The sequence below is a fragment of the Skermanella aerolata KACC 11604 genome, from assembly GCF_000936425.1.
Lineage (GTDB): Bacteria > Pseudomonadota > Alphaproteobacteria > Azospirillales > Azospirillaceae > Skermanella > Skermanella aerolata.
This window is the reverse complement of the sequence record NZ_AVFK01000021.1, coordinates 55,811-113,481: the sequence shown is the minus strand read 5'-3', so window position 1 is coordinate 113,481 and position 57,671 is coordinate 55,811. Positions and strand designations below refer to the sequence as shown.

Annotated in this window: 47 protein-coding genes and 1 tRNA gene (1 of these 48 cut by a window edge); 21 read left to right on the top strand and 27 right to left on the bottom strand. The window is 65.4% G+C overall.

From position 1 onward, the window contains the following. From N826_RS23070 to pedF, 5 genes are all read right to left on the bottom strand, one after another. A protein-coding gene (locus N826_RS23070) for a methanol/ethanol family PQQ-dependent dehydrogenase (RefSeq protein WP_044432642.1) crosses the window boundary here: on the bottom strand, positions 1-800 show its 5' portion. Its footprint begins 976 nt before the window's first position; the window shows 800 of its 1,776 coding nt (coding positions 1-800); the start codon lies at positions 798-800; its stop codon lies off the left edge, out of view. 281 nt (positions 801-1,081) lie between these two features. Next, positions 1,082-2,011, bottom strand: coding sequence for a quinoprotein relay system zinc metallohydrolase 1 (locus N826_RS23065; protein WP_044432641.1), 930 nt, complete (start codon positions 2,009-2,011; stop codon positions 1,082-1,084). Beyond that, entirely contained in the window at positions 2,008-2,772 is a 765-nt protein-coding gene (locus tag N826_RS23060) for a quinoprotein dehydrogenase-associated SoxYZ-like carrier (protein WP_052831879.1), read from the bottom strand. The genes N826_RS23065 and N826_RS23060 overlap by 4 nt, the downstream gene beginning before the upstream one ends. Before the next feature lie 195 nt (positions 2,773-2,967). Continuing rightward, positions 2,968-3,804 carry a substrate-binding periplasmic protein gene (locus N826_RS23055; RefSeq protein ID WP_052831876.1) on the bottom strand — a complete coding sequence of 279 codons (837 nt, stop codon included), beginning with the start codon at positions 3,802-3,804 and terminating at the stop codon, positions 2,968-2,970. Between the two features lie 23 nt (positions 3,805-3,827). Next, entirely contained in the window at positions 3,828-4,274 is a 447-nt protein-coding gene (pedF, locus tag N826_RS23050; RefSeq protein ID WP_044432639.1) for a cytochrome c-550 PedF, read from the bottom strand. Positions 4,275-4,540: 266 nt separating this feature from the next. Here pedF and N826_RS23045 point away from each other — a divergent pair, with 266 nt between their 5' ends. From N826_RS23045 to N826_RS23030, 4 genes are all read left to right on the top strand, one after another. Then, positions 4,541-5,506, top strand: a complete 966-nt coding sequence (locus N826_RS23045) for a YVTN family beta-propeller repeat protein (protein ID WP_211099354.1) — start codon at positions 4,541-4,543, stop codon at positions 5,504-5,506. 71 nt (positions 5,507-5,577) lie between these two features. Next, positions 5,578-6,315, top strand: coding sequence for an ABC transporter ATP-binding protein (locus N826_RS23040; protein WP_044432638.1), 738 nt, complete (start codon positions 5,578-5,580; stop codon positions 6,313-6,315). Then, positions 6,312-7,118, top strand: a complete 807-nt coding sequence (locus N826_RS23035) for an ABC transporter permease (protein ID WP_044432637.1) — start codon at positions 6,312-6,314, stop codon at positions 7,116-7,118. Before N826_RS23040 ends, N826_RS23035 begins: the two co-directional genes overlap by 4 nt. Before the next feature lie 150 nt (positions 7,119-7,268). Next, positions 7,269-8,375 (top strand): ParA family protein, encoded by a 1,107-nt coding sequence (locus N826_RS23030; RefSeq protein WP_044432636.1) that lies wholly within the window; start codon positions 7,269-7,271, stop codon positions 8,373-8,375. 36 nt (positions 8,376-8,411) lie between these two features. On the opposite strand, the gene N826_RS43265 is transcribed toward N826_RS23030, so the two are convergent. Continuing rightward, positions 8,412-8,585 (bottom strand): hypothetical protein, encoded by a 174-nt coding sequence (locus N826_RS43265; protein ID WP_157599359.1) that lies wholly within the window; start codon positions 8,583-8,585, stop codon positions 8,412-8,414. A gap of 332 nt (positions 8,586-8,917) precedes the next feature. Between N826_RS43265 and egtB the strand changes: the two genes are divergently transcribed. Together egtB and N826_RS23020 are read left to right on the top strand one after the other, a co-directional pair. After that, positions 8,918-10,231: an ergothioneine biosynthesis protein EgtB gene (gene egtB, locus N826_RS23025; protein WP_084721065.1), complete on the top strand. Its 1,314-nt coding sequence runs from the start codon at positions 8,918-8,920 to the stop codon at positions 10,229-10,231. A gap of 58 nt (positions 10,232-10,289) precedes the next feature. Next, positions 10,290-10,733, top strand: a complete 444-nt coding sequence (locus tag N826_RS23020) for a nuclear transport factor 2 family protein (RefSeq protein ID WP_044432635.1) — start codon at positions 10,290-10,292, stop codon at positions 10,731-10,733. Between the two features lies 1 nt (position 10,734). On the opposite strand, the gene N826_RS23015 is transcribed toward N826_RS23020, so the two are convergent. Then, complete coding sequence (locus N826_RS23015; RefSeq protein WP_044432634.1) at positions 10,735-11,559, bottom strand: aldo/keto reductase; 825 nt, start codon at positions 11,557-11,559, stop codon at positions 10,735-10,737. A 160-nt stretch (positions 11,560-11,719) separates the two neighbouring features. Here N826_RS23015 and N826_RS23010 point away from each other — a divergent pair, with 160 nt between their 5' ends. Genes N826_RS23010 through N826_RS23000 form a run of 3 tightly spaced genes read left to right on the top strand, consistent with a single transcriptional unit; the run spans position 11,720 to position 13,545 of the window. Beyond that, the gene (locus tag N826_RS23010) at positions 11,720-12,436 is read left to right on the top strand and encodes a hypothetical protein (protein WP_147040538.1); all 717 of its coding nucleotides are present in this window, start codon (positions 11,720-11,722) and stop codon (positions 12,434-12,436) included. 9 nt (positions 12,437-12,445) lie between these two features. Continuing rightward, on the top strand, positions 12,446-12,763 hold the full coding sequence (locus N826_RS23005) for a hypothetical protein (protein ID WP_044432632.1): 318 nt from the start codon (positions 12,446-12,448) through the stop codon (positions 12,761-12,763). Next, the gene (locus tag N826_RS23000) at positions 12,760-13,545 is read left to right on the top strand and encodes a hypothetical protein (RefSeq protein ID WP_044432630.1); all 786 of its coding nucleotides are present in this window, start codon (positions 12,760-12,762) and stop codon (positions 13,543-13,545) included. Before N826_RS23005 ends, N826_RS23000 begins: the two co-directional genes overlap by 4 nt. Positions 13,546-13,549: 4 nt before the next feature. Here N826_RS23000 and N826_RS22995 read toward each other — a convergent pair whose 3' ends face one another. Continuing rightward, positions 13,550-14,548, bottom strand: coding sequence for a S1C family serine protease (locus N826_RS22995; protein ID WP_052831874.1), 999 nt, complete (start codon positions 14,546-14,548; stop codon positions 13,550-13,552). A gap of 152 nt (positions 14,549-14,700) precedes the next feature. On the opposite strand from N826_RS22995, the gene N826_RS22990 reads away from it, so the two are divergent. Then, positions 14,701-15,573 (top strand): hypothetical protein, encoded by an 873-nt coding sequence (locus tag N826_RS22990; RefSeq protein ID WP_044432628.1) that lies wholly within the window; start codon positions 14,701-14,703, stop codon positions 15,571-15,573. A gap of 7 nt (positions 15,574-15,580) precedes the next feature. Here N826_RS22990 and N826_RS22985 read toward each other — a convergent pair whose 3' ends face one another. Continuing rightward, positions 15,581-16,684, bottom strand: coding sequence for an AI-2E family transporter (locus tag N826_RS22985; protein ID WP_052831872.1), 1,104 nt, complete (start codon positions 16,682-16,684; stop codon positions 15,581-15,583). A 42-nt stretch (positions 16,685-16,726) separates the two neighbouring features. Beyond that, positions 16,727-17,554 (bottom strand): SGNH/GDSL hydrolase family protein, encoded by an 828-nt coding sequence (locus tag N826_RS22980; RefSeq protein WP_044432626.1) that lies wholly within the window; start codon positions 17,552-17,554, stop codon positions 16,727-16,729. Positions 17,555-17,742: 188 nt separating this feature from the next. On the opposite strand from N826_RS22980, the gene N826_RS40425 reads away from it, so the two are divergent. Together N826_RS40425 and N826_RS22970 are read left to right on the top strand one after the other, a co-directional pair. Beyond that, positions 17,743-22,506, top strand: a complete 4,764-nt coding sequence (locus tag N826_RS40425; RefSeq protein ID WP_084721063.1) for a translocation/assembly module TamB domain-containing protein — start codon at positions 17,743-17,745, stop codon at positions 22,504-22,506. A 4-nt stretch (positions 22,507-22,510) separates the two neighbouring features. Continuing rightward, positions 22,511-23,368, top strand: coding sequence for an FkbM family methyltransferase (locus tag N826_RS22970; RefSeq protein ID WP_044432625.1), 858 nt, complete (start codon positions 22,511-22,513; stop codon positions 23,366-23,368). On the opposite strand, the gene N826_RS22965 is transcribed toward N826_RS22970, so the two are convergent. Genes N826_RS22965 through N826_RS22950 form a run of 4 tightly spaced genes read right to left on the bottom strand, consistent with a single transcriptional unit; the run spans position 23,349 to position 28,010 of the window. After that, the gene (locus N826_RS22965; RefSeq protein WP_044432624.1) at positions 23,349-24,104 is read right to left on the bottom strand and encodes an SDR family oxidoreductase; all 756 of its coding nucleotides are present in this window, start codon (positions 24,102-24,104) and stop codon (positions 23,349-23,351) included. The genes N826_RS22970 and N826_RS22965 overlap by 20 nt on opposite strands. Continuing rightward, positions 24,101-25,459 carry an FAD-binding oxidoreductase gene (locus tag N826_RS22960; protein WP_044432623.1) on the bottom strand — a complete coding sequence of 453 codons (1,359 nt, stop codon included), beginning with the start codon at positions 25,457-25,459 and terminating at the stop codon, positions 24,101-24,103. The genes N826_RS22965 and N826_RS22960 overlap by 4 nt, the downstream gene beginning before the upstream one ends. Positions 25,460-25,471: 12 nt before the next feature. Continuing rightward, positions 25,472-26,515: a lysylphosphatidylglycerol synthase transmembrane domain-containing protein gene (locus N826_RS22955; RefSeq protein WP_147040530.1), complete on the bottom strand. Its 1,044-nt coding sequence runs from the start codon at positions 26,513-26,515 to the stop codon at positions 25,472-25,474. Positions 26,516-26,522: 7 nt separating this feature from the next. Then, positions 26,523-28,010: a UbiA family prenyltransferase gene (locus N826_RS22950; RefSeq protein ID WP_052831869.1), complete on the bottom strand. Its 1,488-nt coding sequence runs from the start codon at positions 28,008-28,010 to the stop codon at positions 26,523-26,525. Positions 28,011-28,457: 447 nt separating this feature from the next. Here N826_RS22950 and mnmA point away from each other — a divergent pair, with 447 nt between their 5' ends. Continuing rightward, positions 28,458-29,636, top strand: coding sequence for a tRNA 2-thiouridine(34) synthase MnmA (gene mnmA / locus N826_RS22945; protein ID WP_044432620.1), 1,179 nt, complete (start codon positions 28,458-28,460; stop codon positions 29,634-29,636). A 267-nt stretch (positions 29,637-29,903) separates the two neighbouring features. Further along, positions 29,904-29,980: transfer RNA gene (locus N826_RS22940), tRNA-Met, on the top strand. Between the two features lie 242 nt (positions 29,981-30,222). On the opposite strand, the gene N826_RS22935 is transcribed toward N826_RS22940, so the two are convergent. Continuing rightward, on the bottom strand, positions 30,223-31,860 hold the full coding sequence (locus N826_RS22935; protein WP_147040528.1) for a PcfJ domain-containing protein: 1,638 nt from the start codon (positions 31,858-31,860) through the stop codon (positions 30,223-30,225). A 254-nt stretch (positions 31,861-32,114) separates the two neighbouring features. On the opposite strand from N826_RS22935, the gene N826_RS22930 reads away from it, so the two are divergent. Continuing rightward, a complete protein-coding gene (locus N826_RS22930; protein WP_044432618.1) occupies positions 32,115-33,731 on the top strand; it encodes a M20/M25/M40 family metallo-hydrolase in 1,617 nt (538 codons plus the stop codon). A gap of 36 nt (positions 33,732-33,767) precedes the next feature. On the opposite strand, the gene N826_RS22925 is transcribed toward N826_RS22930, so the two are convergent. The 9 genes from N826_RS22925 to N826_RS22885 all read right to left on the bottom strand — a co-directional run bounded on the left by N826_RS22925 (position 33,768) and on the right by N826_RS22885 (position 43,160). Further along, entirely contained in the window at positions 33,768-35,174 is a 1,407-nt protein-coding gene (locus tag N826_RS22925) for an amidase (protein ID WP_044432617.1), read from the bottom strand. Positions 35,175-35,250: 76 nt separating this feature from the next. After that, positions 35,251-36,636 (bottom strand): amidase, encoded by a 1,386-nt coding sequence (locus N826_RS22920; protein WP_052831867.1) that lies wholly within the window; start codon positions 36,634-36,636, stop codon positions 35,251-35,253. Then, on the bottom strand, positions 36,636-36,821 hold the full coding sequence (locus N826_RS22915; protein ID WP_044432616.1) for a hypothetical protein: 186 nt from the start codon (positions 36,819-36,821) through the stop codon (positions 36,636-36,638). The genes N826_RS22920 and N826_RS22915 overlap by 1 nt, the downstream gene beginning before the upstream one ends. After that, entirely contained in the window at positions 36,818-37,573 is a 756-nt protein-coding gene (locus N826_RS22910) for a DUF1028 domain-containing protein (RefSeq protein ID WP_044432615.1), read from the bottom strand. Before N826_RS22910 ends, N826_RS22915 begins: the two co-directional genes overlap by 4 nt. Before the next feature lie 21 nt (positions 37,574-37,594). After that, complete coding sequence (locus N826_RS22905) at positions 37,595-38,251, bottom strand: branched-chain amino acid ABC transporter ATP-binding protein (RefSeq protein ID WP_211099353.1); 657 nt, start codon at positions 38,249-38,251, stop codon at positions 37,595-37,597. A gap of 71 nt (positions 38,252-38,322) precedes the next feature. After that, on the bottom strand, positions 38,323-40,161 hold the full coding sequence (locus N826_RS22900) for a branched-chain amino acid ABC transporter ATP-binding protein/permease (protein WP_211099352.1): 1,839 nt from the start codon (positions 40,159-40,161) through the stop codon (positions 38,323-38,325). Further along, positions 40,154-40,990: a branched-chain amino acid ABC transporter permease gene (locus N826_RS22895; RefSeq protein ID WP_044432610.1), complete on the bottom strand. Its 837-nt coding sequence runs from the start codon at positions 40,988-40,990 to the stop codon at positions 40,154-40,156. The genes N826_RS22900 and N826_RS22895 overlap by 8 nt, the downstream gene beginning before the upstream one ends. 77 nt (positions 40,991-41,067) lie before the next feature. Continuing rightward, complete coding sequence (locus tag N826_RS22890; protein WP_044432609.1) at positions 41,068-42,234, bottom strand: substrate-binding protein; 1,167 nt, start codon at positions 42,232-42,234, stop codon at positions 41,068-41,070. A 59-nt stretch (positions 42,235-42,293) separates the two neighbouring features. Then, positions 42,294-43,160, bottom strand: coding sequence for a nitrilase family protein (locus N826_RS22885; RefSeq protein ID WP_044432607.1), 867 nt, complete (start codon positions 43,158-43,160; stop codon positions 42,294-42,296). 325 nt (positions 43,161-43,485) lie between these two features. On the opposite strand from N826_RS22885, the gene N826_RS40420 reads away from it, so the two are divergent. Continuing rightward, positions 43,486-47,217, top strand: coding sequence for a response regulator (locus tag N826_RS40420; protein ID WP_052831864.1), 3,732 nt, complete (start codon positions 43,486-43,488; stop codon positions 47,215-47,217). Positions 47,218-47,452: 235 nt separating this feature from the next. Further along, entirely contained in the window at positions 47,453-49,567 is a 2,115-nt protein-coding gene (locus tag N826_RS22875; protein WP_052831861.1) for a methyl-accepting chemotaxis protein, read from the top strand. Between the two features lie 191 nt (positions 49,568-49,758). On the opposite strand, the gene N826_RS22870 is transcribed toward N826_RS22875, so the two are convergent. Then, positions 49,759-50,301: a TetR/AcrR family transcriptional regulator gene (locus N826_RS22870; RefSeq protein ID WP_044432606.1), complete on the bottom strand. Its 543-nt coding sequence runs from the start codon at positions 50,299-50,301 to the stop codon at positions 49,759-49,761. 82 nt (positions 50,302-50,383) lie between these two features. On the opposite strand from N826_RS22870, the gene N826_RS22865 reads away from it, so the two are divergent. Both N826_RS22865 and N826_RS22860 read left to right on the top strand, forming a co-directional pair. Then, entirely contained in the window at positions 50,384-51,907 is a 1,524-nt protein-coding gene (locus N826_RS22865) for an MFS transporter (protein ID WP_169789403.1), read from the top strand. Between the two features lie 23 nt (positions 51,908-51,930). Continuing rightward, complete coding sequence (locus N826_RS22860) at positions 51,931-52,542, top strand: GNAT family N-acetyltransferase (RefSeq protein ID WP_044432605.1); 612 nt, start codon at positions 51,931-51,933, stop codon at positions 52,540-52,542. A 446-nt stretch (positions 52,543-52,988) separates the two neighbouring features. On the opposite strand, the gene N826_RS45980 is transcribed toward N826_RS22860, so the two are convergent. After that, the gene (locus N826_RS45980; protein WP_373866632.1) at positions 52,989-53,090 is read right to left on the bottom strand and encodes a nucleotidyltransferase domain-containing protein; all 102 of its coding nucleotides are present in this window, start codon (positions 53,088-53,090) and stop codon (positions 52,989-52,991) included. 391 nt (positions 53,091-53,481) lie between these two features. Here N826_RS45980 and N826_RS22850 point away from each other — a divergent pair, with 391 nt between their 5' ends. Both N826_RS22850 and N826_RS44860 read left to right on the top strand, forming a co-directional pair. Next, positions 53,482-54,102, top strand: coding sequence for an aspartate/glutamate racemase family protein (locus tag N826_RS22850; protein WP_052831858.1), 621 nt, complete (start codon positions 53,482-53,484; stop codon positions 54,100-54,102). A gap of 48 nt (positions 54,103-54,150) precedes the next feature. Further along, on the top strand, positions 54,151-54,333 hold the full coding sequence (locus N826_RS44860; RefSeq protein WP_052831856.1) for a hypothetical protein: 183 nt from the start codon (positions 54,151-54,153) through the stop codon (positions 54,331-54,333). A gap of 267 nt (positions 54,334-54,600) precedes the next feature. Here N826_RS44860 and N826_RS40405 read toward each other — a convergent pair whose 3' ends face one another. Next, positions 54,601-57,432: a PAS domain S-box protein gene (locus N826_RS40405; protein WP_147040526.1), complete on the bottom strand. Its 2,832-nt coding sequence runs from the start codon at positions 57,430-57,432 to the stop codon at positions 54,601-54,603. Between the last annotated feature and the right edge of the window lie 239 nt (positions 57,433-57,671).

The window sequence follows — 57,671 nt, the reverse complement described above, 5'->3', positions numbered from 1 at the left end:
TAGGTGCCGCCGAGCCAGGTGGCGCCGCCGCCGGTCTGCCAAAGATCGCCCGTCCACGTGGCGTTCTTGACGCCCGTCATCGTGCTTTCCTTGCCGTTCAGCGTGCCCATGTTGCCTTCGACCGTCGGGCGGCTCCAGATCAGCTCGCCGCTCTCGGCATCGCGCGCCTCGACGGCGCCGACCACGCCGAACTCACCGCCGGAATTGCCGGTGATGATCTTGCCGTCGACGATCAGCGGGGCGGCGGTCATGGAATAGCCGGCCTGATAGTCGGCGACCTTCTTGTTCCAGACGACCTTGCCGGTGTCCTTGTTGAGCGCCACGAGGCGGGCGTCGAGCGTGCCGAAATAGATCTTGTCGCCCCGGATGGCGGCGCCCCGGTTCACCACGTCGCAGCACGGCATGATGCCTTCGGGAAGGCGGGCGTCGTATTGCCACTTCTTGTCGCCGGTGCGGGCATCGATCGCGAAGAGGCGGGAATAGGAGCCGGTCACGTAGATCGTGCCGTCATGGACGATGGGCTGGGATTCCTGGCCGCGCTGCTTTTCGCCGCCGAACGAGAACGCCCATACCGGCGCCAGCTTCTTGACCGTGTCGGGATTGACCGCCTTCAGGGTGCTGTGGCGCTGGCCTTGGGTGCCCATGCCGTAGGTCAGGATATCGCCTGGGGTTTCGGCATCCTTCAGGATGTCCTGGTCGGTCGGGCCGCCGGCCGCCTGGGCGGCGCCACCCGGCGCTGCGACCGCTAACCCGCCCGCGACAGCGCCCACAACGGCGATTTTCGCAAAAGTACGCTTCATTCAGCAGCCTCCCTCAAAATCTGGCCAAGCGTGGCGCCGGTTCGCCGATGCTGGTTTTGTTTCATGCTCGCCGTCGAAGAGCCGGCAGGCCCCACGGTTTGATTTGGTAATGACAAATCTTCCCGACCGGACCGCCTGTTTTTCCTTAACGAAGGTGAGCTTAACTCCGCCACCAAATCAAGCAATTGGCAAAAAGTACAATGCTTCGGCGAAGGTTTTCTTAGACAACGCAAGAACTCCCGCTGGCCTGTGGCCGCAGGATTACTGGGATATTCGTTTCATCAGTTAATTTTTATCAAGACAGACTGTTCTATTTTTGGATATAGATGGGCAACCGAGCGGATGAACTCCTCCTGGACGACGGCAAGCGACGAAAAACGGGGAGGTATGCCGAGCGCCATGGCCTCCGTCATGTCCAGACCGCCCTCCGCCGCCCGGCTAAGCGCCGCAGTCAGCCAGTCCAGGTAGTCGCGGGTCTGCGATATGGCGGAACCATCGGAACGGACGGTGCCGTGGTTGGGAACCAGGACCGCCACGTCCAGCGCGGCCAGCACGTCCAGCGACTCCAACCAGCGCGGAATGTCGGCGTGCGGCGTGGTCGGCGCCCGGTCGGAAAACACCAGTCCGCCGGCGAACAGCACCCGCGTCGTCTCGTCGTAGATTGCGAGATCCGCCGGGGTATGACCGGACAGGGAGATCAGCCGCAGGCGGTGACCGCCATACACTTGCGTCGCCGGCAGCACCGCTTCGGTCGGGACCACCGCATCCGTGCCGCGCATCCAGTCGCCGACCAAGCGGTACATGTTCTCCGTCACGGCGCGCCCTTCGACGCGAATGCCGTCGATCGTTCCCGGCAGCGCCGCGATCGGGACATCCGCGAAAGCCTGCGATCCCAGGAAGTAGTCGGGATGCTGGTTGCTGACGAAGACTTTCAGGATCGGCTTGCCGGTCACCTTCGCGATGGCGGCCCGCATCTCCTCCCCATAGCGGAGGGACGGCCCGGTCTGGATCACGATCACGCCCTCATCCGTCACGATGAAGCCGGAATTCAGGATATTGCCGCCGTTCTCTTGAGTGAAGTGCTCGACGGCACCCTCGAAGACATAGGTGTCCAGCGCAATCCGGCGCGGTTCCAGGCGATATGTCGGACCGGCGGCCCAGCCCGGCAGCGTCCAAGCGACGCAGAGCACGATAGTGAGGATAAGCCTCATGGCAGCGCGCTCTGCCGCCAGGACAATGGGATGTCGGCCAGGACGGGCGTGCCGTTGTTGTCCCTCCCGGTCAGGCAGAGCGACCTGGACCCGGCCGAGGGAGAAACCTCCAGCGTGAATACGGGGTTTTCCGAAACCGGCTCGAACAAGTCGATCTGTCCAAGATCGCGCGCGTCGCCGTCCCGGACTGCCAGGCTTTCCAGATAGAAGGCGGGAATGCCCGGCGCCAGACCGGTATCCATCGGATGCCGGACGCGGAAACGGACCCGAACGCCGCCATCGGCGGCCGGCGCCCAGGCGCGCGCCTGAACCTCGCCCAGGTGGCGCTCCCACTGCGGATCGCTATGGGCCAGGGCCGGCGAGGTGCAGCCGCCCCCCGCGGCATCGACGAAGACTCCACCGACATGCCAGACGCCGTCACGGGTGCGGGCGGCGGCGCGGATAGGCGTCGCCTGCTGAAGCTTAAGCCGGAAGCCGATCAGCGGCTTGGCGCCGGCCGGACGATAGTTCAGGATTCGCGGGATCGGATTCATGTCGGCGAAGACGACGATCTCCTCGACCTCGTCCTCGGCGTCGAGGCCCGAGGCATCGACCATCACCGGCACGTTCAAGGCATCCTCGGCATTGGCAGGGGCCGTGACCCGGACACGCTGGTCGAACACCACGTCACCGCCGCCCAGGATCACCGCCCGCATGTCGTCCCACATCACCGATCGAAGCGGGTCCTGATCTGCAATAGCTGGAGCCGCGGATACGGCCATGACAAATAGTAATCCAGCGATCCTGATCACTCGAAGCCTCCCCTGGAAGCGATTTTCTTTTGCCAGCGTTCGATGTCGGGCTGAAGAGGCCCGACCTACGCGAGCGTGCTTTTGCCCGAACGAGTTTTGTAGGCCGGGCCTCTTCAGCCCGACCTTTCTGCGGAACTCACCGACCAAACCTCAATGCCAATAGCATTATTCCGCCGGAGCGCTGTGCGTCAGCCCGTGCCGGTCGTAAATTGCCTTGACGGTACCACCGTCCAGCAGTTCGGTCACGACAGCGCCGACGCGATAGGCAAGATCGTGGCCGTCCTGCTTGACCGCCATGCCGATCTTCCATTCCGACGGGTTGAGATTGGGCGCCGCCATCCTGCCGATCGGGAACTTGGCCTTGTCAGGCCCCAGCGCGCCTTCCAGCTGGCTGAGCGGAGCGAACACCGCCGCGACCTCGCCAGCCCGCAACCCGTCCGCCGCCTGATCCACCGTGCCGTAGTGGACGATGTTCTCGCGTAGCCGTCCTCCGAATGCCCCCGACAGGAAGAAGTCGGGCACTGTATCCAGTTCGACCCCGACCTTCTCGGTCTGGAAAACCGGGAAACCCGCGGTCTCGGAGATCCGGGACGGATCGCGGGCGACGGCGAAGGTTTCCCGCTGATAGGCACCGAAGATCACGACCAGATCGTTGCGCTGGGCGAAGTCCCGGTTGACCGGGACATGCATCATGACATCCGCCACGCCGCCGCCGAGGATTGAGCCTTTCCAGACGGCGTTCCGCAGGTCGTCGTCCATGTTCTCGTCGGCCGTCAACTCCATGAACTCGACCCCGAGCCCCATCTTGCCGGCGATCGCCTTGGCGAGATCGACGTCGGCGCCCTCAAGGCTGCCGCCGACGCGGTGCGAGAACGGCGGGAAGTCGCGGTAGACCGCGAACCGCAGGACGCCACGCTCCGTCACCGTATCCAGCGACGCGGCGAATCCTGGAAGAGCGGACGTCACGGTGAGGCCGACGGCCAGGAACAGGCGCTTGAGCATGCCCCCGTTTATTGCTTGGGCGCTCATTGCTCGGCGACGGTCTCGAGCCATGAACGGATGGTCCATAGGGCTTCCTGCCCCAGCGCTTCGTCGAATTTAGGCATGTAGGTAATGCCGTTGCGGATGGCGCCGTTGCGCACGCGCTCCTTGAACCATTCGTCGCCGCCGTCACCCGGCTCCAGGAAGCGCAGGTCGGGAGCGATGCCTCCGGAGACCGCGCCGAGGCCGTGGCAGCGGGCGCAGTTCTGATTGAAGGCCGATTTTCCGATCTCGATCGCCCGTTCGTTGCCCCGGTAAGGATTGCTCTCCTTCCAGTCCTTGCCCAGCGGTTCCAGCCCGGTGGTATCGACTGCCTGGGGAGTGACGTCGCCATGAGCGAAAGCCGGGGCCGGGAAGATGCCGGACGATACTGCGGCAATCCCGCCGACGATGAGGGCGGCGGCGGAAAGTCGGAGAAACCGAGCATTCATGGGCAAGTTCCTTTTGCAAACAGCGTTGATCGCTTCTTTGCGCCGGATAATATCCATGCCTCGCCTTCGCTCTAATTGGACTATGGTAGCAGCCTGCTTCACCAGGATTGGCTTAAGCAAATGAAAGCAAAGACTTTTTCCTGAAAATACCAGTTCCGGCGGAGCATGGTTCCAAAGTCTAATGCATGGCCGGGCATCGGTCCCGATACCTTCGATACCGTAATGGGGAAACAATTCACCGGTACGGTCAGGGGAGAAACACCGATATGGCAATGCGGATGCTGCCGGCAGCGATCATCGTTTTGGCACTCACGACTCCTGCAGCGGGCCAGACCGTGTTCGTCTCCAACGAGAAGGACAACTCGCTGAGCGTCATCGACGCCCAGACGCTCAAGGTCACCAAGACCATCAAGGTCGGCAAGCGCCCGCGCGGCATCACCCTGAATGCCGACGGCTCGCTGCTCTATATCTGCGCCAGCGACGACGACACGGTCCAGGTGATGGACACGGCGACGGGCAAGATCCTCAACAACCTTCCTTCCGGCGAGGACCCCGAGCAGTTCGCCCTTCACCCGGACGGCAGTCACCTGTTCATCGCCAACGAGGACAGCAACGTGGTGACCGTGGTCGATGTCCCGGCCCGCAAGGTCGCCTATCAGATCGATGTCGGTGTGGAGCCGGAAGGCATGGCCGTCAGTCCCGACGGCACCTGGGCGGTCAATACGTCGGAAACCACCAACATGGTACACTGGATCGACACCGCCAAGCGGGTGCTGGTCGACAATACGCTGGTGGACAGCAGGCCGCGCCACGCGGAGTTCGACAAGGCGGGCAAGAAGCTTTGGGTTTCGGCGGAGATCGGCGGCACCGTCTCGATCATCGACACGGCAACCCACAAGGTCGAGCGCACGATCCAGTTCAATATCAAGGGCATTGCCAGGGACAAGATCCAGCCGGTCGGCGTCAAGCTGAGCGACGACGGCCGCTACGCCTTCGTGGCGCTGGGTCCCGCCAACCATGTGGCTGTAATCAATGCCCAAACCTTCGAGGTCGAGAAATACCTTCTGGTCGGCCGCCGGGTATGGCATCTGGAATTCACACCGGACCAGAAGCGCCTGTTCACGTCCAACGGCGTCAGCAACGACGTATCGGTGATCGATATCGACACGATGACCGTGATAAAGTCGATCCCGGTCGGCCGGTATCCCTGGGGCATCGCCATAAAGGGATAAGCTAGCCGGTCGACGGAAAGGGCTCGCCAGACAGCCCTCGAATATGACGCGGCGGGAAACGCAAGGGATAGATGACCGAATCGGCATTGGAAATCGACGGGCTGAGCTACGGTTACGGCCGTGGCTTCGCCATTGAGGACATCTCGTTCCGGATCGGCCAGGGGGAGTTCACCGCTCTGCTCGGCCCCAACGGAGCCGGCAAGACGACGCTGTTCTCGCTGATCACGCGGCTGTTCGAGGCTCCGCGCGGCAAGATCAGCGTTTGCGGGATCAACCTGCGGGAGCGCCCGACAAAGGCGCTGGCCCATATGGGCGTCGTGTTCCAGCAGCCGACGCTGGACCTGGACCTGACCGTCCGCCAGAACCTGCACTACTTCGCCTCCCTCCACGGCATCGGCCGGCGCGACGCCGCCGACCGGATCGACGAGGCGCTGGAACGGCTCGACATGGGCGAGCGCGACAAGGAGAAGGTCCGTCAGCTGAACGGCGGCCACCGCCGCCGGGTGGAACTGGCGCGCGCTCTCCTCCACCGCCCCGACCTCCTGGTGCTGGACGAGCCGACCGTCGGCCTGGACGTTCCCGCCCGGCGCGGCATCGTCGAGCATGTCCATGACCTGTGCCGCACCCAGGGCATGGCGGTGCTATGGGCGACGCACCTGATCGACGAGGTCTATCCCGACGACCGCGTGGTCGTTATCCACAAGGGCCACATCCTGGCCGACGGCAGCGTGGCGGAGGTCAACCAGAACAACTCGTCCGCCAACCTGACGCAGACCTTCCACCGGCTGATCAACCAGGTGGCGGCATGAGCGCCCTTCACTACGGCCGTGCGCTCAACGGCATCGTGACGCGCGAGGTGCTGCGCTTCCTGCATCAGCGGGAACGCTTCCTGGCGGCGCTGGTGCGCCCCCTGGTCTGGCTACTGGTGTTCGCGGCGGGCTTCCGGGCCGCACTCGGCGTCTCGATCATCCCGCCCTACGAGACCTACATCACCTACGAGACCTACATCATTCCCGGACTGGTCGGGATGATCCAGCTCTTCAACGGCATGCAAAGCTCGCTCTCGATGGTCTACGACCGGGAGATGGGCAGCATGCGGACACTGCTGGTCAGTCCCCTGCCCCGCTGGTTCCTGCTGACGTCCAAGCTGCTGGCGGGAACGGCCGTGTCGATCCTCCAGGTCTATGCCTTCCTGCTGATAGCGCTCGCCTTCGGGATCGACCTGCCGCCGGTAGGATTCCTGACGGTGCTGCCGGCATTGGTCCTGAGCGGCCTGATGCTGGGGGCCGTAGGCATGCTGCTGTCGTCCACGATCCGCCAGCTCGAGAACTTCGCGGGCGTCATGAACTTCGTCATATTCCCGACCTTCTTCCTGTCGTCGGCGCTCTATCCGCTGTGGAAGATGCAGGAATCCAGCGTCCTGCTGTTCCAGATCTGCTCGGTCAACCCGTTCACCCACGCGGTCGAGCTGATTCGCTTCGCGCTCTACGCGGAAGTGAACTGGGAATCGCTGGGCTGGACCGCGCTGGCGCTGGCCGTGTTCCTGGGGGCCGCCGTCTACGGCTACAATCCGGCGCGCGGGTTCATGCCAAGAAAGGCTCAGGCCGAGTGACGGTGCAACAATCGGTGACTTTATAGGTAAATCGTTCGGCTAGAGATTGCCCGATCCGCCAACAAGGTCTAAACCTTTGGCCGGTATCCTGCCAGCCGACCTTGTCGCCGACGCCCTTGTCTTGGACAGCTCTCTTCCGGACCCCAGTTGATGACTTCGAGCCCGAACGCGCCGACCCGTATCAGCCCGACCCACACGATCGCCATCTACAATCACAAGGGCGGCGTGGGCAAGACGACGGTATCGCTCAACCTGTCGGTATGTCTGGCTGCGGCCGGATATCGCTGCCTGCTGGTCGATATCGATCCGCAGCAGAGCAGCACCACCGTCCTGTCGCGTACCGGTGCGTCGCCAAACCTTGTGGACGTCATCCGAAAGCAGGCGGTGATCGAGGACGCGCTGCACGAAACGGTCGTCCAGAACCTGTGGATCATCCCGTCGACGCGGGCGCTCACGCTGCTGGAAACCGGCCTGGACGACCGCGTCCGGCCCAACCACGGCCTGAAGCGCTACCTGACCTTCTCGGAGGACCGCTTCGACTTCGTCGTGATCGACTGCCCTCCCGCGATGGGCCTGCTCTCGCTGAGCGCCCTGATCGCGGCGGACAGCGTTCTGATCCCGACGACATCGGGTGCCTTCTCGATCCAGGGCGTGCAGCGGACCGTGGAAACGGTCAACGCGTTGCGCGGCGGCCTCAGCCCCGGACTGGTGGTCAACGGCATCCTGGTTTCGCTGTTCGAGGGAACGCGGCGCGACCAGCAGACCTTGAAGGACCTGGGCAGCCAGTTCTCCGGGCTGACCTACCGCAACAGAATCCGGTTCGATCCGGAGATCCTGAAGGCGGAAGTCAAGCGCGCTCCTTCCACCCTGTTCAACCGCGCCACCCATTCAACGCAGGACTATATCTTCCTGACCGCCGAACTGCTGGGCCGGATCCATCGCCAGCGCCGGTTGCCCGACGCCGATTTCTCCTTCGACGCGGTGACGCAGACGATAACGGAGACATTGGGAAAACCGGAGTTCACCTCCGTGGCCGTCGATCCCGACGCGGATACGACAGGCATCGGAAACGGCAAACCCGGCGCGGGGCTCGACGGCGAGCCGGACGCTTCCGACCGCAAGCCGGCCGGCAGCAAACGTCAGCTCGCCATGGCAGCGGTGATCTTCCTGGCGGGAATGCTGTGCGGCGGTTCGCTCGCCACTTGGCTGGGGCCGACGGCGCTGACGCTCTTCCAGACCGCCGCCAACGTTAACTGAGGGGCACCTCGAAGGCGCCCGAAGACAAGTGCCGTCTCAGGCTGCGGTGCGCGCGCCGTTGGCCGGATTGGGGAGACGAACCTGAGCAGCGCCGCCGTTCTGGACGATGCGAGCGACGGCGCGCTTCCACATGCGGTCCAGAAGGGTCATGTCTTCAGGCTTGTCGCTGGGCTTGTTGTACTTGTCACCGCAAAGAGAGAGGATGACCATTGTATTTGTCCTTAGAAACTTAGGAAGCTCGTTGAAAGCCGGCAACTCCGTTCCGGTAGCTGCCGATACACAAGATAAGCATCCTCAGCATTCTCGGCATCCGCATTTGCTGCAACGCAGCATCGCGGCGGATGTATGACGCCGTTAACCAACCGTTGACCCAATGGCTACCAACCGACGGAATCTTCTTTCACCTCCATGGGGGGTACCCTGTCGATATAGCCCTGACTGAGACGCTGACCTAATTCCCAAGTTGTGTGTTTCATTCTAAAGGACATGCGCACCGCCCTCGGTAAGGGTTCGGTGCGTATCGACATGCCGGAGGAACAGGAATGCTCGAAACTATGCAGGACGTGATCGAACTCGCGACCGCGCCGGACGCTCGCGAACGGCTGGTTCGCCGCTTCATGCGGGTACGCGGTCGTACCGTCGGGCTGGTGGCGCCGCTGACCCCCGAAGACCAAATGATCCAGTCGATGCCGGATGTCAGCCCGTCCAAATGGCATCTGGCACATACCACGTGGTTCTTCGAAATCTTCGTTCTCTCACGCTACGCGCCAGGCTACACGGCCTTCGACGAACGCTACGGCTACCTGTTCAACTCCTACTACAACAAGCTGGGCAACCGGCATCCGAGACCGCAGCGCGGCATGCTTTCCCGGCCGAGCTGGGACGAAGTCCAGCGCTACCGCGACCACGTCAACGCCGCCTGCCTCCGCCTGATACGCCAGATCCCGGATGACGGCCTGACCGAGCTTACCGATGTCATCATCCTGGGGCTCAACCACGAACAGCAGCACCAGGAACTGATCGTCACCGATATCAAGCATGTGCTGTGGTCCAACCCGCTGATGCCGGCCTACCATGCGCACGCCAATTCGCCGGTTCCGACCACGGCGCCGCAGAAGTGGTTCGAACACAGGGGCGGACTGGTCCAGATCGGCTGCGATCCCAACGATCCGTCGTCCCGCACGCCTTTCTGCTTCGACAGCGAGACGCCGCGCCACGACACCTATGTCCGTCCGTTCCGCCTGGCTGGCCGCCCCGTCACCTGCGGCGAGTATCGGGAGTTCATCGAGTCCGGCGGCTACGACAAGCCCGAATACTGGTTGTCGGACGGCTGGGCCGAGGTCGAGGCCCAGGAATGGCGCGCACCGCTCTACTGGCACAAGCAGCACGGCGAGTGGCTGGTCTACACCCTTGCCGGGGTGAAACCCGTCGTCGATTCGGAGCCCGTCTGCCATGTCAGCTTCTACGAGGCGGCGGCCTACGCCGCCTGGGCCGGCAAGCGCCTGCCCACGGAAGCGGAGTGGGAACTGTTCGGCCGCACCCAGATGGCCGACGGCAATATGCAGGAATGTGGGACCCTGCACCCGGCGTCCTCTCCCTGCGCCGGCCTTGGGCCGTGGCAGATATACGGCGACGTCTGGGAATGGACGGCCAGCCCCTACACCCCCTATCCCGGATACAAGGCGCCTCCCGGAGCGGTCGGCGAGTATAACGGCAAGTTCATGTGCAATCAGATGGTGCTGCGCGGCGGCTCGTGCGCCACGCCGGGCGACCATATCCGGGCGACCTACCGCAACTTCTTCCCGCCCAACGCCCGCTGGCAGTTCTCCGGCATCAGGCTCGCGGAAGATCTTTGACTGAGGTAGTGTGGCGGTCTATCACGTTTGGTTAGAACAACCGGCAGGAATGACCGCCATGACCACCAGCACCACGACGGAGTCCCTGGCGGCCGGACCTTCGCTAGACGACGCGCTGGCCGCCAACCGCGCTTTCTACCACGCCTTCAGCAGCCGCGACCTTGCCACCATGGACAAGATATGGGCGCGCGGCGTGCCCGTCCTGTGCATCCATCCCGGCTGGCCGCCGCTGATGGAGCGCGCGGCCGTCCTGTCCAGCTGGCGCGACATCATGAAGAACCCCGCGTCCCCGAACGCCTACAGCCGCAACGACCGGGCCTTCATCCACGGCAAGACCGCCATCGTCGTCTGCGAGGAAGTGCTGGACGGCGGCGTGCTCGCCGCCACCAACATCTTCATCGAGGAACTGGGGTCATGGCGCCTGATCCACCATCAGGCAAGCCCGATCGCGATCCAGATGGCTGAAGCGGACGTCCCGCCTCCCCGGCATCAGCTTCATTAACTCACGCAGCGTCCCAAGCCGGCGCCCAGCCTGGATTGATCAGGCGGCGGTTGCCGGTGAGGGCGTCGATCTCGGCCCGTTCGGCGTCGGTCAGCTTGAAGTCGAATATCTCGAAGTTGCTTTTAAGGTGCTTCTCGCCGCTGGCCTTGGGGATGGCGACCACGTTGGCCTGGTCGAGCAGCCAGCGCAGCGTTACCTGAACAGCCGACTTGCCATGCGCCTCTCCGATCCTCATCAGCGTCGGGTGAGTCGCGGCCTCACCGCGCGCGATTGGGCTATAGGCGGTCAGGAACATCTCGTGGGACCGCAGGAAATCCAGCACCGGGCGCTGCGACAGGAATGGATGGTATTCGACCTGATCGCATGCCAGATCGACGCCGTGGACTTCGACGGCTTCCTTAAGCAGTGCGACCGTGAAGTTGCTGACGCCGATGTGGCGCGCCTTGCCCTGGGCCTTGACCTCCGCCAGCGCCTTCAGGCTGTCGCCCAGCGGAATCTTGGCGTTGGGCCAGTGGATCAGCAGCAGATCGACATGGTCGGTGCGCAGCTTCGTCAGGCTTTCGTCGACCGAACGCTGCAATTCGCCGGGAGCGATCCGCTCGTACCAGACCTTGGTCGTCAGGAAGATGTCGTCGCGCGCGACGCCTGATCCGGCAAGCGCCACGCCCACCTCTTCCTCGTTGTTATAGGCCTGGGCGGTATCGATGTGACGGTATCCCAGATCGAGCCCGGCCCGGACGACATCGGCGCACTGCGCGCCCGACAACTGCCACGTCCCGAGGCCGAGGACCGGCACCCGCGCGCCCTTGAGGTTCACGTATTCCATAGCTTCGATTCCTTTATTTGCAGGGAGGCGAACACGGTCGTGGTAATTCCGGTTCCGACTCGTCAGCGATCAGCGGCGCAACGTCGCGGTTGAGACCATTTATGAAAAAGGCGATCTATAGTGCCATTGTAACCAGTCAAGATCATTACGGAAGGCTTCCATGACGGCTCCCAGTCGCAAAAGCACGGCAGGCGCCCGTCCAACGCGTGTTATCGCAAGCCGGTCAGGCATTGGAAGCGAGAATCTTGACGGCGGCGACGGCGGGCCGCATGATCCCGGCATGGAAGCACGCGTCCCACGACTGGAAGGGGATATGAGCGAGGTCAAGGGCCTGCTCTATAACCAAGTGCTGCCCCTGCTTCATCGGATCGACGAACGCCTCAACCATACCGCCAGCAAGGCGGATGTCGCCACCAATACCGCTGAGCTTAAGGCGGAGAACGCGCAAACCCGCTCGGACTTGACCCTGTCCATAAACCAGCTTCGGAGTGACGTCTCGACGGAATTCTGGCAATTCAGGGGCGAAGTCTCAAACGAATTCGGTAAGTTCAGGGGTGAAGTCACAAAGCAATTCAGCGAAGTCAGGGCAGAAACTTCGACGGAATACGGCAAGATAAGGGCTGAGATTGCCGAGATCTCAAACAGTATCCAGGCTGACGCCAATCAATCCAGGACCGAAGTTTCAGGAAAGTTTGCCGAGGTGCGAAGCGAGATCGTTGAAGTTCGGATGGAAATGTCCACGCGCCTGATCGGTATCCAGGCAGAACTGGCGGAGCGCCCGACTCGCTCGTATCTGTGGGTGGTCGTTGGCGTCATGGTCGCTACTGTCCTTGCCGCCGCCATCGGGGGCGCTACCCTGGTCGGCATGCTGAAGTAAACTCCCGTCATGGCACTGGACTTCCCCACAGGCGGCATTCGGCGTTTCTGGGTTCTGGGCACGGCACTCCTGCTCGGCGGATGCGCCGCAGCACCTCAGCCGGCTTTGTACGGGGCGCCGCCGATCGGCATGCCGGAGTCGATCGAGGTCATGTTCACGACCGATCCGATCACCGGCAAATCCGAAGGGCCGTTCGATCCGGTCAGCGGCAGACGGGTCGAAACGCATATCGGCGATGACGGTATCCTGAGGGTGGTGATCGATCCCGTGACCGGCATACCGAAGCTTCAGCCCGACAAGCCCAAGGAACCGCCGGCCCGGCCATGAGATACACGCTTCTCCTGATCGCCGCCTTAGCGACCGCCACGGTACCGGCGCTTCGGCACGAAGCGCTGGCCCAGCAGCCGGCAACACCGGCTCCTGCTCCGGCTAAGGGGAAGGATGCCCCGGCGGCGCCTGCCAAGGCGCGGAAGAAGGCTCCGGCGAAGGCCGCCGAAGCCAAACCTCCATCAGCACCCATGCCGGCCCCCACGACGGCCCCGGCCGCGATGCCGCCGCCTCCCGTCGTTGACATCATGCCGATGGACCTGCCGCCGCCAGCGAGCAACGCTCCGCCGGCGCCGACACCGCCCGGCGCCGGATCGATCGCCGTTGGCATTACGCCGGTACATTACGGCGCCCCGACTCCGGGTTCCTCGCGGCTGATCGCCAGCGTTCCGGTACTTCCGCCGAAGCCGGCGCCGATAGTGGGACCTCCGGCGGGCGCACCGGCTTATGCACCGCCGCCGGCTCCGATGATGCCGGCCGTGGCGAAGGTGACGCCGTACACTCCCCCGGTATTCGTTCCGCCCGTCCCGCCAAGGAAGCCTGTTCAAGCCCAGGCCCCGGCAGTGGAAGCCGTGGCGCCGACCGGCTCCCCGTCGATGGCGTTGGGTCTGCCGCCGGTTGCCCAGGCCAATCCCGGCTACACAGCCATCGTCCCGATAACTCCGTTCGGCGCGGCACCGCAGCAGCAGGCGCCGGTCCCGGCCTCCTCCCAGCCGGCGCCCGAACCGATCACCTTCACCGTCCGGCTGCCGACCATCGTCATGCTGGAGCCGAAACCGTGACGCCTCACAAGCTGGTGGAGGCCAGGAGAACTTCGACGGTGCGGCTCTCCTTGCCGCGCAGGAACGTCAGGCGCATGCCGTCGGCCCCTCGGCGCTTCAGGTGCGCGGTCAGAGCCGCGACGCTGTTGACCGGCCGGTCATCGGCATGGGTGATCAGATCGCCGGGCTTCGCCCCCAGGGTCGCGGCGCGTGATCCGGGCATGACCTTCAGCACGCGGATGCCGGGTCTGGCATCTTCCGCCAGGATGCCGAGCGCGGTGGTGCCGGACGCATCCGGTGCCACGTCGGAGACTTTCCGGACGCCGGGTTCGATCAGACGGGCGACCGTGCGCTCCAGAAGGTCGACCGGCACCGCGAACCCGACGTTCGGCTCTCCGGCCGACGGCACGACGAGGGCGGTCGCCATGCCGACCAGACAGCCTCGCGCATCGATCAGCGGTCCGCCGGAATTGCCGGGATTGAGGCTGGCATCGGTCTGGATCGCGTTGTCGATCCGTCTGCCGCCGCCGAGATCGACCGGCCGGTCCAGTCCGCTGATGGTGCCCCGGCTTAGGCTTACCCCCGATCCGTATGGATTGCCGATCGCAAAGACCCTTTGGCCCATGCCCAGCCTGCCGGCGGCCCCATGGCTGACCGGCGGCGCCTCCCTCGTATCGGCCAGGAGCACCGCGACGTCCAGATGCGCCGCGACGGAGATCGTCGAGGGGCGGACGGCACGTCCATCGGAAAAGCGTATGGTAAGCTGCTTGCCCGACCGGATGACGTGTTCGTTGGTCACGACATGGCCGGAGCGGTCCCACAGGAAGCCGGTCCCGACCATCCTGTCGCCGTCCGATGTCGCTTCGATGGTCACGACAGACGGCGCCACCATGTCGAACAGGGCGACGGGGTCGGCGTCCTGCCCCGGCGTGGCACAGACGACGGCAGCCGTGACCGGACCGCTCCAGCATATGCAGGCTCCGAAAGCCGCCCCCAACAATCCGGTGTTCAGTAAGCTGCTCATGGTCGTCTCCGGCAAGGCGCCGTCGGGGACTTTCCCGACGCATGGTTCGCCATACCAATGGCAAGGCCCATGCCATTGGCGGAATACCGTGCATTTTAGAGATATGGACCGATCGGTACCGGCAGGATTTGCCCGATACACTGGGGAACGCGATGCAGAATCTGCCTAAGCCGCTGGTCCTCCTTTGCCTCGTGCTGGCCGTGACGCTGGGTTGGCCTGCCGTCGCTCCCGCCCCGGCGGCGGCCCAGGGCGGTCCCAATCTCGGCAAGCCGCAGACGGGCGAGACGATCCTGAACCGCGACGTCGACGTTCTGGTTTCCGCCAGTGCGGACAGCCGGGTCGTCATGTCGCTGCCCAAGGGCAAGGTGGTCGCGGCATTCGGCACGCCGCGCAGGATGCCGTCTTGGACCCAGATCGGGCTGGGCGGCCGCGACATCGGCTATGTGCCGAGCGACAGCCTGGACAGCATCTTCATCGCTCGTGAAGTCTCCGGAAGGGCCGCCGTCGTCGGACGGCAGCGCTGGACCTTCCCCAACGGCGTCCTGCGCGGCACCCACGTCCTGACCGAGCCGGCCGCCGGGATGGAGATACGCGACGGTAAGAAGCGCGAAGCCAAGTTGGAGCGCGGAGCCGTGCTCGGCCTGCTCGACGTGCAGGACGGCAAGGCGCGCCTGTCGTCCGACAGCATCGCCAGCATCACTCTGCCGCCCGAGCGGCTGGCGCCGATCATCGGCGTCCACGACTACGACTTCTCGGGCAGCGGACCGGCGCGGAACTTCTACGCGGCGCGCATCGGCGACTACCTGACCCCGGTGGAGGCCGAGCACGCCTGGACCGATTTCATCGCGGCGGCCGGACAGCAATACGCTCCCTATACCCGCTTCATCTATCCGGTGATCGGACGCAGCGCCGTAACCTTCGCCCTCGCCTTCGGCCCGCTCGACCGGCAGGGCGTCAACAACATGTGCGTGGCGCTGGCCCAGCGCATGCTGGACTGCTGGGTGGTCGAGGTTCAGGCGTTCTGAAGCGGCATCACAACTCTTCGTAGTGCCGGCTGTGGACGTACTTGTCCACGGCATAGCGGATCAGCACGGCGATGACGGTGGCGCCCGGCAGCGCCAGCAGCGCTCCGACCAATCCGAACAGGCTGCCGCCGACCAGCAGGGCGAAGATGACCCAGACGGGGTGCAGGTTGGTGCGGTTGCCGACCAGGACGGGCTCGAGAACGCTGGTTTCCAGGACGTTGCTGCCGGCATAGATCAGCACGACCAGTGCCGGCTCCAGCCAGCCGTCGAACTGGACCAGCGCCACGGTGATGGCGGCAATGAACATGACGATGTTGCCGACCACCGGCACGAACACCAGCACGCCGGTCAGCACGCCGATCAGGATGCCGAAGTTTAAGCCGACCAGGGTCAGTCCGACCGCGTGGATCACCGCCTGAATCAGCGCGCTCATCGCCATCCCGCGCAAGTATCCGGCCAGCCGGTACGTCATCTCGGACACCAGCTCGAACACGACCTTGCGCGACTGGCGGGGCACCAGCCGCTTCAACTGCCGCACAACCGGGTGCCAGTCGCGCAGCAGGTAGAAGGTCACGACGGGAGTCAGCACCAGCAGCAGCCCGATGTCGAACAGCGTGGCGGCGAAGCCCAGCAGGTCGCCGGCCGATTGCTGAAGCCACTCGCCCGTCCTTTGCGCCATCTGGCGCAGCAGATCCGCGTCCTGAAGCACCTCCGCCCCCGGAACCTGGGCGGTGGCGCCGGTCAGCATGATCCGGGCCTTGGTCAGCAGGTCGGGCAACCGCTCGGCGAATTCGGTCGCCTGCTCCAGCAGAACCGGCAGCAGCAGGGCGAGGCATCCGGCCAGGACGCCGAACGTGACCAGCGTGACCAGCAGGGCCGCCCATCCGCGCCGGATGCCCTTGCGCGCCAGCCAGCCGGCCAGAGGATCGAAGATGAAGGCCATGCCCGCACCCACGATGAACGGCACCAGGGTCCGGCCCAGCAGCACGACCAGGGCGATCCCGGCGGAGATCACCAGCACCCAGATCAGGATGCGCGCCCAGGTCGGGATTCTGGAGCCCGTCTCGTCCGTTATGACGATGTTGTTCACGATGTCCGGCTTCTGGTCCATGTCAGTCCGCCAGCCGCGGGCATCGCCGCAATGGGCACACACTCACAGGCCGCCGCTCCGGCCGCTCCCGTCAAGCGCCTCCAGTGCTGCGCGGGCCAGCCGCGCGTGGGTGAAGGCCGTCGGGTGGACGTGGTCCCAGAACAACCGCCGGTCGGGATCGGAACAGACGCGGCCATTGGTCTGGCAAGGCGTGGTTAGGTCGATGCCGGGCACGCCCAGCACCGCCGGATCGCGAAACACGCGCTCGGTCAGGCTGAAGACGTCGAGCCGGAGTATGCGGACGTCATGGCGCGCCTCGACCCCGTCCAGGGTCTGCTTGAGCGCCTCGTTGAAGCCGGAGGTGGTCCGCGTCGCGACCTGCCCCACCCCGGGGCCGTACTGACGCACCGCCGGCACCTTGGCCAGATCCGGCAGGTTGGCGAACAGGATATGGCGTGCTCCGGCGGAGGCAAGATCGTCGGCGATCGTGCCCAGCGCCCTCACCGCGTTCATCGCCAGCACCACGGGGTCCTGTCCGTAGACGGCGGCCAGAAGGTCGTTGGCGCCGCCGTAGACGATGAAGAGGGACCGTTCGACGGTTTCGCGCTCCGGCTCCTGCCGAAGCCATTCATCGACCTGGGCACGCAAGTTGTAGGGACTTCCCGGTTCATAGGCCCGAGCGCCGCCGACCGCATAGTTGGTGCCGCCGGACGCAACGGGATCAACGCTGAGATTGAAATGACGGGCAATATGTTCAACCCAGACCGGGCCGTTGCTGAAACGCGCTCCCGCGGCGTTTCCGGTATCGGACAGACTGTCGCCGAACACGGTAACGGTGTCGAACCGGGTTTCCTGAGCGTCCGAACTGGCTGGATTGAAGGCTGCACACATAATAAATACCGTAGTGATGATCCAAGAGATCGGACGTGTCATGCTGCTCCCCGGGGCTAGGCGCTGTCCGCCCCCGTTAACAAGCGGAACGTGGATTTGGGCACATCCACTGCCCTCAGGTGTTTGACTGGGGGTTTCAAACCAGGGTCCAAAGCTCGAAAAGTCCGTAATCGCGAAGGCTTAGTTACATGGAAGTTCGGATTCGCCGGTGGGGTGCGGCGCTGATGCTCGCAGGGCTGGTAGCGGGCGCGTCGGGTGCCGTCATCGCCCAGGAGGAATCGGAACACAACGATCCCGGCTGGGTGACGCGCCAGATCCAGGGCTTGCTCAGCGGTCCCGGGCGCACCGTCACCATCGGCCGGGTCAGTTCGAGTTGGAGCCTGGACGTAACGATCTACGATCTCGCCATCGCCGACGACAACGGCGTCTGGCTGAACATCGATCAGGCGAAACTCGACTGGGCGGCCGGCGCCCTGTTCCGCCGCGAGTTCCGGATCAGCGGCCTCGACGTCAACCACATGACGCTCGAACGCCTGCCGGCAAGCCAGCCCCAACCTCCGCCCAGCGACGAACCCTTCAGCCTGCCCCAGCTTCCCAATTTGCCGGTCGGGCTGGATCTCCAGCGGCTGGCGGTGAAGAAGCTCGATCTCGGCGCGCCGGTCCTCGGCGGCGAGGCCGCCAGCCTGACGATCGACGGCAGCGCCAAATTGGGACGCGCCGAGGACGGTGTCGCCGCCAACCTCAAGATTGACCGGCTGGACAAGCCGGGCGGCGCCAGGTTGGCGATGGACTACGCGCCCGGCACCGAACAACTCGACCTGGACCTGACGGTGGAGGAACCGGAAGGCGGTGTGATCGCCAGGACGGCCAGCATTCCGGGACTGCCGCCGGTCAACGTCGCCTTGCGTGGCTCCGGTCCGCTTTCGGGCTGGGACGGCAGGCTGGACGGCAATGCCGGCGATATCGCCCGGATAGGAGCCGACGCCAACATCCGGGGCATCCAGGTCGCGGAAGGCGGCCAAGGCTACGGCATGACGATCCGTGGCGACACCGCCTTCTCCCGCATGCTCGATCCGCAGACGGCCCAGATCGTCGGCGACAGCGTGGGGTTTCAGGCGGAAGCCGCGATCGACCCGAACCGCCAGATCGCCCTCACACCCGCGCGCGTGACAATGGCCGCCGGGACCCTGAACCTTTCCGGCGCCTATCGCTTCGACCCGCAGGAACTGGACTTCGATTATGTGGTCGAGGCAGGAGCCGACTCCTCCCTGCGGGCGCTGGCTCCCGACGTGAGCTGGCAGAACGTGCGGCTGTCCGGCAAGGCCGCCGGCCCGGTCAACGCTCCGACGATCACGGCCGAACTCGCCGCCGACAAGATCGATGCCGTGCAGGCGGCGGTGGACAGCGTCGCCCTGCAACTCCGCGCCGTGCCCTCCGGTCCGTTGGATGAGGCCGGATCGACGGTGGCCGTGACGCTGAACGGCGGCCTGACCAACCCGACCATGGCCGGCGACCCGCGTGTGGCGCAGGTAGCAGGCCCGGAGGTGAAGATCGCCGGCAACGCCGTGGTCACGCCCGGCACCGGAGAGATCCGCGTTGACGAGTTGAGGGCGGACACCGCCGCTGGAGCCGCCACGGCCACGGCCCTCGTCCGTGAATGGGGAAAGGCGGTCGGCGCCCAAGTAGGCCTCGACGTACCGGATCTCGCCAAGCTGCCGGACGTTCCGATCTCCGGAGCCTTCACCGTTCGCACCGACCTTGCCATGGAGGAAGGCGGTCAGACGCTGCGCGGAACCGCGACCGCCGACCTCACCGGCCTGGACAGCGGCGACCCCGCCATCCAGCAGATGATCCGCGACATAGCAGGCGATGCCGTCACATTCCGCCTCGCTGCCGACAGCGACGACGCGGCGCAGACGGTCAACGTCACCGAACTGGCGCTGAATACCCTTGTCGGCAGCCTGACCGGCCATGCCACCGTGCGCGAATTCGGCCAGGATGTCGCGGGCAATGCCGTCCTCGATGTTCCGGACCTCTCCCGACTTGCCGGCGTGGCCGGTGCGCCGCTCGAAGGTGCCGCAAAGCTGAACGCCGATCTAAGCGGCGGCAATCAGGCGACACTAGTCCGGGCCGACTTGTCCGGCGATGTGACTGATCTGCGGACCGGCACGCCGCCGGCCGACGCTCTGGTCGGCCGCAAGGTGGATCTGGTCGGACTGGTCACCGTCGGCACGGATGGATCGGTCGATCTGTCCAACCTGAAGATCGACGGCCAGCACGTGGCGCTGACGGCATCGGGCGCCCTGAAGGACAACACCCTCAACGCGAAGTGGCGCGCCAGCCTCCCGCGTCTCGCCGTCTTGGCCGAGCCGCTGCAAACCCCGATAGCGGGCTCCACCGTGCTGGACGGCACCGCTTCCGGCGCTCTGGACGCGCTGGAAGTGCGGGCCGATCTGGCCGGCCGCGACCTGCTCGTTTCCGGACGTTCCGTGCCGCGTGCCGATCTGGCCGTGCGGGCGACCCATCTGCCGGGCTCGCCGCGCGGCACCCTGACGGCACAAGCCGTCGTAGACAAACAGCCGCTTGACGCCAAGACAGCGTTCGCGCTGGAAGGCGAAAGGCTGAACCTGAGCGACATTTCGCTGGGAGCGGAGCAGAACCGCATCACCGGAGCCATCCGGGTAGCATTGGACCGTATGACCGCGTCCGGCAAGCTGGGCGGCGACATGCGCAACCTCGGCGTCTTCTCCGCATTGGCCGGCCAGGCCCTGGGCGGCAGCGGACGCCTGGATGTCAAGCTTGACGATCCTAAGGGACAGCAGGCCGCGACGGCTACGGTGCGGGGCCAGAACATCTCCGTCACCGGACCCCAGGGTCCCGTCCTGGCGGTCAGGCGGCTGAACCTCAACGCCGACGTGAAGGACGCGCTGGGCGCGATGCGGTTCGATGCCAAGCTCGACAGTTCGGGCATCGCCGCCGGCGGTGCCGACTTGGCGTCGCTGACCGCATCCGCGTCCGGCACTCCAGCCAAGGCGCAGTTCCAGGCGCAGACCAACGGGAAAGCCGGGTCTCCGGCCCAGCCGACGCGGGTCGCGCTGGCCGGAGGCTTCAACCAGGAAGGCCTGCTCCAGAAGCTCCGGCTCGACAAGCTGGACGGCACCTATGGCGGCCAGCCCTTCAATCTAGTCAACCCCGCCACCGCGACCATCGGCCCGAACCGCTACGAGGTGCGCAACCTGCTGCTCGCTAGCCGAGACGGCCGCATCGCCATCGATGCCGGTCTCATCCGCAATGCTCTCGAGGGCACCGCGACCCTGACACGAGTGCCGCTGTCGCTGGCATCCCTGGCTGCCCCAGACCTTGGCGTAAACGGGCAACTGGACGGCAACGCGACCTTCGCCGGCACCATCGCCGACCCGCGCGCCGACTTGAACCTCAAGGTCTCCAACATGGGGCTGGAAGGGGGAGAGGCCGCCGGCCTTACCGGCATCGACATCGACACGACGGGCCGCTGGCGAAACGGCAGGCTGGCTCTGGACGGCAACGCCGCCACCCGCCAGCGCGGCGGCATCGACATGAGGCTTCAGGCCGAGGTGCCGCTGGTGCTGCGGCAGGAGCCGCTGACCGTGGACATGCCGCAGAACGCTCCGATCAGCGCGGCGTTACGCGGCAATGTCCAGTTGGCCACCTTCAACGATCTGCTCGCCACCACCGGTGACCGGGCGCAGGGGCGGCTGGACATCAACCTGAACGCCGGCGGCTCACTCGCCAACCCGCAGCTGGGCGGCGACGCCACCATCGCCGACGGACGGTACGAGAACCAGGCGGCGGGCACGGTAATCAGCGAGATCGTCATGAGATTGCGCGGCGACGGCAAGCGCCTGACGATCGACCAGTTCGCCGGAAGGACGCCGGGCGGCGGCGCGGTGGAGGCTTCTGGCTCCGTCAATGTCGATCCGACCGACCCACAGGCCTTCGATATCCGCGTCGGCGCCAGTAACGCTCAGCTCGTCCAGATCGACCTCGCCACGGCGAAGATCGATACGCTGCTGAGCCTGACCGGACCGCTCGACAACCCCTTGCTCCAAGGGCCGGTCACCATCGAGCGCGCCGACATCCGCATACCGGAACAGTTGCCGCCAAGCGTGGTGGAGATCAAGGTGGAGGAGATCAACCGCCGCGGCGGACCTCCGATCCGGCCGGAGGAGCCGGCATCCCAAGCCTCTCCGTTCCAGCTTCGGCTGGACATGACGGTCAAGGCGCAGAACCAGATCTTCGTGCGAGGGCGCGGGCTGGAAATCGAGATGGCGTCCGACGTGACGGTCGGCGGGACCGCAGCCGAGCCGGTAATCGGTGGCGGGCTCAGGCTGGTGAACGGCACGCTGGACCTGCTGACCAAGCGGTTCGAATTCAGCCAGGCGAACGTCGACTTCGTCGGCGACGGCAGCACCGACCCCGTCCTGGACGTCATCGCGACGGCCAAGGCTACCGACATCACTGCCCAGGTCGTGGTCACCGGACGGGCATCGTCTCCCAAGGTCGTCCTGACCTCCACCCCGGAACTGCCCCAGGACGAAGTCATCGCCCGTGTCCTGTTCAACAAGTCGTTCAACGAACTCAGTGCCTTCGAGGCGATCCAGCTGGCCCAGTCCGTCGGCCAGCTAGCCGGTATCGGCGGCGGCCCCGGCGTGCTAGACAGCGTCCGAAACACGCTGGGCATCGACCGGTTGGAGATCCTGAGCGGCGAGGAGGGCGAAGGACTGTCGGGTGCCGGCGTGGCGGCTGGCCGCTATGTCTCCCGAGACGTCTATGTCGGCGCCGAACAGCGGGTCGGAGAAGCCGGCAGCCGGGTGGTGGTCGAGATCGACCTGACCGACAACCTCAAGGTCCGCACCGATGTCGGCACGAACTCGGGCGCCGGCGTCGGCATGCTGTACGAGTGGGAGTACTGAGGCCATGCCGGGCATCGGCCGCTTTGTCGAACTGCTGAAGGGCGACCGGCCGGTCCGCAATCTGGCCGGGCGCCTGCTCTGGCAGACCGGGCTGTGCCGCCGCTTCACGATCCGGAAGGACGGCTACAGCCTGCGGTTCTTTCCGTCCTCAGTCTCCTGCGCCTATTGGATCGACCCGGACGCCCGCGTCGAAGACGAACGGGTGGTGACGCGGATGCTCGATCCGGGCGGAACCTATGTCGATGTCGGGGCGAATGTCGGAACGCTGGCCGCCGCGGCAGCCATGAAGGTCGGCCCTTCGGGCCGCGTCGTCGCGGTAGAGGCGAACCCGACCATTGCGGGCTTCCTGCGGGAGAACATGCTGCTGAACGGCTTCGGCCATGTGCAGGTCCACAACCACGCCGTGGGGTCGGCGCCCGGCACGATCCGGATCTCCCAGCGGCGGGCCGACGACATGAACTTCGTCTCCGCAGGAACCGACGGCGACGGAGTCACGGTCGAGATGACGACGCTGGACGATCTGGCGGGCGGTCTCGGTACCATCGACCTGCTGAAGATCGATGTCGAAGGTTTTGAGAGATTCGTGCTGGAGGGGGCCGCCAAGACGCTATCGGTGGCACGGAACGTCTATATCGAGCTGTTCGACGAGAATTTTGCCCGCTATGGCTACGGTTCCCGCGAGATACTGTGCCGCCTGGAGGCCGCCGGTTTCACCTGCTTCGTGGTCGGGCAGGACGACATCCTGACCGACGGCGTCCCCGACGCGGCCGTGTGCCTCAACGTGCTGGCAACCCGCGACGCATCCGATCTGGAGCGTCGCGGGTTCCGCCTTCCGGCGTCCGTCAGATGCTCAGGCGCTTGAAGATCGGTTCCGGGATGTTGCGGATGATCGTCATGATGATCCACCAGAACGCGGGGAAGTATCGGACCTCCGCACCCTTGGCGGCATAGCGTAGGCAGGCGCGGGCACAGTCCCGGGGAGAGGCCACCAGGAACAGTCCCGGCATTCCCCAGGTCATGGTCGTGTCGATGAAGCCCGGCTTGACCGTCGTCACCGTCACCCCGGCGCGGAACAGACGTGCCCGCAGGCCTTGCAGATAGGCGTGGAGTCCCGCCTTGGCCGACCCGTAGACGTAGTTCTTGATCCGCCCGCGATCACCCGCGACCGACCCCAGCACGACGACATGCCCCTTGCCCTGGGCCTCCATCCTGGGTGCCAGTCTATGCAGCACGGAAACCGCCCCGGCATATGTGGCCTGGATGGTCCGCTGGGCCTGATCCGGGTCGCGGTCGATGGTTGCCTGATCGGGCATCAGGCCGAACGCCAGGAAGACGTTGAGCGGCCCGCCGCCGAACTCAGCCGCCAGCCCGGCGCAGTGCGTCACGAAAGCGTCGTGGCTATCGACCGCTTCCGCGTCAAAGTCCACCACGCGCACGGCGACGTTGTGACGGATGCCGATATCGGCGGCGCTGCGGTCCAGGTCGTCGCGGTCGCGACCAGCCAGCAGGACGTTGGCCCCTTCGCCCGCCGCCTCCAGCGCGAAGGCCCGCGCGATCGAGGACGACGCCCCCAGGACCAGCCATGTCGCAGCGCTCATGCCCGGTCTCCCTCGTGTCCCCGGATGTTCAGCCGGCGCGCCATGTCCGATTGCATGCGGCGCTCCGGGTCGATGCTGTCGAGCACGGCGCGGAATTCCCCTAGTTTCGGATACATGCGATTGAAGCTGGCGGCGTCCAGCACGGCGTCCTTGGCCAGATAGACCCGTCCGCCCTGGTCCAGCGAGATGGCAGCCAGCCGGGCCAGCAAGTCCTCAACGCCGTCACGGCGCGGGAAGTCGAGAGCCAGGGTATATCCCCGCATCGGGAACGACAGATGCCCCCTGCCCTCGCCGCCCAGCGTCTTCAGCACCGCCAGGAACGAGCCGGCCCGCGCGTCGGAGATCGCCTCCAGCATGCGGCGCATCCCTTGGGCCGCCCCGGCATCCGGGATGACGCTCTGGAACTGGTAGAAGCCGCGCTTGCCGTAGATGCGGTTCCAGTGGTGGATCGCGTCGAGCGGGTAGAAGAACTGCCGGACCGGCAGGGTCCGCGTCCGCCCTTCCGCCGGTACGCGCCGGTAATAGGCTTGATTGAACAGGTTGATGCTCAAGGGATTGAGCACGAAACCGGGTAGATCGACCGGCACCGCCCGCGCCTTCTTGGCCCCTGCCGGAACGGCGCCGGCTCCCGCGTCCGCCGTCTCGGCGGTCTCCAGGATGCCGCGCCCCAATTCGCCGCCGCGCGCCATGCCGTCGATCCAGCCGACGCTGTAGCCGGCCGTCTCCCGCGCCTCCGCCAGACCGGCCATGAAGGCGTCGAGATCGGGCATCCGCCGTTCCCGCACCACGACGGATGCCGACGCCACCTTCCGCAGCCGGAAGCAGACGTTCAGGATCACGCCGGTCAGGCCGATGCCGCCGATGGTCGCGGCGAACAGCTCCGGGCGCTCCTCCGGCGATACCCGGACCAACTCTCCGGATGGCAGAATCAGGTCGAGCCACAGGACATGGTCGCCGAAGCTTCCCGCCCGGTCGTGGTTCTTGCCGTGGATGTCGTTGGCGACGGCGCCGCCGATGGTGGCGAAGGCGGTCCCCGGCGAGGTCGGCGGCAGGAACCCGCGCGCCAGGAACGCGTCGAGCAGGTCGTCGAAGGTGACGCCCGCCTCGCAGACCAGCGTTCCGTCCGACGGGTCGAACGAGACCATCCGGTTCAGCCGCTCGGTCAGCAGCGTGTGGCCGCCGCCGTTCAGCGGCGCGTCGCCATAGCTGCGGCCTTTGCCATAGGCCAGGATGCCGTTGTCGTGGCGAGTTCCCATCATGCGGACAGCGGCCGGAGCGCGCTCCGGCCGGCAGGCCGCCACCTCGGCCCGGCTGGTTCTTCCCCAGCCGGTGAGGGTCATCGTCTTCCAGGTCATAAGGTCAGAAACTCACCTGATTGCTTCGGCCGCCATGCGCTCCACCGCCGGCTGGCGGGCGAGCCGGAAGGCGGCGGGCAGCGCTACGAACCCGAGACCGACGGCGAACCACAGCGTGGTCAGCCGGATGATCAGGGTCGCGGCCAGCGCCGTATCGGCCGGTACGTGGAGCAGCGTCAGCAGGGCGAACATGGTCGCCTCCGTCCCGCCGAGGCCGCCCGGAAGCATGGAAACGGCGCCGACCAGCATGGCGAAGGCGAACACGAAGACCGATTGCTGAAGCGTGATGTCGGCGCCAAGGTCGATCAGCAGCCAGTGCAGGGCGAAAGCCTCGCACAGCCAGCCGAAGACGCCCATGACCGTGGTCAGCGCGAAGATCCGGGGATCGAGCAGCCGGGAGGTCTTGCGGACGACGCCGCGCGCGGCGCCGAACAGCCGGGGCCAGCGGCCGACCAGCCCATAGACCACCAGGACCACCCGCAGAGGCACATGCGGGCGCAGCAGCATCAGCAGCGCCACCAGGAGAACGCCGGCTGCGACCAGGGTTCCCGTGACATAGACGGCCCCGAAGGCCGAAATGCCGGCCAGGCACAGCAGGACAATGGCGACGGCGTCGCCCATCCGGTCGCCGAGCAGCAGCGGCGCCGTCCGCTCGTAGCGATAGCCGTGGCAGCGCTCCAGGAACCACAGGCGTAGCGCCTCCCCCAGCTTGCCCGGCGTCGTCGTCATGGCGAAGCCGGCGAAGTAGTAAAGCCCGGTCCGCCGCCGTGAAACCTGGATGTCGAGGTGCTGGCTGTAGATGTACCAGCGCCATGCCCGCATCAGGTAGTTGACCAGCGACAGGCCCAGCAGGCCCGCCAGCGCCATCGGGCTGAGCGTCAGCATGCGGTGCCAGACCTCTTCCAGGCCGAACCAGATGCCGGCGCCCGCCATCGCCATGACGAAGACGACGGCGGTGATGACGGCGCCGTATTCGGCCCGGCGCATAAGCGAACGAGGCTGCTCCTGGAGCGCCTGCGCTCCCGGCTCGGCCGAGGCTGTGGGTTTGTTGCTCACGGTTCCTCTAGATCGGGAGATGGGCGATGGCGGCGATGGCGAAGACGGCGCCGCCGATCACCCAGGAAGTCGGGTCCTTTGCGGCATAGACGATGGGATCGTCATGCATCTTACCCCGCGCGGTTGCCAGCCAGATACGGCACTGCCAGAACAGCATCAGCGGCACAATGCCCCAATAGGTCTGATCAAGCTTGTTGAGGCCGAGCGCCAGATCGGACTGCACATAGAGAGCCAGGACGAGGCAGGAGGTGAAGCTGGAGGCGACGCCCATCAGTTTCAGAATTTCTATGTCGCCGGCCTTGTAGCCCCGGCCCGCCGGCTTGCCCTTCCTGTCGGTCGGAAGCGCCATCAGTTCGGCGACCCGCTTGACGATGGCGAGGCTGAGGAACAGGAAGCTCGAGAACCCCAGCAGCCAGAGAGACACCGGATACCCTGCCGCTTCGCCGCCGCCGAACAGACGGATCGTGTAGAGCGACGCCAGCATGAAGACGTCGACCAGCGGCAGGCTTTTCAGCTTGAAGGAGTAGAGCACCGAACAGACGGCGTAGAGCACCACGACATGGAAGGCTCCCGCAAAGGCCGCCAGGATTCCCCCCGCCAGCAGCAGCCCCGGCACGACGATGGGACCGTGATAGAGCGGCAGCGCGCCGCTGGCGAAAGGCCGGTGGCGCTTCCGCTGGTGCTGGCGGTCGGCGGCCAGATCGGTCAGGTCGTTGACGACATAGATGGCCGACGCCGTGCAGCAGAAGGCGAAGAACATCAGCAGCGCATCGCCCCAGGCCGCGAAGTCGAACAGCGCGCTGGCGGTCACGATCGGCACGAAGACCAGGACGTTCTTGACCCATTGATGGGGCCGCAGCGCCTTGACCAGGGCATGGGTCCAGGGAATGCGGTCGTCTACCCTCGTCTCGATCCGGGTAACTTCCGCCGCCGCCTTGCAGACGCTCTTCGGCGCATTGACCAGCACCGCGGAGTCGGCATGCCGCCAGATCTCCAGGTCGGAGAAATCGTTGCCGGCATAGGCGTAGGGCTGACCGTCGAGGTGACGGGAGATCGCTTCCGCCTTGGCCGAGCCGCGCAGGTTGTTCAATCCATCCGAGGCGATCACCTCGTCGAACAGGCCGATATGCTTCGCCACCGCATCGGCGATCACATGGTCGGCGGCGGTCGCCAGGATGAGCCGCCGGCCAAGCCTCTTCTGTTCGTGGAGCCAGGTGATCAGGCCGCTGTTGTAGGGCAAAAGCGCCGGATCGAGCCGGGCATGCAGCGCCAGTTGCTGCTTGAGGTGCGCCTTGCCCTTCAACAGCCACCCGAACAGGGCGAACATCACCCGCCAGTCCTTGATGACGGCGAAGAAACATTCGATCAGGCTGTCGGTGTTGAGCAGCGTGCCGTCCATATCGACGCACAGCGGCACCCGCCCGCCCGAGACCTTCGGATCGGCTGTCTTGAGATCGGCCGTCTTGGGATCGACCGTGAAAGCATCAGCCGTCATGGGATCGGCCGCCGGACGAGCGCTGTCGGGATGCTGTCGTGCCGAGCGGTTTACTGCATCCATACTGGCCATGAAGCGCAAGATCCGTCAGTAGTGGAGGAGAATTTATAGAAAATTTTCAGGAATCCCCTCTGAATTCGTCGCCACCCAACAACATGTTCCGACAATGAACAATTGGAGCGGCAAAATTCATCCATGATGCAATCATTTTTGATGAATGCTTTCCATGGGGAATAGGAAGGTGCCCGTAGGATTACTCTGGCGATCTATTGAGGAATTTCCTCACTATCCAGGTCGCACATTCATATCCCTTCGAGTCCGTGTACTTCTATCGCTTCTACATATGAGCGTAGCACCATAGTCCACGTGATAGCGGGCTCGCGAGAGGCATGACAGCCTTGCGGTGGAGCAGTTGCGCCGGACCGGCCATCGCTTATATTGCGCCCCATGAACCCGATCCCGCACCCCGCGTCCGCTACCGCTCTCAACTCGCTTGGCATCGCCAAGCGGCCCGCCGACACGCGCGTCGTCGTCGCCATGTCCGGCGGCGTGGACTCGTCCGTCACGGCGGCGCTGCTCAAGGAGGAAGGGTACGACGTCGTCGGGATCACCCTCCAGCTTTACGACCATGGCATGGCGATCGGCAGGAAGGGCGCCTGCTGCGCCGGCCAGGACATCTACGACGCCCGGCAGGTGGCCGACCGGATCGGCATTCCCCATTACGTGCTGGACTACGAGAACCGGTTCTCGCAGAGCGTGATGGACGACTTCGCCGACAGCTACCTGCGGGGCGAGACCCCGATCCCCTGCGTCCGCTGCAACCAGCGGGTCAAGTTCCGCGACCTGCTGGACACCGCACGCGACCTGGGCGCCGAGGCGCTGGCGACCGGCCATTACGTGCAGCGGGCGATGGGACAGGACGGCGCCGAGCTGCACCGCGCCATCGACCCCGCCCGCGACCAGAGCTATTTCCTGTTCGCCACGACGCGCGAGCAGCTGGACTACCTGCGTTTTCCGCTGGGCGGCATGCACAAGCCCGAAGTCCGCGTCCATGCCGAGCGTTTCGGCCTGGTCGTGGCCGACAAGCCGGACAGCCAGGACATCTGCTTCGTCCCGACCGGGAAATATGCCGAGGTGGTGGAGAAGCTCCGCCCCGGCGCCATCGAGCCGGGCGACATCGTCCATGTGGACGGCCGCGTCATGGGCCGTCACGATGGCATCATCCATTACACGATCGGCCAGCGGAAGGGCCTGGGCATCGGCGGCCAGAAAGGCGACCAGGGAGACCCCCTCTACGTCGTCCGCCTGGACCCCGCCCGCCACCGCGTCGTGGTCGGCCCCAGGTCTTCCCTCGCCCGCGACCGCGTGGTGGTGCGCGAGGTCAACTGGCTGGGGACCGGCGACGCCCCCGACCCTGCCGGCACCAAGGTCCACGTCAAGCTCCGCTCCGCCCAGCCTGCCGCGGCGGCCACGGCGTTCCCGGCGGCGGACGGCGGCGCCGAGGTGATCCTGGACGAACCCCAGTTCGGCGTGGCCCCCGGTCAGGCCTGCGTCTTCTACCAGGGCGACCGGGTCCTGGGCGGCGGCTGGATCGCTTCGGCGGAAAGCCGGCTGGCGGCGGCCTGAGGAGGGGTGATGACATCCCCCCAGCCGTACGCAAATGTCATCATTTGTCGTGACGACCGGCATCAAGTGCCTGTTTTTGATGATTCGATTGTCAAAGACCCGGCCCTGCGGCAAGGCAGCTTAGGCGCTCATCGTTAAGAAATTATTCCTTTTTACCGCCATCCGTTCGGCTTCGAAAACAGACCTCCGTAAATCGTCGAGAAGCGCTTGACAGGCCCCGTCCCGCCGAACTATATCACCGGCCTCCCGGCGACAAACCGGGCCTGCGGCGGAGTAGCTCAGTTGGTCAGAGCAGAGGAATCATAATCCTTGTGTCGGGGGTTCAAATCCCTCCTCCGCTACCAGTAAAAAAGCCAGCTGATCCAATGGGTCGGCTGGCTTTTTTGTTTCGTCGCCTGGAGTACAGCCAGTGCCGCGGCGAGCCGCACGTTTAAGATCTACGGGGAGTTCCGGACGCTCGATCACCATCTGGACGGCATCGTCATTCTCTGAACCTGAAGCTTTCTAGACCTCCACCGGTTGAACTTTGAAGTCTTTCTGCTGGCAGTATCAATAATCCTGGTGGATGCCAAATCACCCAAGCATTTTAACGTGTCGGCATATCTGTTCGATCATGGCGTTGAAAATAGCCTATCCATCCAAGTGAGCAGACTCGGACAAGCTCCGGCAGACCGCCTCGCCGTACTCTGGTCGGCAACAACGGTCCATAGAGTGCTAAAGCCATATCCAATGCTCCCGGCTTGTCGTGGTCGTAGCAGGACGGCTCCGGATCTCCTGCCATCTCTTCTTCCCCCAGATTGAGCCGAAGAGGTTGCCGCTCCGCTTGGGCGCGTTTCAGGCTTTCCAGGTCTATCGGCAAGCGGCCGTCAACGATAGCATCTATCCATTCGTTCACGGCAAGACGCGCTTCCGCCGGCGGCGTTCCGTTGGACTTGCCTACGAACTCGCTGATGGCGTGTTGGATTCCAGCGGGAGTCGCGAGATGCTGTTTTACGGCAAGCGTCGCGATCGGTATCCCGCCTTCCGTTCTTACCGAAAGGACATGGCGGCCGTCGAACGCGCAGGCGTATCCATAGGTCCCTACGCAATGGCTGAGACTGAAGGCCTCTTGCATCAGCATGGGCTTGTCGGTCAGCGGCACGATCAGGTGACCGTTGGTTGCCTGAAATGGGGCGGTCAACGGTTCCCACCTCAGCTCACCCGCTTCGGTGGGCGGGAAGTTCTCGCTCAAGCGGAAATGAATCCCGATCTGGCGCTTGTGCCACAATTCGCAGATACGGAGGATGTGTTTCGGTCCGCGCCCTTGGAACAGCAGCCGGGAAGCCCGATTGTAATGGGTCGGAACGTCCCTGCTCCTATTCAAGGGCGTCAGCTTGACCAAGGCGGGACGGACCAGGTTCCGGGCGAGATCCTGCGCCACATGTCCGGGATAGGCCTGAAGAAGTTGATCGGACGGGTGAGCCTCCCAATTGCCTGCAGCTTTCCGGAACATGTCCTTGGCTGCCATGACCCTGACCCGTTCGGGCGCATGCGATGGGACAATTTGGGCGATCATGAACTGCATCGCCCGAAAGCTCTCCCAGCATTGCGGCGATTGGGGCACTTGGGATGGCTCCAGCAGGCACACCGTCCGGAGCAGTTCGGTGAGATCGATCCCGGCGCCTTCCGGCAGAAAGTCGGGACGAAGCTGGTGAAGCAACCGTACAAACCAGGCTGCGCCGAAAATGCGCTGGAGCGTCACAGCCAGTGGCGCTCGTTCGGCTATCGCTTTGTCGATGGAATCGTCACCGGCCCTTGCAAGTTCCCATATGATGAAAGGCAAAAGGGGATAAGACTGCGCCGCCTGAGCACGCAGGTCAGCAAGAACCCGCGACGGACCATGCCCTAACCGGCAGCCGGCAAACCAATTGACGATCCGCTCGTCAAGTTGCTCGAGCCTGTGGCCCGCAGCCGTGATGCTCGCCAGGGTGCCGTCCGGCAAGAATTCCGCAAATCGCAGCAGCGCTTCGTCGGGATCAAGTTCGATCGCCGCGGTTTCCTGGTCTTCGAAGCCAGCGGGAGGATCCCAGAGCAATTTCACCGGTCGTTCCGGTGCGGCGGTAGCCCAGCAGCGCATGCGGGGACAATGGAGAACGGCACTGCCTTCGGTTTCAATCAACCTAAGACGCTCCCAAGCGATCATTCCGAAGGTCACCATGCCCCTGATTGTAGCCGAGCGATGCATGAACTGCTCCTGACCGCGATCAAAAAAGTCCACTGCGAATGGTTGTCTGCGCGATAGTTGGTAGGTGAAGGGCCATGCCGAAAGAGGTTCGCCTATGGTATTTCCACGGTGACGACACCGGCGCCACCCGCCCTCCTGTGCCGCGTTTCATCACTCCGAACGGAATGAAACCAAGCGCCGCCGGGTTGCTGGTATGTTCGTGGGAATAGACCTCCCGGTCACGGCGTGGTCGACAGCAAGCGGGAACCGATCGCATGAGCACCCTCCAGGACACGTCCGCCGCCCGTTGGGCCATGGCCTTGACGGAAATCCAGAGCGTAACCGGGACGGACGGCGAGGCCGGCTTCGCCGGGCGTCTGGTGGGCCTGCTGCGGGCGAGTTCGCTGTTCGCCGGCAGGCATGAGGACATCTGGACGGTTCCGGTGCCGGGCGGGCATCCGGAACGGGCTTGCGTCTGTGCGCTGCTGAGGGGCCGGGGGACGCGGACGGTCGTGCTGACCGGGCATTTCGATACGGTGGGCCTCGACGATTACGGCGAACTGGCACCCCTTGCCTGCCGGCCTGAGGCGCTGAAGCCGGCGCTGGCGGAGCGATTGCGCAGGGAGGCCGCGACGGCCGCCGAAAGGCTGGCGTCGGTTGATCTGGAAGGCCCGGACTTCCTGCCCGGCCGGGGGTTGCTGGACATGAAGGCCGGGCTCGCGGCCGGGCTTGCCGCGATGGAGGACGCCGCCGCCGATCCGGACCAGGCCGGCAACCTGCTGTTCCTGGCCGTGCCGGACGAGGAGGTGAACTCCGCCGGAGCGCGTGCCGCTGCGGCTGCGCTGGTGGAGCTGGGGCGGGAACGAGGGCTGGACATCGTCGCCGCGATCAACCTGGACGCCCTCGTGGACGACGGCGACGGCAGCGCCGGCAGGGCGGTCGCCCTGGGGACCATCGGCAAGTTGCTCCCGAGTGCCCTGGTGGTCGGCAGGGCGACGCACGCGTCCGATGCCTTTCGCGGCGTCGGTGCCTGCGCGCTGGCCGGCGCCCTTGCCGCCGAAGTGGAATGGGCGCCCGAACTGCTGGAGCGGACGGGCGGCGAAACCGCGGCCGGGGTGACGCTGCTCGGCATGAAGGATACCAAGCAGGGCTACAACGTGACGACCCCCGAGCGCGTCTGGATGTTCTGGAACGTAATGACCCAGCGTCGCGGACCGGGCGAGGTGCTCGGCATCCTGGAGCGGCTTGCCGACCGGACCGCGCGCACCTTCATGGACCGGCTCGGCGAACGGTCCGGCGCGGCGCTGGGCGGCGTGCCGGTGCTGACATTCGACGCTCTCAGGCGGGAGGTGGAGGGCCGGGGCGAGGCTGCGGCCGAAGCGCTGGCCGCCACGGCGCGGGAGGCGGCGGCACGGGGGATCGATCTTCCGGAGCAGAGCCGCATCGTCACCGAGCGGGCCTGGGACCTGAGCGGACGGTCCGGTCCCGCCGTAGTCCTGGGTTTCGCATCTATGCCCTATCTGGCGACCAGCCTGGGAAACGATCCGGATGCCCGCCGGCTCGAGGCGGCCTGCGCCGATGCCGTGGCGGCGGTGGCCGAACGTCACGGCACGAGCATCCGGCTGCTGCAATTCTTCCCCGGCATCTCGGACATGAGTTTCCTGGGTCAGGCGGACGAGGGAGCTGTGCCGGTCATCGCGATGAATACGCCGCCGTGGGGCGCGGGGATCGTCTGGCCCGACGGGCCGGCGCTGGGCGGCGTTCCCATCGTCAATGCGGGACCGTGGGGTCGTGATTATCATACGCGGCTGGAACGCCTGTCCGTGCCCTACGCTTTCGACGTGTTGCCGGATCTGGTCGGGGAAATAGCGCGACGGGTGCTGTCATCGTAGCCCGGTGCCGGATCAGAGCCGGCACCGGGCCAAGCTTCAGGCGAGATCCGGCGGGCGGCGGGTATGCCAGTCGGTGACGGACTGATAGGCGTGACCGGCGCGGACGAGCAGGTCCTCGCTTACGTGCCGCCCGACAAGCTGCATGCTCAGCGGCATGCCGCCGTGGTCGATCCCGTTGGGCAGCGTTATCGTCGGACTGCCGGTGAAGTCGAAGGGGGCCGTGAAGCGGAGGATGCCGTTGAGGACGCTCGGGTCCTCGCCGTACTCGCTCATCCTGGCAAGGCTTGGAACGGTCATCGGCATCGTCGGGATCAGGAGCAGGTCGATCTCCTGGAAGACGGCGGCGAGGCCGCCCGAGAACTTCAGGCGCTCGTGATTGATCTCCCCCACTTCGATGCCGGTCAGCGAGCGGCCCTGGTCGATCAGCGCCTTGAGGTCGGGTCCGTACTCCGACGCGCGTGCCGGATAGGTGTGGTTGTGGGCGATGGCCGTCTCGACCGAGCACATGGGAATCCATAGGCTGACGAGCTTCTCGAACGGAGGTATCCGGACGTCGCGGATCTTGGCGCCGAGCGAGACCAGGACGCGTTCGGCCTCGTTCAAGGCGGCGACGACTTCGCCGTCGATGCCGTCGTTGGCATAGGAACGGTCGATACCGATCGTGAGGCCCCGGATGCCGGTGCCGAGGTTCGCCAGATAGTCCGGCACCGGGTCCTGAAGCGCCGTCGGATCGTTTGGATCGGCTCCGGCGATCGCGCCGAGGAGTGCCGCCGCGTCCGCCGCCGTCCGCGCCATCGGACCGACATGGTCCAGTGAATCGGCAAGCGGGAACACGCCATGGCGGCTGACCCGTCCCCAAGTCGGCTTGATGCCCGTCAGACCGCAGGTGGCGGAGGGGAACCGGATCGAGCCTCCCGTGTCGGAGCCGAGCGATCCGTAGCAAAGTCCCGCCGCCGTCGCGACGCCCGACCCGGTCGAGGACGATCCGACCCAATAGCCCGTGTTCCAGGGATTGAGCGGCGCCTGATCGTCGGGGTGGTGACTGGTATAGGCGCCTTCGGTCATCTTGAGCTTGCCGAGCGTGACGGCTCCGGCCTGTTCCAGCCGGTCGACCACCGTCGCGTTGTAGGGAGGCGTGAACTCCCTGTGCATCGTCGTGCCGCCGGCGCTGGGGCTGAAGGTCGTATAGCAGAGATCCTTGAGGGCGAGCGGCACGCCGTGCAGCGGACCACGCCAAATGCCCTTGGCGATCTCGGCCTCCGCCGTCTTCGCCCGGTCCATGGCCCTGTCGGCAAGCACCGTCGCATAGCTGTGATAGCGGCTGTCGAGTTCGCCGATGCGGTCGAGCATGGCGCCGGTGACTTCGACCGGCGAGACTTCGCGGCGCCGGATGCGCTCCGACACGACAGTCAGGGGTTCATAGTGCAGGCTGGTGGACGTCAATGCTTTCTCCTTAGCGCTTACGAACCTTGGTGCTTAAGAACTTCGGCGCTTACGATTTCCAGGTTGTCGGGTCCTGTCAGAAGCAATGGTGCGTCTTGACCGTCCGCTCCACGATGGCCGCAGTTCTGATCACGCTGGCTTCGTCGAATGCCGCTCCCGCGATCTGGAAGCCGATGGGCAGACCGTTGCGGTCGTAGCCGCAGGGCAGGCTGATCGCAGGCAGGCCCAGCAGGTTCCAGGGATAGGTGAACCGCCACGACGTCTCCAGCACGCTTTCACGCTTGCCGCCGAGTTCGACTTCGCGCTGGCCCGAGCGCCACGCCGTCAGCGGCATCGTCGGGCCGACGACGACATCGACATCGGCGAAGACCGGGAGGAACTTCTCCGCCAGCATCGTGCGGTAGCGCTCTGCCTGGAGGTAGTCGGATGCGGTGACGAAACGTCCCATCTCGACCAGCAGGCGGACGTCTTTCTGATAGGCCGATGTCCGGCCCGCCATGAGGTGATGGAGATGGTAGGAGGTCGAGGACGCCAGTTCGATCGCGAAGATGGCGCCCAGGCCATAGGCCAGTTCCGGCACCTCGAACTCGACCACCTCGGCGCTCTGGGCCGCGAGGCTGGAGATCGTCGTTTCGACGGATGCCGCGACCTCGTCGTCCAGCGCTTCGAAGAAGTGGTTGCGGCAGACGCCGACCCGCAGACCGGAGGCCCCGGCGGTAAGGGCGGGCTGGAGGTCGGTCGGCGGTTCGTTCGCTGAACCGGCATCGGCCGGATCGTATCCGGACATGATATCGACCAGCAGCGCCGCGTCGGCGACGGTGCGGGTAAGGGGACCGGCGTGGTCCAGCGACCAGCTATGGGGAACGATGCCGGAGCGTCCGATCCGGCCGAAGGTCGGCTTGATGCCGACCGTGCCGCAAAGGCTGGCCGGGATGCGGATCGAACCGCCCGTGTCGGACCCGAGCGCCGCCATCGCGAACCCGGCGGCGACCGCTATACCCGACCCGCCGCTGGAGCCGCCGGGCACCCTGTCGGTGTCGAACGGGTTGCGGGCCGGCGGCGTCTCCATGCCCCAGGCGAACTCGTGCATCCTGGTCTTGCCGAGCAGGATGGCGCCGGCTTCGCGAAGCTTGCGGACCGCCGCCCCTTCGGCGTTGGCGAACTCGATCGTGGCTTCGGTGCCGGCCCGCGTCGGCATATCAGCCGTCAGGTAGTTGTCCTTGATCGCTAGCGGGATTCCGTGGAGCGGGCCTGCGATGCGCCCTTCCCTGGCGGCGGCTTCCAGCAACTTGGCTTGATCCAGGGCGTCGGACGCGATGTGGACGAAGGCGTGGAGGTCTTTGTCCTTCTGCGCAATGCGGTCGAGATAGGCCGTCGTCAGTTCGACGGGAGAAAGCGCGCCGGTCCGGATCGCCTCCGCGACTTCCCGGATCGGCTGGTGCATGGCGTCTTCTACGCGCATCAGCGTGGCTCCTTCCGCATTGGGCGGAACACGACCGCCGGATGGCGGTCGCCCAACTCAAGGCCGCGCAGCTTTTCGATCTCGCGGGAGATGACCTTGAAGGCCTCGCGGACTTCGGTCAGGCGCTCCGTCGCGATCAGCGTTTCGGGGTCCGCAGGGCTCTCCGTCATGAGGTTCTCCGTCATGGCTTGGCGCTCCCGCCGCCCGCCGGCCGGTCGGGCGGCGACAGCAGCAGGAGGTCCATCACTTCAGGGGGAAACGCGCTGCCGCCGTCGCGCTTGGGCATTCCGGCGATGAAGGGAAGCAGCTGCGCCTTGGCGACATCGAAGGTCCGGCGCAGCCGGGGGATTGGGTCCGGGTCCTCATCGACCCGGACATCCAGCTTGGCATAGGCCTCCGCACCGAACACGACCAAGGCGGCGGACTGGCGGCCCCGCTTGTCGCCGCCCGCCGCCTGGGCGGCTTCAAGGCAGGCCATCAGGCGGTCTTCCAGAGGTTGGCCGGCCGTCCGCTGGAACGTCTCGGCCATGGCGGCGATCACGGGTGCTCCCGTCAGCATGTTGCCCTGCGCCGCGAAGTCCCTGCCCTTCGCTTCGCCGTGCCATGGGGTGCAGTCGGCGCCGGTCCAGGAAGCGGAACCGCCTGATGCATCCACCACGCCGACTTGCCGAAGGTTCGCCTCGCCGTCCTCGGCCAAGGCCTTGTCCAGGGCGGACTGGGCGTCGCTGCCCGCCTGCATGGCATCCAGGATGCGAACGGCCAGATACGGGTTGACCCAGGACTGGGTGCTGACCGCCCCGACGCCGGCGCGGAGGAAGGGGCAGATCGAACCGACCGCCGGGACGGCGGAGGCGACGGCGACCCCGGACTCGCCGGTGGAAGCGCAGCGGGCGACGATCGAGAAGGTATTTGCTTCGATACTTCTGGTGGGGCTCATATACAGTCCAGCTCCTCCGCTTCAGATGCGCAAATGCCGCTCCAGCGTCGCGGCGGTATCGGCGTGGGCCACGTCGCCCTGCTCGACGATCTCGCCGATCTTCAGGATCGCGTAGCGGTCGGCGACGGACAGCGCGAAGGGCAGGTTCTGCTCGACCAGCAGGATGGCGACGCCCTTCTCGGCGCTGGTCGAACGGAGGACCTGGGCCATCCGGTTGACCATGGACGGCTGCAAGCCTTCGGATATCTCGTCGATCAGCATGATCTTCGGGCGGGAGACAAGGCTGCGCGACAGCAGCAGCATCTTCTGCTCGCCGCCGCTGAGCGTGCCTGCCCGCTGCTTGAAGCGTTTGGCGATGACCGGGAAGGCCGCTTCGACCTCGCCCATCCTCGCGCCCAGCAGACGGTCCTCGGTCACTCCCAGCCGAAGGTTCTCCTCGACCGTGAGGTCCTGGAAGATCGCGTATTCCTGCGGGGTATAGGCCAGCGCCTCGCGAGCGTTGAGATGGGGCGCACGGTTGGCGATCTCGCTGCCGTCCAGGCGGACCGAACCGCTCTTGGCGCGGATGAAGCCCATGATGGTCTTCAGCAGCGTCGACTTGCCCATGCCGTTCTTGCCGAGGATGACAAGGATCTCGCCCGGCGCTATCGAGAACGAGACGTCGCGGACGACGGTCACCGGTCCGTATCCGCTACTCAATCCCGCAACTTGGAGCCGGGCTTCGCCTGCGGATTGGTTCGTCACCCCGCTCATACCGTGGCCTCCAAGTCCTGGCCGGCGTAGACGGCCTTGACGAGTTCGGACGAGACGACTTCCTCGACCGTCCCGTCGAGCAGCAGCTTGCCCTGGTGCAGGACGACGATCCGGTTGGAGATCTCGCGGACGAAATCGAGGTCGTGCTCGATCAGGAAGATGCAGAGGCCGTATTCCTCGGCCAAGCGCGTCAGGACATGGCCGATCGCGGTTCGCTCGGGCTTAGTCAGGCCGGCCGTCGGCTCGTCCAGCAGCAGGACCCGCGGTTCGGTGGCCAGTACCATCGCCAGCTCCAGGCCGCGCTTCATGCCGTGGGACAGATAGCGCGTTTCGACGCCCAGCCGCTGGTCCAGGCCGGTGGCGGCCAGGATCTCCAGGGCTGGCTCCGGCAGAGCCACCGTCTCGCTGCGGTAGAACGGACGGGCGCCGTCGATGCGATAGCGGGCGAGCCGCAGGCAGTCGCCGACGGTCAGGCTGTCGAACAGGCTGGTGTTCTGGAAGCTCCGGCCGACGCCTAGGCCGACGATCTTCTGCGGCGAGCTTCGCCCGATCTCGGTCCCGGCCACCGTGACGGTGCCGCCGGTGCGCTCCGTGCCGTTGCTGATGCAGCGCATCAGCGTGGTCTTGCCGGCGCCGTTGGGACCGACGATGCTGAGCAGCTGGCCCTGTTTGCCCTCGACGTCGATGCCGTCCAGCACGGTCAGGCTGCCGTAGCGGCAGGTCAGCCCGTCGATCCGGATGGGAGGGGATGCCGATCGACCGGCGGCGGCGGCGGCGCGCACGCTTGGCGCCGCCGTCAGCCTGATTCCGGAGTCACGCGGCTGATCGCCACCGCCGGCTCCGCGCGTGCGGTACCGGCGCCACGCGCCGGTTATCAGGGAGGCGATGCCGTTGGGCAGCAGGATGATGACCGCGACGAAGGTGACGCCGACGATGAAGTTCCACAGGAACGGCAGGTTGCCCGACAGGTACGAAGACGTGGCATCGATGCCGATGGCGCCCAGGATCGGGCCGATCAAGGTTCCGCGTCCGCCCAGCGCCACCCAGATCAGGGATTCCGTGCCCAGCTGGAACCCGGCCAGTTCCGGGGCCACCACGTTGGAGAAGGCCGCGTAGCCGAAGCCGGAGATGGCGGCGATGCCGGCGCAGACGGCGAAGAGCGCCGTCTTGATGCGGGATACCGGGATGCCGAGGTAGGCGCAGCGGTCCTCGTTCTCCCGGATCGCGATCAGGATACGGCCATAGTCGCTGCGGACGAACAGCCATGCGAATGTCGCGGCCACCACAAGGAAGACGCCGGCGATCCAGAACCAGGTGTCGATCTTCCAGTAATACGTGGGAAAGCCGGACAGGCCGCTGCTCGACCCGGTGAACCGTCCACCCGAGAAGATGACCTGCGTCAGGACGATCGGCAGGGCCAGGGTGACGATCGAGGAATAGAGCGGCGAAGCGCCGTGATAAAACGACAGCAGGCCGGTCAGCCAAGCCGTGACCATCGCGACCGCGATGCCGATGACCAGAGCCCCGATCGCCCAGCCGGCCCCGAAGCCCCAGTGGGTGAAGACCAGTGCGCAGGCATAGGCTCCGATGCCGAAGAAGGCCGACTGGCCGAAGGTCAGGATGCCGGTATAGCCCCAGATCAGATCGACCGTCAGCGCCAGGGCCGCCAGAAACAGCGCGCGGGTCAGCACGTTCGTCATGTAGGTGCCGAGATAGAGCGGCGCCGTCGCGACGATGGCGAGGGCGATGGCGGCGCCCAGAACAGTCCGCCAGACCTGTCGCGACGAACGCCGGGTGGCATCCGGCACTCTTCCAGCCGCAGGGATATCAGCCACGGGAGAGTCCTTGAGGTTTGATGCGCAGGATGACGGCCGCGAGCACGACGATGGTGATTCCGCCGATGATGGGACTGACGAAGGTGCTGACCAGGACCTGGGCGCCGCCCAGGACCAGGGAGGCCAGGGCCAGACCCGGAATGGCGATGCCGGAGACGAGCACCAGCATGAACGAGTTGACCAGCCAGGGCAGGCCCATGTTGGGATCGACCGACAGCAGCGGCGTGATCAGCGCGCCCGCGGCGCAGGCCAAGGCAGCGCCCAGCCCGAAGGTCATGGCACGCACCCGGATGCTGTCGATGCCGAGGCCACGCGCGAGGTTCTCGTTCATGATGACGGCCCGGGCGTTGAGGCCGAAGCGGGTCAGGTAGAGCAGCGCCGTCAGCAGAAGGCCAAGGACGACCGCGACCGCGATCAGGATCAGCCGCCACGACGAATAGCCGGTGCCGAACAGATCGACCGTTCCGGAAATCGGGCTCTGGGCGAACTGCACTTCCCGCCCGAAGGCGAAGACGATCACCTGCGCTATGATGATGCCGAGCCCCCAGGTCGCCAGGATGGCGTCCAGCGGCCTGGAATAGAGCGGACGCACCACCACGCGTTCGACCACGACGCCGAGGACGAACCCGAAGGCGGCGGCGGCCGGTATGGTCAGCCAGGGGCTGAAGCCGTGGGCCGTGACGACGTGGGCGGCGTAACCGCCCACGGTAAGGAAGGCGCCATGGGCGAAGTTGATCAGCTTCATGACGCCGAGGATGATCATCAAGCCGGCGGCCACGATGAAGAGCATCGAGGCCGTCGTCAGGATGTCGAGCAGAAGGATCGCCATCCGGGTTCCGTTTCTTGCCGCATCGGAAGATGAGGCGGGCGGCGGTTCGGGTGCTGCCCGCCCTCGTGAAACGACGGTCAGAGGTTAGGGCACTGCTCGCCGGGATCGACGTTCTCGAAGGTCTTGATGACCTCGACGCTGCCGCCGTCCTTGACCTGACCCAGATACATCGTCAGCGGCGTATGGTGCTGCTTGTTCATCTGGATATTGCCGCGCGGTCCAGTAAAGGACACTTCGGGAAGGGCTTCGATGACGTCTTCGGCATCGGTCGAGCCGGCCTTCTCGGCGGCGGCCTTATACAGGTAGATCGCCTCGTACTGGGGGACCGAGAGGTCGTTCGGCGTCTTCAGCTCGCCGCCGAACTTCTTCTGCATCGCGTCGAGGAACTTCTTGTTCTCGGCACTGGCGATGCCGGTCATGTAGGACTGCGAGATGAACATATCGGTCGCATCGGCGCCCATCGTCTTCGCGGTGCCTTCGTCCACGGCGAGGTTGCCGTAGGGGATCTTGATGCCGGCGTTCCGCAACTGCTTGGTCAGGGTGACGTTGGGAGCGCCGCCGGCGGTCGAGGTGATCAGGGCGTTGGGGTTCTTGGATCTCAGGTCGCTGATGATCGAGGTCCAGTCGGAGCCGTCCATCGGCAGGTATTCCTCGCCCAGGACCCGGCCGCCTCTCTCTTCGATGTACTTGCGGGTGAACTCCAGCATTCCCCGGCCGAAGTTATAGTCGCTGCCGATCAGGTAGAAGGTCTTGGCCTTCAGCGTGTCGGTGAAGTGATCGACGACCGGCTTGACCTGCTGGTCCGGCACCCAGGCGGGGACGAACATGTTGGGGCTGCACGACCGTCCCTCGTAGAAGGACGTGTAGATGAAGGGCTTACCCGCTCGGTTGACGATCGGCAAGCCGGCGTTGCGGGCCGCACTCGTCTCCATCGAGATCAGGACGTCGACATCGTCCTGGAAGACCAGCGAGTTGAAGGCGCGCTGCGCGCCCTGCGCGCCGCTGCCGTCGTCGGCGACCACCAGTTCCACCTTCTTCCCAAGAATGCCGCCCGCCGCGTTGATCTCGTCGGCAGCAAGCTGGCTGGACTGCACGACCGAGGGCGCCACCACGCTGTTGGCGCCGCTGAGGCCTACGGGGATGCCGATCTTGACGGTGGATTGGGCGGCGGCGCTGTTCATCAGCGCGCCCATCAGGGCCAGGGTTCCGAATCCCAGAGTTCCGATACGCTGAAGCGTCTTCATGTTCTTTTCCCTGTTTCGATGGTGGATTTTCTTTGAATTTGCTTTGGGCTTTGTTTTCGTTAGTACCAGCCGGGACGCGTCGGCGTGCCGAGCATCTCCGGGTAAAGGTCGGTCCGCCGGTCGCGCATGACCTGATTGAAGCTGTTCCAGGTACGCTGGCGCCGCGCCGCCGAGAGATTGCAGACGGCGGTCACCGTGCCGGGCTCGGATACGCTGGCGGGGCCGGCGACCGGCCAGCCGTTGGGGTTGACGATCAGGCTCTGGCCGATGAAAGGCTGGCCGCGTTCGGTCCCGATCCGGTCGCAGGCGGCGACGAACATGGAGTTGCTATGGGCGGCGGCCATGCACAGGATGTTCGCCATCGCCGGGGAGTTCGCCGGCTGCTCGGCCATGGGCACCCAGTTGGTCGGGACGCAGACGAGATCGGCGCCCTGAAGCGCCAGCAGACGCCATGCCTCGGGGAACCAGCCGTCGTAGCAGATCAGGACGCCGATCCGGCCGAACGGCGTGTGGAAGACGGGAAACCCGAGGTCGCCGCGCTCGAAGTAGAGCGCCTCCGCGTTCCAGAGGTGGTTCTTGCGGTAGGTCCCGATCAGTCCCTTCGGCCCCAGCACGACGGCGCTGTTGTAGAGGCGGTCATCCTGCCGCTCGATGAAGCCGGCGACGATGTGGATGTCCATGTCGGCTGCCGCCGCTCTCCAGGCGGCGATGGAGTTCCCGGTCTCCACGGTTTCCGAAAGCTCGTAGGCTTCCTCCCGGGAGTTCAGCACGTATCCCGAATTGCACAGTTCCGGCAGGACGATCAGCTTGGAGCCGCCTGCCGCCGCATCGCCGATCAGCGAGACGCTGGTCGCGACGTTCTGCTCCGTTTCGCCGATGCGCGGTTCGAATTGTATGCAAGAGATTTGGACTTCCGCTTCGCTCATCCCGTTAACTCTCCCTGCCGATCGGACCGCCCGGCGGTGGGCCGACATCCGCGCATTCTCCTGAAATACCTGGAAGCTGCCTCGGCATCATGGCCGTTGCGGAGTACTGGTATTACCAGCTGCGTTAATAATCCTGAATTCCCAATACCGTATTAGGGCGGATGTTCAAGGGGTTTGATGGGAGTAGCCGCGCAGATACCGTGTTGCCGGATCGCACCGGGATCATACAACCCTGGTACGGGTGGCCAGTTTAACCAAAAGTGGTCCTTTAATTTTTTCCTTAGAGATAAGGTTGTAAATTCCTTCCCGGAACAGGGGGGACGACATGCTCAATATCCGCATCAGCCATATCACGGCGCTCTTGACGGTCCTTGCCGTGATCTGGGGAGCTATCGGCACATTCCTGATCGTCGAGCGGGAAACGGCGCTGAAAGCTGCGGAGCGTGAAGTCTCGAACCTGGCCCAGGCTTTGGAGCGGCAGTCGTTCTGGCTGTTCGCCAATGCCGAGCAGCTGCTTCGTACGGTTCGGCACGACATCGAGACCGACCCCGGCCAGCTTGACCTGAAGCGCTCGCTGGCGCAGCAGGCCCTCCTGCTGGACGTTGCGGTGCAGGTCTCGGTCGTCGACCGCGACGGTTTCCTGGCTGCCTCCACTCTCGATATGCCTCCGGACGACCGGACCAGCTATCTGGATCAAACCCACGTCTCCGTACACATCGCCCGAGACACCGGGGCGGCGTTCGTCGGGCTGCCTGTCATGGGCCGCAATTCGGGAAAATGGTCCCTGCCCGTTTCCATGCGGGTGAACGCACCCGACGGCGGCTTCGGCGGGGTGGTCGTGGTCGTGCTGGACCCCTATGCGATATCCAACCAGCTGCGGGCCTTCGACTTCGGGCCGGGCGGCATCGCGACCCTTGCCGGGCACGATGGCGTCGTGCGCACCCGCTCCAGGACGACGATCGAGGATCCGAACGGCCTGGGCCAGTCCATCGCGACGGCCAAGGTGTTCGAGTTGCTCAAAACCGAGCCTTGGGGCAATTACCGCGCGACCGGCGTGCTCGACCGGGTCGACCGTGTCTTCGCCTACCGCGACCTGCCCTCCCGTTTTCCCCTCGTCGTTCTCGCCGGGCGCTCCGTCGACGACATCCTTGTCTTCTGGCGCAAGGTGACGATCTGGATGGCCGGTGCCGGCACCGTCATCTCCCTCGTCGCCGTCGCGGTCGCGGTCCGTCTTGCCGGCTCGGCCGTGGAGAGGGAGCGTCAACGCCGATCGCTGGAGGAGACGGAGGCGAAGTTTCGCGCCCTCACCGAACTGTCCGCCGACTGGTACTGGGAATGCGACACGGCAGGCCGCTTCACGGAGATGTCGAAAGGCATTTCCCGGATCGGACTCGATCCGGCACGGGTTCTCGGGCGTACCCGGCGCGAAATCTCGGCGGCGCCTGACGATCCAGCCTGGGCGGAGTACGACGCCGTGCTGGCGGCCGGGCAGCCGTTCCGCGACTTCCACTACGACATCAACGGCGCCGACGGAGGGCTTCGGCACATCTGCATCAATGGCGAGCCGATCGTCGGGCAGGACGGCGGCTTCCATGGCTTCCGGGGCTCCGGCCGCGACCGCACGGGCGAGGTCGAGGCCTTCCGCCGGGTCGAGCAGGAAGAGGTCCGTCTGGCGACGCTGGTGCGGACCGTCGGCATCGGCATCGTGGTAGTCGATGCCATGGGTCGTATCCGCCTGTTCAACCCGGCAGCCGAGCGTCTGTTCGGCTGGTCAGCGGCGGAGGTGACCGGCCGATCGGTGGACGTGCTGATGCCGACGCTGCAGGGTACCGGCTATACGCCCTTGATGCGCCACGACGCCGAAACCCGGGACGAGTCCGTGGCCGGGGCCAGTCGGGAGATCGAGGCGGTGCATCGGGACGGAACGACCCTGCCGGTCGAGCTCTCCCTCGGCGAGTTCCAAACTCCTGAAGGTGTCATGTTCGTCGGGGCGCTGGCCGATCTGACGGAACGCAACCGTGCGCTCGCCGAAGCGCGCTTCGCCAACGAGCGTCTGGAGGAACAGGCGGCGCACTTGGCCGAACTGGCGGAGGATCTGGACGCGGCGAAGCTGGCGGCAGAGGCGGCCAATCGCGCCAAGTCCGACTTCCTGGCCAACATGAGCCACGAGATCCGGACGCCGATGAACGGCGTTCTCGGCATGACGGCGCTACTTCTCGACTCCTCGCTCGAGCCGGACCAGCGGTCCTGTGCCGAGGCGATCAAGGAGAGCGCCGACGCGCTGCTCGGCCTGATCAACGATATCCTGGACGTTTCCAAGCTGGAGGCCGGCAAGGTCGACCTGGAGCTGATCGACTTCGACTTGGTCGACCTCGTCGAAAGCGTGACCGCCCTGCTGGTGCCGAAGGCGCGGGAGAAGGGGATCGAACTGGGCAGCCTGATCGATGCGGAAGCCGCCGGCGCGTACCGCGGCGACCCGACCCGGATCCGCCAGATCCTGCTCAACCTGGTCGGCAACGCCGTCAAGTTCACCGAGACCGGCAGCGTCGGGGTAGAGGTTCGCAGTGCCGGTACCAAGGACGGTATGGCCGTGCTTCGCATCGAGGTTTCCGATACCGGAATCGGCATGAGTCAGGCTGAGTGCATGCGCCTGTTCGAGAAGTTCTCGCAGGCCGACGCCTCGATCACCCGCCGCTTCGGCGGTACTGGCCTGGGCCTTGCAATCTGCCGCGATCTCGTAGCGCTGATGGACGGATCGATCGACGTGCACAGCGAGCCGAGGCGCGGCACGACCTTCAGCATCGAGTTGCCCCTGCCCAAGGCCGAAATGCCGGCAGTCAGCGCGGCAACGCTGCCGACACAGGCCAGCGGGCTGCGGGTGCTGGTGGTGGATGATCTTGACCTGAACCGGCGCATCCTGCGCCATCAGCTCGAGGGGCTTGAACTCACCGTGGATACCGCGGCGAACGGCATGGAGGCGCTGTCCGAGCTGAACCGGGCGTGGGATGAGGGAACGCCGCACGATTTGGTGCTGATCGACCACCTGATGCCCGGCATGTCCGGCGAGGAACTGCTGGCCTGGATCCGGCCCAACCCGCGCTTTGCCGAGGCCAAGCTGGTGCTCCTGTCATCGGCGGGCGGTTTGGACAAGGGTTCCGACCCCGGCTTTCGCTTCGACGCCCTGATGGTCAAGCCGTTCCGCCGGCAGGCCCTGCTTGACTGCTTGGCGCGCCTGTACAGCACGACGACGCCGGAAACGGTACCCGAGCAGGCCGCCGCGCCGACCGCACGGCGTGGGCAGGGTTGCAGGATCCTGCTGGTCGAGGACAACCGGATCAATCAGCGCGTGGCGTCGATGACCCTGGCGGTCGAAGGCTACGAAGTCGAGATCGCCGAGGATGGCGCCGCCGGCGTCGCTGCGGCGGCTCCCGGAGGTTTCGATCTGGTGCTGATGGACGTCCAGATGCCTGTTATGGACGGCCTGGAAGCGACCCGGCGTATCCGCGCCTTGGCGGGCGATGCCGGCCGGGTGCCGGTGATCGCGATGACGGCCAACGTCATGGCGGGCATGCAGGAGGAGTATCTGGCGGCCGGCATGGACGACATCGTCGCCAAGCCCTTCGACCGGGCACGCTTCCTCGCGACCGTCGCCTGCTGGGCCGGCGGTGGAGCGAAGCTCAGGGAGGCATCCCTGGAGGACGGTGCCGCCGCGGAATTCGATCCAGAGGGGCTTGCCGGGCTGGAAGGTGCGGTGCCCCGGGCCGACTTCGACGAGCTCGTGGCGTGTTTCCTGGAGAACGCCGAGGCGCGTCTGGACCGAATTCGGCATTTGGCGGACTCCGGCGATCTGGATGGTCTGCGGCGGGAAGCTCACGACCTCACCTCGACGGCGGGCAACATGGGCGCGCTCCGGGTTTCCGAACTGGCCCGCAAGCTCGAGACCGCCTGCCGGGAGGGAAGCGCCGAACGGGCCGTCGATCTCGCGCGGACGGTGGACACGGCGGGTCCGGCGGCTCTCGCCGCGGTGCGGGCGCGATTTCCGGCCGCGGTGGCCTGAGAACACGTGCCGGGAGGATTTTCATCGGCAGCGGCTTAAGGCGGGACTGACGCACGGACGGATCGGACGGTCGCCGCCGCACCGGGTACAAGCAAGCCGGCCCAAGGGTATATATCCAAGGTCTATCAATAGTTTAGCGTCGAATTAACTTGATTTGCCGAGGATGGCACGCACTTGGCCGGCCCGCCCAGTCGACTGGACCCGTCCCGATAAAAAACGCAACCAAGGATTCATCATGCAATCCAATCCGTTAGCGCCGCGGCGTCTGAGCTCTCCCGGTATCGGAACGTCGCTCAACCTGATCGTCGCCACGCTCTGCCTCATCCTGATCGGCATTACCGGCTCGACGCTGATAGGCGCGTTCGGAGCCGTCCGATCCGCCGAGCGGGCGGGCGAATTGGCGCATGCCGGCCGCGACGTCTTCACGGCACTCCAGAACGTCAGGATCGAGCGCGGCAGCACTCGCCTTCCGTTGGAAGCCCAGGACGCAGCCCCGGCGACCGCCGTTGCCGGCCTGGAAGTCCTCCGTTTAAAATCGGGTCCAGCACTGGATTCGCTGATCGAGGCCTGCGGCGGCAACGACTGTGCCGATGCGGCCGAGATGGCGGAACTCAAGGCGCGGAGCGACCGGCTGGTGGCGTTGCGTCCGGAGATCGACAAGGCCCTGCGCCAGCCGTTGCCGGCACGCCGCGACGGGATCGCGAAAGAGGCCAACGCTACCATCACCGCCCTGGTCGACCAGCTTGAGCTGATTTCCGGAAGACTGACGGCACGTCTCGGCGATGTCGACGCCTTCACCGCCGTTCAGGTCGCCATCAAGGACGCGGCCTATCTGGCCCGCGACGCCGCCGGCCTGGAGAAGTACCCGGTCGCGGCCGTCATCAAGGACAAAGCCGTTTCAAGCGAGAACCGCGCCAAGATCGCGGAACTGCGCGGCAAAGCCGATGCCGGCTGGAAACTGGTTCGGGAGATAGTCGGGCGTCCCGGCATGCCGAAGGCGGTCGTCACTGCCGCCGACGCTGCGCAGGCGGCCCACTTCGGCACCACCGTCAAGCTGAGCAACGAGATCCTTCAGGCGGTCGCCGCCGGCAAGGATGCGCCCGTCGGAGCAACGGAGTTCAGCAAGGCGATCGACACCGGAACCAGCAGCCTGGTCGCGGTTTGCGAGGCGGCGCTGGACGCCATCGTCCTGCACGCCGACGTGAAGTCGTCCGAGGCTTCGAGAAACCTGTCGCTTCAAGCCGGCCTGCTGGTGCTGGCTATTGCGATCGGGGGCGGCGCTCTGGCTGTTATCCGCAGGCGGGTCCTGCGGCCGATCGACGGCATCACCGGGGCGATGCTGCGCGTCGCCCAGGGGGACCTTTCGGGCGAGATCCCCTTTACCGGACGAGGCGACGAGATCGGACGCCTGGCCGGCGCGCTGGGCACCTTCAAGCGCAACGCCGAGGAGACTCTTCGGCTTCAGCGCGAGCAGCAGGAGGAGCAGGTCCGCAAGGAGACCCGCCACCGCGAGATGGAGACCGCCGTCGCGGAGTTCGGCTCGGCCGTCGCGCGCGTCCTCGAAAACTTCGGTGCATCGGCGGAGCGGATGAACGCCGCGTCGGAAAATCTGACGAGCGTCGCGGACTCGTCCAAGTCGCGGGCTACCGTGGTTGCGGGCGCTTCCGAGGAGACATCCGCCAACGTCCAGACCGTCGCAGCCGCGACCGAAGAGCTGGCCGCCTCGATCGCGGAGATCGGCCGCCAAGTCACCCATGCCGCCGGCCGTGCCCGCAGCGCCGTGTCCGAAGCGCAGCAGACCGGCGAGACGGTGCGTGCGCTGGACGATGCGGCACAGCGGATCGGCGCCGTGGTCGGGTTGATCCAGCAGATCGCCAACCAGACCAACCTGCTGGCGCTGAACGCCACGATCGAGGCGGCCCGTGCGGGAGAAGCCGGGAAGGGCTTCACGATCGTCGCGCACGAAGTGAAGAACCTGGCCGGCCAGACCGCGAAGGCGACCGAGGAAATATCGAGCCAGATCGCCGCAATCCAGTCCTCCACCCGGCTGACCGTGGACGCGATCGTCGGCATCGCCGCGACGGTCGAGGAGATCGACCAGACCTCGGCGGCGATCGCCTCGGCTGTGGAACAGCAGGCTTCGGCAACGCGCGAGATCACCCGCAATACCAACGAAGCCGCCCGCGGCACCCAGGAGGTTTCCTCCAACATCCTGGGCGTAACGGAGGATGCCAACCGAACCGGCGGCGCCGCCGGCGAGGTCAATGCCGCTGCCGAGGATCTGCGCCGCGAAGCCGCCGTTCTGGACAAGGAGATCGACCGCTTCTTCAATCGTATTCGGGCCGCCTGATCGGAGGGCTGGAGTACCGGCCCGACGACGGGTGGAGGGGCGCTGGAGAACCCAGCCGCCCCCGGCCCTCCACCGTCATGAAGTAAGCTGGCTCTGGAAATCCGAACAGGGGGATGAGTGGAGTTTCTGCCTGGAAGCAGCCAGTGACCTTGCCCTCGGCGTCTTCGCTCCAAACGGTGTCTAATGGCGGCTTATTTTTTCTCCAGTAGGCGCTCGAAGACGCTCTCCACGTCGTCGAGAAAAGTACTCCATTCCCCGTCTTCGTCTATGCCGGCGATGCGCAGCAGGAAGAGGCCCTCGACTGCCAGCAGGGCGACCCGGGCCGCCTGCGCCTCGCTCGCTCCGCCGCCCAGGCGCTCGAACATGGAACGGTACCACTGGCGGGTTTCCATGACGTTTTGCGGGTTCTGGATGTAGGCAATCATCAAGCCGGCCATTTTGGCGTTCATGGCCGCCTGCGAACTACGCATGACCTTGATGTACTTCCGGACGAGATTGGCCGGCGGAACATCGTCCATTTCACCAAGCAACTCGTCAAACTGATGCGTCCATCGCTCGATCAGCGCGCGGACCAGATCGTCTTTCGATGAGAATGAATACTGGACGCCACCTTTCGAGATACCGGCTGCCCTGGCCAAGGCATCGATAGTCAGGCCGGCTGCTCCTTCACTGCGAACGATCCCTTCCGCGATCTCGAGCAACCCCTCACGCGTGATGGTCGGTTTTCTGCCCAACTCGTCGCTCCTTCACTACCGATGGCTATTGAAATCCATACGTATGTATTTATATCACCGAACGGAATCCGTGTTCAGGTGAATGATGTCGTCCGCTTCTCTTCCGGCCAACCGCTGGTTTGTCCTCGTCGCTGTCATGCTGGCCTTCCTCCCAGTGGTCCTCGACATGACAATCCTGCATGTCGCTGTCCCGACGCTGACGCAATCGCTGAATGCCTCCGGCACCGAAGTGCTGTGGATCATCGACATCTACCCGCTACTCATGGCAGGGCTTCTGGTCCCGATGGGCACACTCGCTGACCGGGTCGGCAACCGCAAAATCCTGCTCATCGGCCTTGTCACCTTCGGAGTGGCCTCGGCATGTGCCGCCTTTGCGCAAAGCCCCGCCATGCTGATTGCCGCGCGCGTGCTTCTGGCTCTGGGCGGCTCGATGATCATGCCGTGCGTGCTGGGCCTCATCCGCAAGACCTTCGAAGATGAGGGCGAGCGCGCCATGGCTCTCGGTCTTTGGGGGATGATCGGAGCCGCCGGCGCCGCGGTCGGGCCGCTCGTCGGCGGCGCTCTTCTGGAGCACTTCTGGTGGGGCTCGGTATTCCTGATCAATGTGCCGGTCATGCTGGTGGTCGCTCCGGCCTGCTATGTCCTGTTACCGCGCGTCGAACAGACTACACCCGGAAAGTGGGCTATCGGCCAGGCGCTGCTGCTGATCGCCGGCATGATACTGTTCGTATACGGCATCAAGGCCGGGTTCGGCGGCAAGCAGCCTCTGCCGATCATAGTCCTCGTGGTTGTCTTCGGCATTGCGGCTCTGACGCTTTTCGTGCGCAAGCAACTCCGTTCGTCCGAGCCGATGCTGGACCTGTCGCTACTGTCTCATCCTGCGATCATCGCCGGCTTGATCATGGCCATCGTCGCATCGGGCGCGCTGGCCGGCGTCGAGCTGACGCTGGCGCAGGAATTGCAGTACGTGCTGGGCAAGACGCCGCTGCAGGCTGGCATCTTCATGATCCCCATCATGGCGGCGGCAGCCGTTGGCGGCCCAGTCGCGGGCTATCTGTCCAACCGGTTCGGATTGCGGCTGGTCGCCACACTTTCGCTTTTGATCTCGGCGGGTGCGCTGGTGTTCCTCGCGCAAAGCGACTTCCACGATCCGGGTTTCCTCGTTCCATTCGCGCTTGCCATTCTTGGGCTCACGCTCAGCATCGGACTGACGGCCTCGTCGATCGCCATCATGGGCTCCGTCGATGCTAGCAAGGGCGGCGCGGCGGGCTCGCTGGAGGCGACGGGCTATGAGCTGGGCACCGGTCTTGGAATCACCCTGTTCGGCGTCTTCATGTCGAGCGTGTTCAGCCGCGCCATCGAACTGCCCTCCAGCCTATCACAGGCTTTGGCCGAACAGGCTTCCCGCACGATCGGTGATGCCTACATCGTCGCCAGTGAGCTTCCGGGTGAGCAGGGTGCGGCACTGATCGAAGCAGGCAAGGCCGCCTTCACCCAAACGCACGCGGTCCTCCTGACGGCGGGTGCCGTAGTGATCGCGGCGTTGGCGGTCGTGGTGTTCTTCACTCTCACGGAGTATCGCAGCCTTTCCCGTGCGCATCATTGACAGCCTTTTCCAGAGTATCGGACATGCAGATCATTGAAACCGAGCACCTGATCCTCAGGCCCTTCCGGGAGGGCGATGCAGCGGACCTCTTCGCTTATCTGCGCACGCCCACCGCCCCCTGCTTCCTCTCGCTCAAGCTCGCGGACTTGGCTGAGGCGGAGATCGAGGTGAGGAAACGCGCCCTCGACGAGGGCCGCGTGGCGATATGCCTGAAACAAAACGGTCAGGTCATCGGCGATCTGTTCGGCGGCACCGGAGAAGATGAGAAAGACGAGACGGCCTCAATCGGCTGGAACCTCAATCCGCAATTCAGTGGTCAGGGATATGCGTTCGAAGCCGCAAGGGCCCTGCTCGACCATCTTTTCCGGGTAAAAGGCTTTCGCCGAGTCTATGCCTATGTCGAAGACCACAACAAGCCCTCGCAGCGCCTCTGCGAAAAGCTGGGCATGCGCCGGGAGGGCGTATTCATCGAGTTCGTATCGTTCACCAATGACGATGAGGGCAATCCGATCTACGAAAACACCATGCAATACGCTATCCTGCGCAGCGAGTGGATGTCCGGTGCTACAGCAATCAGGCATCCGCTTGGCATGACTGGCGTCGCAGGCACCGAGACGTCGAGCTATGGCGTATAAACGGTGGTGAGCGGCGGGGTGCGTACGCTACTTCGTGGTGATTCGGCGACGCCAGTCGGCGGCTACATCGCATTATAGAGGGCAATCGACGGGGTTCAGCGGAGGAAGCGTCCGCCCAAAACGTGAAAAATACCCAATAGTTGCAATGACTTACTCCAACAGCTATAAAACCTACCTACGCTTCTACCTACGCCGTATGCGACGACATCCACGCCTCCCGGTGGATGGGAGTGGACGGATTAAAGTCATCGACACCGCCTCCGCCATCCGCGGATGTGGCCTTCAGGCGGCATCCTGGACCTGCGCGGCCTCCATGACCGTGTTTCGGAAGTGATGGCTCAAATCTTCCGGGATGCGCAGATCCACGCACCGTCCATCGACCAAGCAGGACAACCGGGTTTCGAGTTCGCCCAGTGCGATGAGACCCGGCCCTGCCTCGACTCGAATTAAACCAGCAGCTGGATGTCGCTTTCCGGCCGCGCCGTTCTCCTCCGAGTGGAGCCGAACAGGGCCAGCAGGCGGACATGAAAGCGCTGGCACGCCGCCAGAGCGACGCGATTAGTGAGCAGTCTATCCGGCGATTCGCAACCCTGCTCAATCCTGGAGGTGTTGAACGAGCACTCCAGGGCGGAGGTTCTGGCGAAAGCATGTCACAGGCAGGTGCCGACCATCGGCCCCAGGGCTTTGTCTCCGCCAGCGTGGGCGATATTCCGGAAGCTATCGGACGGCGGATTGATGGACTTAACCTGGACCCGCAGGATGTTTCCGGGAATGCGCCGCCCGCTTCCAAACGCCGAAGGCTTGCCATACCGCCTGAACGGCAACTTGCTCCTTGCCACACGGCGCGCTCCTGCCAGAATCCCCGTGCAGTGGAGGATCACCATGAGCGCACTGGCCCAGACACACGACCGCCGCTACACGATCTAGGAATTCGAGGCGATGGACTTCGGCGGCCTGTCCGCCGAACTGATCGATTGGCTGGTGACCGTTGCCCATGCCTTTCCCAGCGACGAGCACGGCATCATCATCGAGAACCTGGGACACCATCTCAGACTTGCCCTGGACGCCTCAAACCATCAGCACTGCCGTCCAGTGGCGACCAGTGCGCTCCGCATCCGAGTTCTGGATCACGGTCTGCCGCACGACAACGATCTCGGCCCCGACCTGACCGTCTGCTGCCGTGGTGACGACGGTGTCCGCCAGCCTTCCCTCATCGCCGAGGTCGCAGCACTCCAGCAAGCCAGCGACTGGAACGGTGCCTCGGCGATGATGACCGGAGCAGCGCGGCGTCTGGAGAACGCCGGTGCCGAGGTGCTGGTGATCTGCACTAACACCATGCACCGCATGGCAGAAGCGGTTGAGGCGGCGGTCGCCATCCCGCTTGTCTATATCGCGGACGCCACAGCGCCGCGTCTGAAGGCGGCGGGTGTCCGGCGCTACTGGCGACGCGCTTCACGATGGAAGAGGACTTCTGCACGGGACGCCTGCGGGACTGCCACGGCATCGACGCAGTCGTGCCCGACGAGCATGGGCGCGTCTCGTTCACCGCATCATCTATGAGGAGCTCTGCCGGGGCGTGACAAGCCCGAAGGCAAAGGTGTCCTACTTTTGGATCAAATCGAGCGCCTGCGCCGGGCCGGGACCGAGGACGTCATCCTCGGCTGCACCGAGATTACGATGCTGATCGGCGCCGGGAATACCGACCTGCCTGTCTTTGACACGACACGCATCCACGCCGAGGCCTCCATGGAATTCGCTTTGGCTGAAACACCGACCGCTGACATCCTGTAGGACACTGAACGCGGGGACGTTGGTGTTGCCGGCCGGGTGCGGCTCCCGGACACCGATGTTCCCCGGCAATGAGCCGGATTAGCCGACGCCGCTCACCTCGGCCATTTCGGCGGGTCTATGCCCGCGGCCGCTAGACAGTCCCGCATCTCTAGGCCAGCGGCATACGGCTTTGACCGGATGTCACAGATGATCGTGAGGTATCCGCGTCGGTGGCCAGCATGGTGCGACCATTCGATGAAGTATTTTAGTAGTAGAGACCAAAAATCCTCATGCCCTTACAATCAGGTCGTCGACGGCTGCCAGCAGAGTGTTGGCGTTGACCGGTTTTCCCAGCATGGGAGCTTTCGAATGGTGCGCGCCCGCGGTGCCGCCGCCCTGGTAGCCGGTGCAGAACAGGAACGGCACGCCCATGGCCTCGAGGGCGAACGCGACCGGATCGACCGTGGCGCCGAACAGGTTGACGTCCAGCACGGCAGCGTCGGGTGGGCCGGAACGGAGCAGGTCGAGCGCATCCTCGACCCGGCCGACCGGTCCCAGCACGGCATAGCCAGCGCTCTCCAGCAGGCTCTGAAGCGCCAGCGCGGTCAGCGCCTCATCCTCGACCACAAGTACGCGCTGACCGGACGCCTCCGTCCTTTCGGAGGGCGGCACCGGCTGTGCGGAGGACGGCCGAAGCGCTGCTGTCTCGGATACGCCGCTGGCCTGCCAGGTATCGTCGGGCAGGCTGATCAGGCAGGCCAGCCCCGGATCGTCCCAGTGCATATCGATCGTGCCGCCGAGTTGGCCCTCGATCACCTGGCGCAGCAGCACCGTGCCGAAGCCGCTATGCTCCGGCTCGCCCGGCACCGCCGGACCGTCGCTCTCCTGCCACCACAGGCACAGCGTGCCGCCGACTTCGGGCGGCGACCAGATCACCTCGACCTGACCGGCAGCGCTCGACAGGGCACCGTGCTTGACCGCGTTGGTTGCCAGCTCGTGAAGCGACAGCGACACCGCCTGGGTCGCTTCCGGCCGGATCGACACCGGCGGCCCGGACAGGCTGATCCGCTCCTCGCCAGTATAAACCAGCAGCTCCTCAAGCAGCAGGCGGTGAAGGTCGGTGCCCGACCACCCCGAGGTGGCGAGGAGCGAGTGCGCCCGGGCCATGGCCTGGATGCGCCCCTCGACCGCCCGGCTGAACTCGGCCGGATCCTCCGAGCGGGACATCTGGACAATCGACTGCACCACCATCAGGGCGTTCTTGGCCCGATGATCGACCTCGCGCATCAGCAGCCTGACCCGCTCCTCGCCGTCGCGCCGCTCGGTCACGTCGGCCGCCATGGTAACTACCAGCCGTCGGCCGGCGGCATCCCGGCCAACCGGCGCCGAGCGGAAAGCCCAGGTGCGCCGGACGCCGGACGCGGTGCGGACGACGTGCTCGCCCTCGTCCAGAGCGCGGTCGAGCTGGTACAGCCGTTCGATGTCGGACAGCACGGCCGCATGCTTTGACACATCCCTGCCATAAGCCCGCTCCGCCCAGTCCGCAACCCGCACCAGCTCGTCGCGAGCATAGCCGGTGAGGTCGAGCCAGGTGCCGCTGATGTGGAGGATCTCGCCGGTCTCGGCATGGACCATGACGGGAAACGGGGCGCCGTCGACGATCCGACGCAGGCGGGAGCGCTCGTCCTCCGCCTGCCGTTCGGCGGCGACCCTGGCCGAGATGTCGCGCATGATGCCGGTGAAGAAGCGCCGACCCGACTGGTCGCGCCACTCGGCGATCGAGAGTTCCAGCGGGAACAGGGTACCGTCGTTGCGGCGTCCCTCCACCGTTCGGCCGATGCCGATGATCCGCCGGACCCCGGTCTCCAGGTAGTTCCTTATATAGGCGTTGTGGAAGGCCCTGTGCTCGGCTCCCATCAGGATGCGGACATTGCTGCCGAGGAGTTCGCCGGCGGCATAGCCGAAGGTTTTCTCCGTCGCCGGGTTGAGCGACTGAATGATTCCGGTCTCGTCGATCACGACGATGGCGTCGACGGCTGTCTCAAACACCGCCCTGTGCTGCTCGGATGTCGAGCGCAGGGCACGCTCGCGCAGGTCCAGGGCGTCGGCCATGGCGTTGAAGTCTGCGGCCAGCCGGGCGAACTCGACCGCACTGCTCCGAACTTCGGCACGAGCGCCGAGCTCGCCGGCACGCCAGCGCCTCGCGCTGTCCGACAGGCTGGCGGCGGGGATGCGGACATAGAGGTGCCCCATCCAGAGCACACTGAGCGCCGTGCCCGCGGCGACGGTGACAAGCAGGACCATGGCGTGGGACCGGGTGTCCCGCAAGGCTGCCGCGGCACTGGTCTGATCGAGGCCCAGAGCGATGAACAGCTCGGTGGCACCGGCATCGGGCGGGGAAAACGCGATCAGCCGTGTCGCCCCATCCAGATCCACCATCCGCCGCACGCCGGTGCTGCGCTGGAATGCCAGCATCTCGAAGCTGTCGGGCAGCCGGGTGCCAAGCAGCCCCGTCCTGTCCGGAGTCCGGGCAATGATCGTGCCGGTACGATCGGCCACGGTCAGGGTCGCCCCGGAGGGGAGCGGTTTGGCGGCCAGCGCCGTGTCGAGCGAGCCGGTGTCGAGCAGGGCCGCGACGGTACCGGTCACCGCGCCGGTGGTGCCGTCACGAATCGGCAGCGCCAGCGGGAGAGCCGATTTGCCGCTCGCCCGCGTGATGATCCGCGATCCGGTCGCGAACGGCTTGCCGGCCAGTGCCGCGGCGATATGCTCGCGCCGGGACGAGTCGAGACCAACGGCACGCGGCTCCGCGGCGCAGACGTTGATGCCGCGATCATCGGTGACGTAGACGCTGAGATAATCCGGAAGCTCGTCTCTCGTACGGCTAAGCAGATCCTGGCATCCCGGCCAATCACGCTCGACGATCACTTTTGTCTGGCGCAGGACGGCCAGGACCTGCCGAACGCCGGCGATCGTAGCTGCCTGCTGGTCCTCGATCAGGGCCAGCAAGCGCAGGGCATCGCTCTCGGTCGCGCTGACCTGCTGGCGCTCGAGCTCGAAAGTCGACCAGGCCTGGAGCGCGCTGATCGGCACCAGGGCGGCACCGATTATCAGCAACAACTTGGCCGAAACCTCGGAAAACCGATAAGTGGAACGGGTATAGAAAGTCCGGATATGCGTAGACCTATGCCCCAACAGCAAGTCAGCAACTTCCGAAAATCTCGCCCGTTGCAGCAATATGCCCAGCAGACAGAGCCGCTACTTCCGGGACCGTCTTGCCGAACTCGAACGGCAATGGCTTTCCTCTCCTCCAGACATTCGGCTGATCATCGAGCGATCAATGCGGCTTATCATGGCCA

Coding starts and splice junctions, on each gene's coding strand:
- N826_RS23065 (WP_044432641.1), bottom strand. CDS start 2,011: ATGAGGCTTATCCTCACTATCGTGCTCTGCGTCGCTTGGACGCTGCCG.
- N826_RS23060 (WP_052831879.1), bottom strand. CDS start 2,772: ATGGCCGTATCCGCGGCTCCAGCTATTGCAGATCAGGACCCGCTTCGA.
- N826_RS23055 (WP_052831876.1), bottom strand. CDS start 3,804: ATGCTCAAGCGCCTGTTCCTGGCCGTCGGCCTCACCGTGACGTCCGCT.
- pedF (WP_044432639.1), bottom strand. CDS start 4,274: ATGAATGCTCGGTTTCTCCGACTTTCCGCCGCCGCCCTCATCGTCGGC.
- N826_RS23045 (WP_211099354.1), top strand. CDS start 4,541: ATGGCAATGCGGATGCTGCCGGCAGCGATCATCGTTTTGGCACTCACG.
- N826_RS23040 (WP_044432638.1), top strand. CDS start 5,578: ATGACCGAATCGGCATTGGAAATCGACGGGCTGAGCTACGGTTACGGC.
- N826_RS23035 (WP_044432637.1), top strand. CDS start 6,312: ATGAGCGCCCTTCACTACGGCCGTGCGCTCAACGGCATCGTGACGCGC.
- N826_RS23030 (WP_044432636.1), top strand. CDS start 7,269: ATGACTTCGAGCCCGAACGCGCCGACCCGTATCAGCCCGACCCACACG.
- N826_RS43265 (WP_157599359.1), bottom strand. CDS start 8,585: ATGGTCATCCTCTCTCTTTGCGGTGACAAGTACAACAAGCCCAGCGAC.
- egtB (WP_084721065.1), top strand. CDS start 8,918: ATGCTCGAAACTATGCAGGACGTGATCGAACTCGCGACCGCGCCGGAC.
- N826_RS23020 (WP_044432635.1), top strand. CDS start 10,290: ATGACCACCAGCACCACGACGGAGTCCCTGGCGGCCGGACCTTCGCTA.
- N826_RS23015 (WP_044432634.1), bottom strand. CDS start 11,559: ATGGAATACGTGAACCTCAAGGGCGCGCGGGTGCCGGTCCTCGGCCTC.
- N826_RS23010 (WP_147040538.1), top strand. CDS start 11,720: ATGACGGCTCCCAGTCGCAAAAGCACGGCAGGCGCCCGTCCAACGCGT.
- N826_RS23005 (WP_044432632.1), top strand. CDS start 12,446: ATGGCACTGGACTTCCCCACAGGCGGCATTCGGCGTTTCTGGGTTCTG.
- N826_RS23000 (WP_044432630.1), top strand. CDS start 12,760: ATGAGATACACGCTTCTCCTGATCGCCGCCTTAGCGACCGCCACGGTA.
- N826_RS22995 (WP_052831874.1), bottom strand. CDS start 14,548: ATGAGCAGCTTACTGAACACCGGATTGTTGGGGGCGGCTTTCGGAGCC.
- N826_RS22990 (WP_044432628.1), top strand. CDS start 14,701: ATGCAGAATCTGCCTAAGCCGCTGGTCCTCCTTTGCCTCGTGCTGGCC.
- N826_RS22985 (WP_052831872.1), bottom strand. CDS start 16,684: ATGGACCAGAAGCCGGACATCGTGAACAACATCGTCATAACGGACGAG.
- N826_RS22980 (WP_044432626.1), bottom strand. CDS start 17,554: ATGTGTGCAGCCTTCAATCCAGCCAGTTCGGACGCTCAGGAAACCCGG.
- N826_RS40425 (WP_084721063.1), top strand. CDS start 17,743: ATGGAAGTTCGGATTCGCCGGTGGGGTGCGGCGCTGATGCTCGCAGGG.
- N826_RS22970 (WP_044432625.1), top strand. CDS start 22,511: ATGCCGGGCATCGGCCGCTTTGTCGAACTGCTGAAGGGCGACCGGCCG.
- N826_RS22965 (WP_044432624.1), bottom strand. CDS start 24,104: ATGAGCGCTGCGACATGGCTGGTCCTGGGGGCGTCGTCCTCGATCGCG.
- N826_RS22960 (WP_044432623.1), bottom strand. CDS start 25,459: ATGACCTGGAAGACGATGACCCTCACCGGCTGGGGAAGAACCAGCCGG.
- N826_RS22950 (WP_052831869.1), bottom strand. CDS start 28,010: ATGACGGCTGATGCTTTCACGGTCGATCCCAAGACGGCCGATCTCAAG.
- mnmA (WP_044432620.1), top strand. CDS start 28,458: ATGAACCCGATCCCGCACCCCGCGTCCGCTACCGCTCTCAACTCGCTT.
- N826_RS22935 (WP_147040528.1), bottom strand. CDS start 31,860: ATGCATCGCTCGGCTACAATCAGGGGCATGGTGACCTTCGGAATGATC.
- N826_RS22930 (WP_044432618.1), top strand. CDS start 32,115: ATGAGCACCCTCCAGGACACGTCCGCCGCCCGTTGGGCCATGGCCTTG.
- N826_RS22920 (WP_052831867.1), bottom strand. CDS start 36,636: ATGCGCGTAGAAGACGCCATGCACCAGCCGATCCGGGAAGTCGCGGAG.
- N826_RS22915 (WP_044432616.1), bottom strand. CDS start 36,821: ATGACGGAGAACCTCATGACGGAGAGCCCTGCGGACCCCGAAACGCTG.
- N826_RS22910 (WP_044432615.1), bottom strand. CDS start 37,573: ATGAGCCCCACCAGAAGTATCGAAGCAAATACCTTCTCGATCGTCGCC.
- N826_RS22895 (WP_044432610.1), bottom strand. CDS start 40,990: ATGGCGATCCTTCTGCTCGACATCCTGACGACGGCCTCGATGCTCTTC.
- N826_RS22890 (WP_044432609.1), bottom strand. CDS start 42,234: ATGAAGACGCTTCAGCGTATCGGAACTCTGGGATTCGGAACCCTGGCC.
- N826_RS22885 (WP_044432607.1), bottom strand. CDS start 43,160: ATGAGCGAAGCGGAAGTCCAAATCTCTTGCATACAATTCGAACCGCGC.
- N826_RS40420 (WP_052831864.1), top strand. CDS start 43,486: ATGCTCAATATCCGCATCAGCCATATCACGGCGCTCTTGACGGTCCTT.
- N826_RS22875 (WP_052831861.1), top strand. CDS start 47,453: ATGCAATCCAATCCGTTAGCGCCGCGGCGTCTGAGCTCTCCCGGTATC.
- N826_RS22865 (WP_169789403.1), top strand. CDS start 50,384: ATGATGTCGTCCGCTTCTCTTCCGGCCAACCGCTGGTTTGTCCTCGTC.
- N826_RS22860 (WP_044432605.1), top strand. CDS start 51,931: ATGCAGATCATTGAAACCGAGCACCTGATCCTCAGGCCCTTCCGGGAG.
- N826_RS22850 (WP_052831858.1), top strand. CDS start 53,482: ATGGACTTCGGCGGCCTGTCCGCCGAACTGATCGATTGGCTGGTGACC.